The organism is Azonexus hydrophilus DSM 23864, assembly GCF_000429605.1.
Lineage (GTDB): Bacteria > Pseudomonadota > Gammaproteobacteria > Burkholderiales > Rhodocyclaceae > Azonexus > Azonexus hydrophilus.
The window spans coordinates 622,876-680,546 of sequence record NZ_KE386925.1 but is presented as its reverse complement, the minus strand read 5'-3'; the positions used below and the strand labels follow the sequence as shown (position 1 = coordinate 680,546).

Annotated in this window: 47 protein-coding genes and 1 tRNA gene (2 of these 48 only partly in view); 32 read left to right on the top strand and 16 right to left on the bottom strand. The window is 63.5% G+C overall.

The annotated features are described in order from the left end of the window. On the top strand, nucleotides 1–347 hold the end of the coding sequence (locus tag G471_RS18480) for a PAS domain-containing hybrid sensor histidine kinase/response regulator (RefSeq protein ID WP_051295515.1). 1,855 nt of this gene lie to the left of the window's left edge; only the last 347 of its 2,202 coding nucleotides appear in the window; the start codon falls outside the window, past its left edge; it ends in the stop codon at nucleotides 345–347. A 1-nt stretch (nucleotide 348) separates the two neighbouring features. Here the strand turns inward: G471_RS18480 and G471_RS0114520 are convergent, their stop codons facing one another. Continuing rightward, nucleotides 349–1,275, bottom strand: coding sequence for a response regulator transcription factor (locus tag G471_RS0114520; RefSeq protein WP_028995970.1), 927 nt, complete (start codon nucleotides 1,273–1,275; stop codon nucleotides 349–351). After that, on the bottom strand, nucleotides 1,262–4,645 hold the full coding sequence (locus G471_RS0114515) for a hybrid sensor histidine kinase/response regulator (protein WP_043421667.1): 3,384 nt from the start codon (nucleotides 4,643–4,645) through the stop codon (nucleotides 1,262–1,264). The genes G471_RS0114520 and G471_RS0114515 overlap by 14 nt, the downstream gene beginning before the upstream one ends. A gap of 249 nt (nucleotides 4,646–4,894) precedes the next feature. On the opposite strand from G471_RS0114515, the gene G471_RS18475 reads away from it, so the two are divergent. The 5 genes from G471_RS18475 (at nucleotide 4,895) to G471_RS0114490 (ending at nucleotide 16,197) form a co-directional block, all read left to right on the top strand. Beyond that, nucleotides 4,895–7,894, top strand: a complete 3,000-nt coding sequence (locus G471_RS18475) for a CHASE domain-containing protein (protein ID WP_051295514.1) — start codon at nucleotides 4,895–4,897, stop codon at nucleotides 7,892–7,894. Between the two features lie 172 nt (nucleotides 7,895–8,066). Then, nucleotides 8,067–11,423, top strand: a complete 3,357-nt coding sequence (locus G471_RS0114505) for a transglutaminase family protein (protein WP_028995968.1) — start codon at nucleotides 8,067–8,069, stop codon at nucleotides 11,421–11,423. A gap of 69 nt (nucleotides 11,424–11,492) precedes the next feature. After that, on the top strand, nucleotides 11,493–14,015 hold the full coding sequence (locus G471_RS0114500) for a circularly permuted type 2 ATP-grasp protein (RefSeq protein ID WP_028995967.1): 2,523 nt from the start codon (nucleotides 11,493–11,495) through the stop codon (nucleotides 14,013–14,015). Nucleotides 14,016–14,017: 2 nt separating this feature from the next. Continuing rightward, on the top strand, nucleotides 14,018–14,980 hold the full coding sequence (locus G471_RS0114495) for a transglutaminase family protein (protein ID WP_028995966.1): 963 nt from the start codon (nucleotides 14,018–14,020) through the stop codon (nucleotides 14,978–14,980). After that, complete coding sequence (locus G471_RS0114490) at nucleotides 14,980–16,197, top strand: TIGR03862 family flavoprotein (RefSeq protein WP_051295513.1); 1,218 nt, start codon at nucleotides 14,980–14,982, stop codon at nucleotides 16,195–16,197. The genes G471_RS0114495 and G471_RS0114490 overlap by 1 nt, the downstream gene beginning before the upstream one ends. Here G471_RS0114490 and G471_RS0114485 read toward each other — a convergent pair whose 3' ends face one another. From G471_RS0114485 to G471_RS0114460, 6 genes are all read right to left on the bottom strand, one after another. Beyond that, entirely contained in the window at nucleotides 16,198–19,215 is a 3,018-nt protein-coding gene (locus tag G471_RS0114485) for a CBS domain-containing protein (protein WP_081700291.1), read from the bottom strand. Continuing rightward, nucleotides 19,212–21,518: a PAS domain-containing hybrid sensor histidine kinase/response regulator gene (locus tag G471_RS17890; protein WP_169720506.1), complete on the bottom strand. Its 2,307-nt coding sequence runs from the start codon at nucleotides 21,516–21,518 to the stop codon at nucleotides 19,212–19,214. The genes G471_RS0114485 and G471_RS17890 overlap by 4 nt, the downstream gene beginning before the upstream one ends. A gap of 50 nt (nucleotides 21,519–21,568) precedes the next feature. Next, nucleotides 21,569–22,651 (bottom strand): response regulator, encoded by a 1,083-nt coding sequence (locus G471_RS0114475; RefSeq protein ID WP_028995963.1) that lies wholly within the window; start codon nucleotides 22,649–22,651, stop codon nucleotides 21,569–21,571. 74 nt (nucleotides 22,652–22,725) lie between these two features. Further along, the gene (rsgA, locus tag G471_RS0114470) at nucleotides 22,726–23,595 is read right to left on the bottom strand and encodes a ribosome small subunit-dependent GTPase A (RefSeq protein WP_028995962.1); all 870 of its coding nucleotides are present in this window, start codon (nucleotides 23,593–23,595) and stop codon (nucleotides 22,726–22,728) included. After that, complete coding sequence (locus G471_RS0114465; RefSeq protein ID WP_028995961.1) at nucleotides 23,592–23,906, bottom strand: hypothetical protein; 315 nt, start codon at nucleotides 23,904–23,906, stop codon at nucleotides 23,592–23,594. Before G471_RS0114465 ends, rsgA begins: the two co-directional genes overlap by 4 nt. Next, entirely contained in the window at nucleotides 23,903–25,153 is a 1,251-nt protein-coding gene (locus tag G471_RS0114460; protein ID WP_028995960.1) for a M48 family metallopeptidase, read from the bottom strand. The genes G471_RS0114465 and G471_RS0114460 overlap by 4 nt, the downstream gene beginning before the upstream one ends. 57 nt (nucleotides 25,154–25,210) lie before the next feature. Here G471_RS0114460 and orn point away from each other — a divergent pair, with 57 nt between their 5' ends. Further along, the gene (gene orn / locus G471_RS0114455) at nucleotides 25,211–25,768 is read left to right on the top strand and encodes an oligoribonuclease (RefSeq protein WP_028995959.1); all 558 of its coding nucleotides are present in this window, start codon (nucleotides 25,211–25,213) and stop codon (nucleotides 25,766–25,768) included. A gap of 11 nt (nucleotides 25,769–25,779) precedes the next feature. Here the strand turns inward: orn and G471_RS17885 are convergent, their stop codons facing one another. The 6 genes from G471_RS17885 to G471_RS0114425 all read right to left on the bottom strand — a co-directional run bounded on the left by G471_RS17885 (nucleotide 25,780) and on the right by G471_RS0114425 (nucleotide 32,197). Then, a complete protein-coding gene (locus tag G471_RS17885; RefSeq protein ID WP_051295511.1) occupies nucleotides 25,780–27,402 on the bottom strand; it encodes an ArnT family glycosyltransferase in 1,623 nt (540 codons plus the stop codon). Between the two features lie 60 nt (nucleotides 27,403–27,462). After that, complete coding sequence (gene rpmE / locus G471_RS0114445) at nucleotides 27,463–27,687, bottom strand: 50S ribosomal protein L31 (RefSeq protein WP_028995958.1); 225 nt, start codon at nucleotides 27,685–27,687, stop codon at nucleotides 27,463–27,465. A gap of 91 nt (nucleotides 27,688–27,778) precedes the next feature. Further along, the gene (rho, locus tag G471_RS0114440) at nucleotides 27,779–29,038 is read right to left on the bottom strand and encodes a transcription termination factor Rho (RefSeq protein WP_028995957.1); all 1,260 of its coding nucleotides are present in this window, start codon (nucleotides 29,036–29,038) and stop codon (nucleotides 27,779–27,781) included. A gap of 158 nt (nucleotides 29,039–29,196) precedes the next feature. Next, the gene (gene trxA / locus G471_RS0114435) at nucleotides 29,197–29,523 is read right to left on the bottom strand and encodes a thioredoxin TrxA (RefSeq protein ID WP_028995956.1); all 327 of its coding nucleotides are present in this window, start codon (nucleotides 29,521–29,523) and stop codon (nucleotides 29,197–29,199) included. A gap of 101 nt (nucleotides 29,524–29,624) precedes the next feature. After that, nucleotides 29,625–30,227 carry a response regulator transcription factor gene (locus G471_RS0114430; RefSeq protein WP_028995955.1) on the bottom strand — a complete coding sequence of 201 codons (603 nt, stop codon included), beginning with the start codon at nucleotides 30,225–30,227 and terminating at the stop codon, nucleotides 29,625–29,627. Next, on the bottom strand, nucleotides 30,224–32,197 hold the full coding sequence (locus tag G471_RS0114425; protein ID WP_028995954.1) for a PAS domain S-box protein: 1,974 nt from the start codon (nucleotides 32,195–32,197) through the stop codon (nucleotides 30,224–30,226). The genes G471_RS0114430 and G471_RS0114425 overlap by 4 nt, the downstream gene beginning before the upstream one ends. A gap of 126 nt (nucleotides 32,198–32,323) precedes the next feature. On the opposite strand from G471_RS0114425, the gene G471_RS0114420 reads away from it, so the two are divergent. From G471_RS0114420 to G471_RS0114325, 20 genes are all read left to right on the top strand, one after another. Beyond that, nucleotides 32,324–33,328 carry a TRAP transporter substrate-binding protein gene (locus G471_RS0114420; RefSeq protein WP_028995953.1) on the top strand — a complete coding sequence of 335 codons (1,005 nt, stop codon included), beginning with the start codon at nucleotides 32,324–32,326 and terminating at the stop codon, nucleotides 33,326–33,328. A gap of 69 nt (nucleotides 33,329–33,397) precedes the next feature. Beyond that, complete coding sequence (locus tag G471_RS17880) at nucleotides 33,398–34,111, top strand: TRAP transporter small permease (protein ID WP_051295510.1); 714 nt, start codon at nucleotides 33,398–33,400, stop codon at nucleotides 34,109–34,111. A 3-nt stretch (nucleotides 34,112–34,114) separates the two neighbouring features. After that, the gene (locus G471_RS0114410; RefSeq protein WP_028995952.1) at nucleotides 34,115–35,398 is read left to right on the top strand and encodes a TRAP transporter large permease; all 1,284 of its coding nucleotides are present in this window, start codon (nucleotides 34,115–34,117) and stop codon (nucleotides 35,396–35,398) included. 110 nt (nucleotides 35,399–35,508) lie between these two features. After that, on the top strand, nucleotides 35,509–36,183 hold the full coding sequence (locus G471_RS0114405) for a hypothetical protein (RefSeq protein WP_028995951.1): 675 nt from the start codon (nucleotides 35,509–35,511) through the stop codon (nucleotides 36,181–36,183). A 72-nt stretch (nucleotides 36,184–36,255) separates the two neighbouring features. Next, a complete protein-coding gene (gene ndk / locus G471_RS0114400) occupies nucleotides 36,256–36,684 on the top strand; it encodes a nucleoside-diphosphate kinase (RefSeq protein WP_028995950.1) in 429 nt (142 codons plus the stop codon). 54 nt (nucleotides 36,685–36,738) lie between these two features. Next, nucleotides 36,739–37,830: a dual-specificity RNA methyltransferase RlmN gene (rlmN, locus tag G471_RS0114395; protein ID WP_028995949.1), complete on the top strand. Its 1,092-nt coding sequence runs from the start codon at nucleotides 36,739–36,741 to the stop codon at nucleotides 37,828–37,830. Next, the gene (gene pilW, locus G471_RS17875) at nucleotides 37,827–38,645 is read left to right on the top strand and encodes a type IV pilus biogenesis/stability protein PilW (RefSeq protein WP_051295509.1); all 819 of its coding nucleotides are present in this window, start codon (nucleotides 37,827–37,829) and stop codon (nucleotides 38,643–38,645) included. Before rlmN ends, pilW begins: the two co-directional genes overlap by 4 nt. Next, nucleotides 38,642–39,526: a RodZ domain-containing protein gene (locus G471_RS18965; protein ID WP_028995948.1), complete on the top strand. Its 885-nt coding sequence runs from the start codon at nucleotides 38,642–38,644 to the stop codon at nucleotides 39,524–39,526. Before pilW ends, G471_RS18965 begins: the two co-directional genes overlap by 4 nt. A gap of 3 nt (nucleotides 39,527–39,529) precedes the next feature. Continuing rightward, nucleotides 39,530–40,759, top strand: a complete 1,230-nt coding sequence (ispG, locus tag G471_RS18960) for a flavodoxin-dependent (E)-4-hydroxy-3-methylbut-2-enyl-diphosphate synthase (protein ID WP_028995947.1) — start codon at nucleotides 39,530–39,532, stop codon at nucleotides 40,757–40,759. Next, the gene (gene hisS, locus G471_RS0114375; RefSeq protein ID WP_028995946.1) at nucleotides 40,756–42,045 is read left to right on the top strand and encodes a histidine--tRNA ligase; all 1,290 of its coding nucleotides are present in this window, start codon (nucleotides 40,756–40,758) and stop codon (nucleotides 42,043–42,045) included. The genes ispG and hisS overlap by 4 nt, the downstream gene beginning before the upstream one ends. 5 nt (nucleotides 42,046–42,050) lie before the next feature. Beyond that, on the top strand, nucleotides 42,051–42,692 hold the full coding sequence (locus G471_RS0114370; RefSeq protein WP_028995945.1) for a YfgM family protein: 642 nt from the start codon (nucleotides 42,051–42,053) through the stop codon (nucleotides 42,690–42,692). Beyond that, complete coding sequence (gene bamB / locus G471_RS0114365) at nucleotides 42,689–43,852, top strand: outer membrane protein assembly factor BamB (RefSeq protein ID WP_081700289.1); 1,164 nt, start codon at nucleotides 42,689–42,691, stop codon at nucleotides 43,850–43,852. Before G471_RS0114370 ends, bamB begins: the two co-directional genes overlap by 4 nt. After that, nucleotides 43,849–45,180 carry a ribosome biogenesis GTPase Der gene (der, locus tag G471_RS0114360; RefSeq protein ID WP_028995943.1) on the top strand — a complete coding sequence of 444 codons (1,332 nt, stop codon included), beginning with the start codon at nucleotides 43,849–43,851 and terminating at the stop codon, nucleotides 45,178–45,180. The genes bamB and der overlap by 4 nt, the downstream gene beginning before the upstream one ends. 88 nt (nucleotides 45,181–45,268) lie before the next feature. After that, entirely contained in the window at nucleotides 45,269–45,505 is a 237-nt protein-coding gene (gene hfq / locus G471_RS0114355) for an RNA chaperone Hfq (RefSeq protein ID WP_011288708.1), read from the top strand. A gap of 60 nt (nucleotides 45,506–45,565) precedes the next feature. Then, nucleotides 45,566–46,720, top strand: a complete 1,155-nt coding sequence (hflX, locus tag G471_RS0114350) for a GTPase HflX (RefSeq protein ID WP_028995942.1) — start codon at nucleotides 45,566–45,568, stop codon at nucleotides 46,718–46,720. A gap of 37 nt (nucleotides 46,721–46,757) precedes the next feature. Next, a complete protein-coding gene (gene hflK / locus G471_RS0114345) occupies nucleotides 46,758–48,068 on the top strand; it encodes an FtsH protease activity modulator HflK (RefSeq protein WP_028995941.1) in 1,311 nt (436 codons plus the stop codon). Further along, nucleotides 48,068–48,937, top strand: a complete 870-nt coding sequence (gene hflC / locus G471_RS0114340) for a protease modulator HflC (protein ID WP_028995940.1) — start codon at nucleotides 48,068–48,070, stop codon at nucleotides 48,935–48,937. Before hflK ends, hflC begins: the two co-directional genes overlap by 1 nt. Before the next feature lie 9 nt (nucleotides 48,938–48,946). Continuing rightward, entirely contained in the window at nucleotides 48,947–49,132 is a 186-nt protein-coding gene (locus G471_RS0114335; protein WP_028995939.1) for a DUF2065 domain-containing protein, read from the top strand. Beyond that, nucleotides 49,129–50,283, top strand: coding sequence for an ATP phosphoribosyltransferase regulatory subunit (locus tag G471_RS0114330; RefSeq protein ID WP_028995938.1), 1,155 nt, complete (start codon nucleotides 49,129–49,131; stop codon nucleotides 50,281–50,283). The genes G471_RS0114335 and G471_RS0114330 overlap by 4 nt, the downstream gene beginning before the upstream one ends. 8 nt (nucleotides 50,284–50,291) lie before the next feature. After that, the gene (locus G471_RS0114325; protein ID WP_028995937.1) at nucleotides 50,292–51,599 is read left to right on the top strand and encodes an adenylosuccinate synthase; all 1,308 of its coding nucleotides are present in this window, start codon (nucleotides 50,292–50,294) and stop codon (nucleotides 51,597–51,599) included. 54 nt (nucleotides 51,600–51,653) lie between these two features. Here G471_RS0114325 and G471_RS0114320 read toward each other — a convergent pair whose 3' ends face one another. Further along, nucleotides 51,654–52,028, bottom strand: a complete 375-nt coding sequence (locus G471_RS0114320) for a hypothetical protein (RefSeq protein WP_028995936.1) — start codon at nucleotides 52,026–52,028, stop codon at nucleotides 51,654–51,656. A gap of 185 nt (nucleotides 52,029–52,213) precedes the next feature. After that, nucleotides 52,214–52,298 (bottom strand) — tRNA-Leu (locus tag G471_RS0114315). A 40-nt stretch (nucleotides 52,299–52,338) separates the two neighbouring features. Between G471_RS0114315 and rnr the strand changes: the two genes are divergently transcribed. From rnr to G471_RS17865, 5 genes are all read left to right on the top strand, one after another. Next, entirely contained in the window at nucleotides 52,339–54,582 is a 2,244-nt protein-coding gene (gene rnr / locus G471_RS17870) for a ribonuclease R (RefSeq protein ID WP_081700288.1), read from the top strand. 170 nt (nucleotides 54,583–54,752) lie between these two features. Next, nucleotides 54,753–55,238 carry a bacteriohemerythrin gene (locus tag G471_RS0114305; protein WP_028995935.1) on the top strand — a complete coding sequence of 162 codons (486 nt, stop codon included), beginning with the start codon at nucleotides 54,753–54,755 and terminating at the stop codon, nucleotides 55,236–55,238. Between the two features lie 66 nt (nucleotides 55,239–55,304). After that, nucleotides 55,305–56,036 carry a 23S rRNA (guanosine(2251)-2'-O)-methyltransferase RlmB gene (gene rlmB, locus G471_RS0114300; RefSeq protein WP_028995934.1) on the top strand — a complete coding sequence of 244 codons (732 nt, stop codon included), beginning with the start codon at nucleotides 55,305–55,307 and terminating at the stop codon, nucleotides 56,034–56,036. A gap of 3 nt (nucleotides 56,037–56,039) precedes the next feature. Beyond that, nucleotides 56,040–56,927, top strand: coding sequence for a DMT family transporter (locus G471_RS0114295; protein ID WP_028995933.1), 888 nt, complete (start codon nucleotides 56,040–56,042; stop codon nucleotides 56,925–56,927). A gap of 56 nt (nucleotides 56,928–56,983) precedes the next feature. Further along, a protein-coding gene (locus tag G471_RS17865; RefSeq protein ID WP_051295507.1) for an EAL domain-containing protein crosses the window boundary here: on the top strand, nucleotides 56,984–57,671 show its 5' portion. Its footprint extends 3,779 nt past the window's final position; only the first 688 of its 4,467 coding nucleotides appear in the window; it begins with the start codon at nucleotides 56,984–56,986; its stop codon lies off the right edge, out of view.

The following is a 57,671-nucleotide window of genomic DNA, read 5'->3' as shown; positions in this document are numbered from 1 at the left end:
GCGAAGTGATCCAGGGCTTGCTGCACGATGTCGGCCTGATCGTCGATGGCGTCGAAGACGGCGACCGGGCGGTTCGTCTGATTGCACGCCAGGCTTACGACCTGATCCTGATGGACATGCAGATGCCGGTCATGGACGGTCTTGAGGCGACCCGCGTGATTCGCGGCCTGCCCGGCCGTGAATCCCTGCCCATCGTGGCCATGACCGCCAACGCCTTTACCGAGGACCGGGAGCGTTGTCTGGCCGCCGGCATGAACGACTTCATTGCCAAACCGGTGGTGCCGGAGGTCTTGTTCGGGACCCTCCTGAAACGCCTGGATGGCGGTTCGCCGGGAAAAAGCCGTTGAATCAGCCTCCCCGCATTTTTCCCAAGGCCAGATTAGCCGCCGCCGTGCGCGTTTCCACCCCGAGCTTTTCGTAAATGTGCTCCAGGTGTTTGTTGACCGTGCGCGGGCTGCTGCCGAGGATGTCGCCGATGTCCTTGCTGGTCTTGCCCTGGACCACCCAGTAGAGCACTTCGGCTTCGCGCTGGGTGAGGCGGAAGGCGGCGATCAGGGATTCGACGGCGGAGGCGTCGTTTTCCTCGCGCAGGACGACCAGCCATTCGTCGTCGCCGGTCTGGTCGTGGAAGGAGGCGAGCAGGCGCTTGTTGCCCTGGGCGGTGAGCAGCGGCGCCGGTTCGCGCTGGTCGCGGCGGGCGGCGTTGGCGGCGGCGATCCAAGCGAGCAGTTCTTCCGGGGCGACGGTTTCCGGGTTGGCGAAATAGGCGTTGAGCAGGTCGCGGGCCAGCGGCGTCTGCCAGACGATGCGGCTGTCGGCGGCGCGGACGGCGACGGTGGCCTGGCCGAAGGCGTCGAGCGCGCTGCGCGCCTGCTTCATCTGGCGGGCGTTCTGCATGTGCGCGGCGATGCGCGCCAGGACTTCGGCCGGGCGGATCGGCTTGGTCACGTAGTCGGCGCCGCCGGCGGCGAAGGCGGCGACGACGTGCTCGGTTTCGGTGAGGCCGGTCATGAAGACGATGGGGATCTGCTGCGTCGCGAAGTCGGCCTTCAGCCGGCGGGCGACTTCGAAGCCGTCGATGCCGGGCATCAGCGCGTCGAGCAGGATGACGTCGGGCAGGCTCTGGCGCGCCCGCTGCAGCGCCGATTCGCCGTTGGTGGCGACGAGCACGGTGTAGCCGGCCTCGTCGAGCGCGTCGTGCAGCAGCGAGAGGTTCTCGGGGACGTCGTCGACGATCAGGACGATGTCGGAGATGGCGCGGTCAACGGGGTTCATGGGCCGATTTTCTCAGGATTTCCTTCATCGCGTCGAACTGGAACTGGCGCGCCAGTTCGCGCAGGACGCGGACGAACTCGCCGTGGCGGGCGTCGAGCTTTTCGATCTCGGCGAGCTGGGTGAGGATGCCGCGCAGGTAGCCAAGGTTGATCGCTTCTTCCAGCGCGCTGACCTGCCCGGCGTCCGGGGCGACCAGCGGCAGCGGTTCGGCCGGCGCCGGGGCGGGCGGTGGCGTGTCGGCGGTGACCCATTCGAGGCCTAGCTTTTTGCCCAGCCAGTCGAGCAGTTGATTGACCTTGAGCGGCTTGACGATGAAATCCTCAGGCGCAATGCCGACATCGTTGTCCAGCCCCTTGTCGAAGGCGTTGGCCGAGAGAATGGCGATATGGGCGTCGGTCAATTGCTGCTGGCGGATGCGGCGGATGGTTTCCCAACCGTCGATGCCGGGCATGCCGAGGTCCATGAAGACGAGGTGCGGTTTGCACCGGGGAATCGCTTGCAGCGCTTCGTAGCCGCTGGCGGCCTGGTCGACGATGAAGCCGAGCGGTTCGAGCACGCTCTGCAGCATGTCGCGGTCGACCTTTTCGTTGTCGACGACGAGGATGCGTTTGCGCACGCCGACATAGCCAACCCGGTTGAGCTTCGGCAGTTCGCGTGCCGCCTGTGCCGAATGCACCTGCGGCAGGAAGAGGCGGATGCGGAACAGCGTGCCCTCGCCGGGCGTGCTCGACACCTGCATTTCGCCGCCCATCAGGTCGGTCAGCATGCGGGCGATGGTCAGGCCGACGCCGCTGCCGCCGGCCTGCACCGTGCTGCCGCGGACGAAGGGTTCGAAGATGCGTTCCATGTCCTCGGCCGGGATGCCGGGGCCGGAGTCGCGGATTTCGAAGACGGCCATCTCGCGCCGGCATTCGACCTTGAATTCGACGCCGCCGCGCACCGTGAACTTGACCGCGTTGCCGAGGATGTTGATCAGGATCTGGCGCAGCCGCTTCTCGTCGGCGCGGACCACGGCGGGCAGCTCGCCGGCCGGCCGGTAGTCGAACGACAGCCCCTTGTTGCGCGCCTGCAGCTCGAACATGCCGACGATCTGCTGCATGAAGTCGGGGAAGTCCATCGCCTTGACCTCCAGCGTCAGCTTGCCGCCTTCGATGCGGGCGATGTCGAGGGTGCCCTCGATCACCGACAGCAGGTGGTCGCCGGACTTGCGGATGACGCTGACCGCCTGCTTGCGCTTGGGCGGCACTTCGGGGTCGGCGTCGAGGATCTGGGCGTAGCCGAGGATGCTGTTCAAGGGCGTGCGCAGTTCGTGGCTGATCGCCGTGATGTAGCGGCTTTTCGCCTGGTTGGCGGCGTCGGCTACCTGTTTGGCCTTCTGCAGCGCCTCGTCGGTGCGTTGGTGCGATTCGATTTCCTGCAGCAGCAACTGCGTCTGGCGGTTCGATTCCTCCTGCGCGACGCGCCGGCTTTCCTGGGTCAGCACCATCCACCAGGCGCCGACGCCGGAGAGCAGCAGCAGTGCGGCAAAGGTCTTGACGAAGGTTTCCTGCAGCGCGGCGACCATGCCCGGCTTGCCGTCGCCGAGCATCAGCAGTTCGTGCGTGTACAGCACGCCGAGGACCAGCGCCAGAATCGGCACGATGCCGAGCATCAGCAGCAGGTAGTGGCCGAGCCCGGTTTCCAGATAGGGCAGGGCGGCTTTCGGCAGCAGCCGGCGCAACAGTGCATGCCACTGCGCCGACAGATTGGCGTGCGGTTTGCACAGGTCGTGGCAGCGGGCGTCGAGCGAGCAGCACAGCGAACAGATCGGCCCCTGGTAGGCCGGGCAGTGGGCCATGTCTTCGCCTTCATACTCGCGCTCGCAGATGACGCAGGTGTGACTGTGGGGGGCGGCACCGCCGGCCGTGCGCGCCAGGTAGTAGCGGCCGCCGGTGGCCCAGGCGATCAGGGGCGAAATGACGAAGGCGGCGGCCATGGCGACGAATGGCGCGTAGGGCTGGACGGCGTCGCCGAGCAGGCCCGAGAAGGCGGCTACCGAAAGCAGCGAGGCGACCACCATGGCGCCGACGCCGACCGGGTTGATGTCGTAGAGATGGCTGCGCTTGAACTCCATGCCCTTGGGCGACAGGCCGAGCGGCTTGTTGATGACGAGGTCGGCAACCACCGCCGCCATCCACGAGATGGCGATGTTCGAGTACAGCCCGAGCACCTGGCCGAGCGCCTGGAAGACGTTGAGCTCCATCAGCAGCAAGGCAATCGCCGTGTTGAAGACGACCCAGACGACGCGCCCCGGGTGGCTGTGGGTCAGCCGGGCGAAGAAGTTGGACCAGGCGAGCGAGCCGGCGTAGGCGTTGGTGACGTTGATCTTGAGCTGCGAGACGATGACGAAGATGGCGGTGACGGCAATCGCCAGGGTCGTGTTGTCGAAGACGTGGGAAAAGCCGATCAGGTACATCTGGTTGGGGTCGACCGCCTTGTCCGGGCTAAGGCCGTCGCGCAGCAACAGCCAGGCGAGCAATGCGCCGCCGAGCATCTTGAGGATGCCGGGAACGACCCAGCCCGGTCCGCCGACGATCACCCCAAGCCACCAACGGCTGCGGTTGGCGGCGGTCTTCTCGGGCATGAAGCGCAGGTAATCGACCTGCTCCCCCATCTGGGTCACCATGGCGATGCCGACGGTCAGCGCCGCACCAAAGAGGTGCGGGTTGAAACTGGCGCCGTTGCCGTTCTCGCCGGCGTAGGCGAGCAGGCCGGCGAAGGCGTCGGGCTCTTCGAGCAGCACGAAGACGTAGGGCAGGACCAGCAGGAAGATCCACACTGGCTGCGTCCACGCCTGGAAACGGCTGATCGCGGTGACGCCGTGGGTGACCATGGGGATCACCACCAGGGCGCAGACCAGGTAACCCCAGGCCGGCGGCAGGCCGAAGGCGAGTTCCAGCGCGTAGGCCATGATCGCCGCTTCGAGGGCGAAGAAGATGAAGGTGAAGGACGCATAGATCAGCGAGGTGATGGTCGAGCCGATGTAGCCGAAACCGGCGCCGCGCGTCAGCAGATCCATGTCCAGCCCGTGTTTGGCGGCGGTATGCGAGATCGGCAGGCCGATCAGGAAGATGATCAGCCCGGTCGCCAGGATCGCCCAGAAGGCGTTGATGAAGCCGGCGTTGACCAGCATGGTCGCGCCGACCGCCTCGAGCACCAGAAACGACGCTGCGCCGAAGGCGGTGTTGGCGACGCGTAGTTCGGACCACTTGCGGAAGCTGTGCGGGGTGAAGCGCAGCGCGTAATCTTCGAGCGTCTCGCTGGCGACCCAGGTGTTGTAGTCACGGCGGATCTTGATGATGCGTTGGGCGGGGGCGTTATTCTGGTTCATGCACCAGATTGAAGCAGGTTTTATGCCTTGGTGAACCGGGGTTTTTGTCTGCCTCGCAACTTCTTGGTGCAGGTTTGATTTGTGTTCTGACGCAGGAAGAAATACATTGTCTTAATAGATATCGCTGTCAGGGCACTTCGCTCCTGAAGCAACGATTTCGAGATTGGAGCGCAATTGCCTGTTCCCAAGTCCTGCACCGGAGAGTCATCGCCGCTGGGGTCGCGCCGTCGGGGGATACTGAATCCCGAGGTGTTGCCCTGGATCGTGCTCGGACTGCTGTTGGCGCTGGTCTTTGCCGCCTGGTACCTGGCTCGGGAAACTGCCAACCAGCGCGCCAGCGAGAGTTTCCTCTACCGTGCCGAGAAGGAACGCGATTACATCCAGCGGCGCATGTCGGCGCACGAGCAGATATTGCGCGGTGCCGCCGCCTTCTTCGAAGCCAGCGATGACGTCACCCGGGATGAATGGCGGCGCTATGTCGCGCGCCTGCAACTCGGCGGAAATCTGCATGGGACGCAGGGGCTGGGTCTGGCCCTGGTGTTCGCTCCCGAGGCCAAGGCGGCCCATGAAGCGAGCTTGCGTGCCGACGGCATCTCGCCGCATGAAATCCGCCCGCCCGGCCAGCGCGATCAGTACAGCAGTGTCACCTATCTGGAGCCGCAAAACGAGCGCAACCGGCGGGCGATCGGCTACGACATGCTGACCGACAACGCGCGGCGCGAGGCCATGGAGCGCGCCCGCGACAGCGGGCAGCCGGCGATGACCGGGAAAGTGATTCTCCGACTGGAGCCCGAGGGGCCGGACCGGCAACCCGGTTTCCTGATTTACCTGCCGGTCTATCGTACCGACCTGCCGCGTGACACCGTCGAACAACGGCGGCGCGCGCTACTTGGCTTTGTTTTCAGTCCTTTCCGGGCTGGCGATCTGCTGCGCAATATCAAGGCAAGCCGCGAGATGGATGTCGATTTCGCGCTGTTCGATACTACAGTTGCGCCGGAAAACCTGCTCTACGATTCGCTGGCCGACGAACCGGCGGTATCCGGTCGCCATCTCGTCGATCTGCCGATGGAGCTCGGCGGCCACCGCTGGGTCGTCCGCTTCCGTAGCAGTCCCGAATTCGACCTCGCTTCGACCAGCAGCTTGCCGCAAAGCATTGCCGGTTACGGACTGCTGCTCGGGCTGATGATCTTCGGTCTGCTCTACGGCAATTCCCGTCACAACCGGCGGATCGAAGCGATCGCGCATCGCTTGCGGGACAGTGAGCAGTCGCTGCGCAGCATCCTCGACAACACGCCGGATGCCGTTTTCATCGCCCGCCCGGATGGCAGTTACGAATACGTCAATCAAACGGCCGGCGAGCTGGTCGGCTACACCCGGGAAGAGCTGCTGGTCATGGGTATCGGCGGGCTGGCGCCCAGCGGGCTGGACGAGGTACACCATGAACTGTTCAAGCAGGTTGTCGACGAAGGGCGTTGTTTTGCCGAAATCGATCTGCGCCGCAAGGACGGCAGCATCGCCCATGCCGAAATGAGCGCGGTCCTGTTGCCCAACGGCAATGTGCTCGGCCTGTGCCGGGACATTGCCCGGCGTCGGCAGGCGGAGCAGGCCCTGCTTGCCGCCGAGCGCAAGTTCCGCGGCCTGATCGAGCAATCCCTGGTCGGGGTGTACATCATTCAGGATGGCTATTTCCCTTACGTCAATCCGCGTTTTGCTGAAATGTTCGGCTTCGCCAGCCCCGACGAGGTGATCGGGCAGGTTCCGGTCAGCAATCTGGTGGCGCCGGAAGCACGGGACACCGTCGCTGAAAACCTGCGGCGGCGGATGAGCGGCGAAGTCGAGGCGGTCAATTACTCCTTCGTCGGCGTGCGTCAGGACGGTAGCCGGCTGGATGTCGAGGTCTATGGGCGGATCATGGAGCACGAAGGGCGGCCGGCCGTCATCGGTGTCCTGCTCGACGTTTCCGAGCGCAAGCGGGTCGAGGCCGAACTCGAACAGAACCGCCTGCACCTGGAAGACCTCGTCGCCGCGCGCACCAGCGAACTGCTGTTGGCCAAGGATGCTGCCGAAGCCGCCAATCGGGCGAAGAGCAGTTTCCTCGCCAACATGAGCCACGAACTGCGTACGCCGATGAACGCCATCATCGGCCTGAGCGAAATTCTCCTGCGTCGCTACGACGATCCGGCGTTATGCGACAAACTGGGCAAGATTTCCGGCGCGGCCAATCACCTGCTGCGTCTGCTCAACGACATCCTCGATCTGTCCAAGATCGATGCCGAACACCTGGTGCTGGAGAACGTGCCTTTCCGTTTCGGCAGCTTGCTGGCCGATGTCGACAGCCTGGTTCATGACCGTCTGGAGGCGCGCCATCTGATCCTCAACCGGCAGATCGACCCGCGTCTGGCCAGCCTGGAACTCCTGGGCGACCCCTTGCGCCTGCAGCAGATACTGCTCAATCTGGTGACCAATGCCGTGAAATTCACCGAGCGGGGCGGGGTGACGATAGACCTCGGGGTCGAAGCCGAAAGCCCGGGTGACATCTCCCTGCGCCTGAGTGTCGAGGATACCGGCATCGGCATCCCGGCCGAAGCGCTGGGGCGCATTTTCTCGCCCTTCGAGCAGGCCGACAGTTCGACCACCCGTCGCCATGGTGGTACCGGACTCGGTCTGGCGATCTGCAAGCGCCTGGTCGAACTGATGGGTGGTTCGATCGAAGTGAGCAGCACGCCGGGCCTGGGCAGTTGCTTCAGCTTCGTGCTGCGCTTCCACAAGGCCGCCAAGCCGGCCGCCGATGCCTCGTCGATGGCGATTGCCGGCGGCGAAGCCGAGACGATCATCCGGCAGCGTTATCACGATCGACGCATCCTCGTCGTCGAGGACGATCCGATCAACCAGGAAGTCGCCCGGGAACTGCTGGAAACCTCGCTCGGGCTCGCCGTCGACGTCGTTTCCGACGGTCGCGAAGCGGTCGACAAGGCGGCTGAGGTCCCTTACGACCTGATTTTGATGGATGTCCAGATGCCGGTCATGGACGGGCTGGAGGCGACGCAGGCGATCCGTCAGCTTGCCCTGCATGCGACAACGCCGATCCTGGCGATGACGGCCAACGCCTTCGTCGATGACCGGCAGCGTTGCCTGGCTGTCGGCATGGACGACTTCATCGCCAAACCGGTCAATCCGGATGTCCTGTTCCTGATGATCAAGCGATGGTTTGACCGGATGTCCGCTCAGGTCGGCAAAGACGGCGCCTGATTGCTGCGGCACCGGTTCAGTCGATGATGCATGCACTGTTTAGGTGCGTGCATGCCGACATCAAGCCTTCATGAAGTGCGTCGCACAATGGCGGGCAATAAAAATCAAGGCCTTGTAAGCATGGTTCATGTCTTGCTTCTAGGCTGGTGAACAATCCATCCGGAGCTTGCCCGTGTCCATCCATGTCGCACTGAACCACGTCACGCATTACAGCTATGACCGTCTGATCAATCTCGGTCCGCAGATCGTCCGTCTCCGCCCCTGCCCCCATTCGCGCACGCGCATCCTGTCCTATTCGCTGAAGATCGGCCCGGCGAAGCATTTCATCAACTGGCAGCAGGACCCGCAGGGCAACTACCTGGCGCGCCTGGTGTTCCCGGAAAAGGCCCGCGAATTCCGCGTCGAGGTCGACCTGGTCGCCGAAATGTCGGTGATCAATCCCTTCGACTTCTTCCTTGAACCGCACGCCGAGAAGATTCCCTTTGCCTACGTCGCCGAGGAACGCCACGAACTGGCGCCTTATCTCTACAAGGTCAATTATGGCCCGCTGTTCGATAAGTACCTGGCCGGCATCCCGCGCGAGGCGACGCGTAGCGTCGATTTCCTGGTTGCCCTCAATGCCCAGGTGCAGCGCGACATCAGCTATACGATCCGTCTCGAACCCGGTGTGCAGACGCCGGAGGAAACCCTGGAAAAGCGCTCCGGCTCCTGTCGCGACTCGGCCTGGCTGCTGGTGCAGTTGCTGCGCCATCTCGGCCTGGCCGCGCGCTTCGTTTCCGGCTACCTGATCCAGCTCACCGCCGACGTCAAATCGCTCGATGGCCCGTCGGGCCCGGAAGCCGATTTCACCGACCTGCACGCCTGGACCGAGGTTTACCTGCCCGGCGCCGGCTGGATCGGGCTCGACCCGACTTCCGGCTTGTTCGCTGGCGAAGGCCACATTCCGCTGGCCTGTACGCCGGAGCCATCTTCTGCGGCACCGGTCAGCGGCGCCATCGACAAGTGCGAAACCGAGTTCTCGCACTCGATGGGCGTCACCCGCATCTGGGAAGCGCCGCGCGTGACCAAGCCGTACACCGACGAGCAATGGTTGGAGATCGAGAATCTCGGCCACCACATCGACGACGAGCTCATGCGTATGGACGTGCGCCTGACCCAGGGCGGCGAGCCGACCTTCGTTGCTGTCGACGACCCCGACGGCGCCGAATGGAATACCGCCGCACTCGGCCCGACCAAGCGCTTCTTTGCCGCCGAGCTGTTCCACCGCTTGCGCGATAAGTACGCCCCGAACGGGCTGATGCACTTCGGCCAGGGCAAGTGGTACCCCGGCGAGCAACTGCCGCGCTGGTCGCTGAACTGCTTCTGGCGCAAGGACGGCGAGCCGATCTGGAACAACCCGGCGCTGTATGCCGACGAGCGCAAGGATTACGGCGCCACCGCCGACCAGGCCGGGCATTTCCTCAAGCGCGTTGCCGAGCGCCTGGGGGTGACCCCGGACTACGTCTTCCCCGGCTACGAGGATGTCTACTACTACATGTGGCGCGAACGGCGCCTGCCCGGCAACGTCGACCCGTTCGACTCACGCGTGGACGACGCCATGGAGCGCGAACGCCTGATGAAGGTATTCACCCAGGGCATGACCTACGTGGTTGGCCATACGCTGCCGATCATGAAGAACGTCTACAACGAGTGGCAGACCGGGCCGTGGTTCCTGCGCGCCGAGCGCTGCTACCTGTTCCCCGGCGATTCGGCGATGGGCTACCGCCTGCCGATCGACTCGCAGCCGTGGACGGCGCAGAGCGACTATCCCTACGTCAATGTCCCGGATGCAGAGACGGCGACCGATCCGCTGGCTTCCTACGCCGCCCTGCGCGCCCGCGTCAGCGGCGAAGTCGGCGCCCGCGTGCCGCAGATGCAGGATAGACGTGGCGCAGCTGCCGGGATCAGCGCCGACGGCAAGGGTCGGGCCTGGGAAAAGCCGACCGACACCCGCCCGGGCTTCAAGGAATCCGCCGGCTGGATCACCCGTCTGGCGATGTGCGCCGAGCCGCGCGACGGCAAGCTCTACATCTTCATGCCGCCGACGCAGACGCTCGACGATTACCTGGAAATCGTCGCCGCCGTCGAAGCCACTGCCGAAGAGATGCAGCTGCCGGTGATCATGGAAGGCTACGAGCCGCCGTCCGACCCGCGCCTGACGCATTTCCGGGTCACCCCCGACCCCGGCGTGATCGAGGTGAACATCCACCCGGCCCGCAACTGGGATCAACTGGTCGGTCAGACCACGCACCTCTACGAAGCGGCTCACCTGACCCGCCTGACCACGGAGAAATTCATGGTCGACGGCCGCCATACCGGCACCGGCGGTGGTAACCACTTCGTCCTCGGCGGCGCCACCCCGAACGATTCGCCCTTCCTCCGCCGGCCGGACCTGCTCAAGAGCCTGGTCGCCTACTGGCACAATCATCCCAGCCTGTCCTACCTGTTTTCCGGCCTGTTCATCGGCCCGACCAGCCAGGCACCGCGGGTGGACGAAGCGCGCAACGACAGCCTCTACGAGCTGGAAATCGCCTTCAAGCAGATTCCGCCGGCCGGCCAGAATGTGCCGCCCTGGCTGATCGACCGCATCCTGCGCAACCTGCTCACCGATGTCACCGGCAACACGCACCGTTCGGAATTCTGCATCGACAAGCTGTACTCGCCCGACGGCCCGACCGGCCGCCTCGGCCTGCTCGAACTGCGCGCCTTCGAAATGCCGCCGCACGCGCGCATGTCGCTGGCTCAGCAATTGCTGCTGCGGGCGCTGATCGCCCGCTTCTGGAACGAACCCTACAGCCCGCAACGCCTGGCCCGCTGGGGCACCGAGTTGCACGACCGGTTCATGCTGCCGCATTTCGTCGAGCAGGATTTCCGCGACGTCATGGAAGAAATGACCGCTGCCGGCTATCCGTTCAAGCACGAGTGGTTTGCCCCGCATTTCGAATTCCGCTTCCCGAAATACGGCGATTTCGCGGTCAAGGGCATCGCCTTCGAACTGCGCCACGCGCTCGAACCCTGGCACGTCATGGGCGAGGAGGGCTCGGCCGGCGGCGCCGTGCGTTACGTCGATTCCTCGGTCGAGCGCGTCCAGGTCAAAGTCACCGGCATGGCGCCGGACCGCTACATCCTGACCTGCAACGGCGAACCCGTGCCGCTGACCAATACCGGAAAAAACGGCGAGTTCGTTGCCGGCGTCCGTTACCGGGCCTGGCAGCCGGCGTCCTGTCTGCATCCGACCATCGGTGTGCATGCGCCGCTGGTGTTCGACATCGTCGATACCTGGATGCAGCGTTCGCTCGGCGGTTGCCAGTACCACGTGGCGCATCCGGGCGGGCGCAGTTTCGATACCTTCCCGGTCAATGCCTTCGAAGCCGAAAGCCGTCGTCTGGCCCGTTTCTTCCGCTTCGGCCACACGCCGGGACGGATCGAGGTCAAGGCACCGCAGGTCAGCGCCGAGCACCCGTTTACGCTAGACTTGCGCCGTTTCTAACCGGTTGGGCGGCGGCTTTCCGCCGCCAGCCGAACGACAGGCCGGTAGCGGCCTGTTTCTTTTCCTGCCATGGCCCGTACACTTCTCGCCATCTATCCGCATAGTGCCCGCCGTTACGACGAAATGTTGATGGCGGATGGCGACGTGCGCCCGCACTGGCGGGGCTTCTTCAACCATCTGGATGCCGTGTCGCCGGAAGACATGCACCAGCGGCTGGATTTTGCCGACCGGCGCATCCTGGAAAACGGCGTCACCTACAACGTCTACGCCGACCCGAACGGTGCCGACCGGCCGTGGGTGCTCGATCCGGTACCGCTGATCATCCCGCCCGACGAATGGGCCGAGATTTCTGCTGCCGTGGCCCAGCGGGCGGCCCTGCTCAACGCCATCCTGGCCGATCTCTATGGTCCGCAGACGCTGCTCGCCAAAGGCCTGCTGCCGCCGGCGCTGGTCTATGGTCAGCACGGTTACCTGTGGCCGTGCCAGGGCATACAGCCGCCGGGCGGGGTCTGGCTGCACCATTACGCCGTCGACCTGGCACGCTCGCCGAACGGGCGCTGGTGGGTCATCGCCGACCGCACGCAGGCGCCGTCGGGTGCCGGTTACGCGCTGGAAAACCGGCTGGTCGTCTCGCGCGTCTTCCCGGAAATGTTCCGCGACCTGCACGTCCAGCATCTGGCCGACTTCTTCCGCGACCAGCAGGAAGGCCTGACCAAACTGGCGCCGCTCGATCCGGGCGAGCAGCCGCACATCGTGCTGCTGACGCCGGGGCCGTACAACGAAACCTATTTCGAACACGCCTACCTGGCCCGTTACCTTGGTTTCCCGCTGGTCGAGGGCCAGGACCTGACGGTGCGCGGCGATACCGTGTTCCTGAAAACCCTGCGCGGCCTCAAGCGGGTGCATGTGATCCTGCGCCGCCAGGACGACGACTACTGCGATCCGCTCGAACTGCGCGGCGATTCGGCGCTCGGGATTCCCGGCCTGATCAACGTCGCCCGCGCCGGTCGGGTGGCGATTGCCAATGCGCTCGGCAGCGGACTGCTCGCTTCGGGGGCGCTGATGGGTTTCCTGCCGGCGATCTGCCGCGAACTGCTCGGCGAGAAGCTGGCCATGCCGTCGATCGCCACCTGGTGGTGCGGCGAGAAGCCGGCCCTGGAGTTCGTCAAGGAGAACTTCGACGATCTGGTGATCAAGCCGGCCTACCCGACCCAGCGCATGGAGCCGGTGTTCGGCCATGAGCTGGAGGGCGAGGCGCGCGAGGAAATGCTGCGCCGGATCGAAGCCCGGCCGCATGCCTATGTCGCTCAGGAAATGGTCAACCTGGCGCAGGCGCCGACTTGGAGCCGTGCTCACGAACGCCGGCTGATCGCTCGGCCGGTTGGTCTGCGCGCCTACGCCGCAGTCAATGGCGACGGCGAGTATTCGGTCATGCCCGGCGGCCTGACCCGCGTTGCTCAGGGCGCTGGCGCGCGCATCATCTCGATGCAGCGTGGCGGCGCGTCTAAGGATACCTGGGTGCTGACCAACGGCCCGGTCAGCGAATTCACGCTGCTCAAGCCGTCGTTCGGCGTGCGCGACCTGGTCCGCGCCGGTGCCAACCTGACGTCGCGGGTGGTCGAGAACCTGTTCTGGCTCGGCCGCTATTCCGAACGGTTCGATGACAGCGCCCGCCTGCTGCGGGTTGCCCTGGCGCGCCTGGTCGATGTTGGCGGCGAGAAGACCCAGGCCGTGGCGTCGGTGCTCGAACTGGCCGAGCGACTCGGTGTCCTGCCGACGCCCGAAGAAGATAACGAAGTCGGTGAGGGCAGCGAACATTCGCTGCTTGAAGCCATCTACGATCCCGATCAGCCGGGCAGCCTGGCCGGCAACATCCGCAGCCTGATGTGGTCGGCCTCGCATGTGCGCGAGCGTCTGTCGCTCGATCACTGGCAGTCACTGAACCGCTTGTTGCGCGAACAGCAGACGGCGCAGAAGAAACATCCGACGCTGACCGAGGCGATTGCCTTCCTTGACCGCGTGCTGCTGGTTTCGTCGTCGCTCAACGGCTTCGCCATGGACAACATGACCCGCGACGATGGCTGGCGGTTCCTGATCATCGGCCGCCGTCTCGAACGTTTGTCCTTCCTCGCGCGCGGCGTCGCCGATTTCCTGCGCATGGAATCGGCGCGCGGTCAGGGTTGCCTCGAATGGCTGCTGGAAATGGCCGATTCGATCATCACCTACCGCTCGCGTTATTCGCGCCATGCCGAACTGCTGCCGGTCATCGACCTGCTCGTCTTCGACGAGAGCAATCCGCACGGGGTCAGCTTCCAGACCAATGTGCTTGGCCGTTACCTGGAACGCATGGCCAGCGAGCTTGGCGCCGATTACGACCAGCGCCTGAGCGGGGCCGTCGAGCGCCTGCGTGCCTTCGACCTGGGCAAGCTGGAGCATCTGCAGTTCAACCAGTGCCGCAGTTGTGCGCCCTGCGAAGAACTGGCCACCTTGCTGCTCGATCTCGATGCCGCCGCGGCGCATCTGTCGGACGGCCTGGCCATGCGCTACTTCACCCATGTCGGCGACGTCAGCCGGCAGACCATGGCGCTGTGAACATGGAACCGGTCCGTTACCACGTCCTGCACGAAACCAGCTACGACTACGGCAGTCCGATTTCGCTGTCGCAGCAGCAACTGCACCTGTCGCCGCGCTTCCTGCCCTGGCAACTGGTGCACGAACAGCGCATCGACATCGAGCCGCAGCCGACCTGGCGCCGCGACGGCCTGGATGCCTTCGGCAATCCGGTGAGCTGGATTTCCTTCCACGCGCCGCACGACAGCCTGCGCCTCCGGTCGACGATGAATATTTCGGTCCTGTCGCACATGCCTGACGCCGAGCAGCTTGCGTCCTCGATGCCCTGGGAAGAACTGCGCGAGCGCCTGGCCTACGACGCCCAGCCGCCGGAGCCGGAAGATCTCGAAGCGGTGCGCTTCCTGTTCGAAAGCCCGCACGTCCGCGTCAAGCACGAACTGGCGCAGTATGCGGCCGACTGTTTCCCGCCGGGCACGCCGGTGCTGGTCGGGGCGCACAATCTGATGACAAAGATTTTCGAGGAATTCGAGTTCGACCCGGAAGCGACGACGGTATCGACACCGGTACTCGAAGTGCTGGAGAACAAGCGCGGCGTCTGCCAGGACTTCGCCCACCTGATGATCGCCTGCCTGCGCGCGCTCGGGCTGTCGGCGCGCTACGTCAGCGGTTACCTGCTGACCCGGCCGCCCCCCGGCAAGCCGCGCCTGATCGGCGCCGATGCCTCGCACGCCTGGGTCTCGGTGTATGCCCCGGGCACGGCGGACAACTGGGTCGATTTCGATCCGACCAACAATCTCCTGCCCGATACCGAGCACATCACGCTGGCCATCGGCCGGGATTTCTCCGACATCTCGCCACTGCGCGGCATCATCCTCGGCGGTGGTAGCGCGGAGCCGGAAGTGGCGGTGACCGTGGTGCCGCTCGACGAAGAGGAAATTCCGGAAGCCCTGCGGGCTGCCGCCGAGGCGGTCAAGGCCGCCGACTGATGCGGCGGGCGGTCATCGTCGGCGGTGGTCCGGCTGGCCTGATGGCCGCCGAGCGCCTGGCAGCCCAGCCGGGGATCGAAGTCGATGTCTTCGACGCCATGCCCTCGCTGGGGCGGAAATTCCTGATTGCCGGCGTCGGCGGCATGAACATCACCCATGCCGAAGCCATGCCCGATTTCATTGCCCGTTATGGCGCACGGGCTGCCCAGATCGCGCCGCTGCTCGACGATTTCGGGCCGCAGGCGGTGCGCGACTGGATTCACGGTCTGGGCATAGCAACCTTCATCGGTAGTTCCGGGCGGGTTTTCCCCCGGGAAATGAAGGCCGCGCCGCTGTTGCGCGCCTGGCTGCACCGTCTGCGCGGGCAGGGGGTGCGTTTCCACGTCCGGCATCGCTGGCAGGGTTGGGATGCGGCCGGCCGCTTGCGCTTCTCGACCCCGGCCGGTGAGGTCGCGCACGCTGCCGACGTCACGCTCCTGGCGCTGGGCGGCGGCAGCTGGGCCAAGCTCGGTTCCGACGGACGCTGGGTCGAGGTGCTGGCCAGCCAGAATATTCCGGTCGCGCCGCTGCGTCCGGCCAATTGCGGTTTCGATGTGGCCTGGAGCGAGCATTTCCGCCAGCGTTTCGCCGGCCATCCGGTCAAGCCGGTGGTTGGCGAATGCGCCGGCCTGCGCCAGCAGGGCGAGTTCAACATCACCGCGCAGGGGATCGAGGGCGGGCTGGTCTATGCGCTGTCGGCACCGCTGCGCGATGCGCTCGATGCCGGTGCGCCCGCGCACCTGGTGCTCGACCTGGCGCCGGGGCGTAGCCAGGCGCGCCTGCAGTCCGACCTGGCCCGGCCACGCGGGCGCGATTCGCTGGCCAAGCATCTGCGTCGTTGCGCCGGTATCGAGGGAGTCAAGGCCGGGCTGCTGCACGAATTCTGTCCGCCGCCGGTACTCGGTGATCCCGTTACCCTGGCGGCGGCGATCAAGGCCTTGCCATTGCCGGTCAGGGCCACACGACCGCTCGACGAGGCGATCAGCAGCGCTGGTGGCGTCCGATTCGAGGGACTCGATGACAGCCTGATGGTACAGACCCGCCCCGGGCTATTCCTGGCCGGCGAAATGCTGGACTGGGAGGCGCCGACCGGCGGCTATCTGCTGACCGCCTGCCTGGCCAGCGGCTACCGCGCCGGTAACGGCGCCGCTGCCTGGCTGTCGCGCCAGCCGGCCTGATCAGTCGAGTCGGGCCAGGGCCTGCGCCAGCAGCTCGGCGGCAGCAGCAAAGTCGAAATCGGCGATCTGCCGCTCGAAGCGCGGGAAGTCCTCGCCCAGCAACTGGCGCAGGATGGCGCCATCGGTCTGCAGGCGGGCCTGCGCTGCGAAATCGCAATCATGGAGTTGCTGCGTCAGGCTGGCCAATTGCTGGCGCACTTCGCCGGCGGCCATGTTCAATTGGGCTTGGCTGCGCTGCACGGAGGGCGGGGCCACTTGGAGCGCATCGTGCAGTTGTCGGTATTGCCGCTCGCAGTCGGCGATCAGGCGGAGGATTTCATCGTTCGGCCGCGCCTGGCGGATGGCGTGGTCGACATCGGCCGCGCTCTGGAACACCGCACTGGCGCCAAGCGTTGCCGCTGCGCCCTTGAGCGAATGCGCCAGCCGCCGGGCCTCCTCGTTTTCTCCCTGCGTCAGTAGTTCGCGCATGCGCGCGAAGTCGCCGGTGTGATTGTCGGTCAGGCTGCTCAGCAAGCGGCGATAGGTCGACAGTTTGCCGCGCACGGCGTGCAGGCCGGCCTTGAGGTCGAGGCCCGGGATGCGCCCGAGTTGTTCGAGTTGTGCCGCTTCATCGTCGGCGGCGGGCGGCGGCGAGCCGGCCGGGAGCGTCTTGCCGGCTTCCAGGTCGGCGCGCTTGAGGGTCACCGAGAACCAGAATTCGCTGCCTTCGCCGAGCTGGCTGTTGACGCCTATCCGGCCGTCCATCAGTTCGGCCAGGCGGCGGCTGATCACCAGCCCCAGGCCGACGCCGCCGTGCCGGCGGGTGGTCGAGCTGTCGCCTTGCTCGAAGGGGTTGAACAGGCGCGGTAGAAGATCGGCCGGGATGCCGATGCCGGTATCACGGATCGAGAAGCGCAGGGTGATCGAGCGGGACTCGCTGGTTGGCGCGTCGACCGACAGGGTGATGCTGCCGCGGTCGGTGAACTTGACGGCGTTGGACAGCAGTTGCTGCAGGATCTGCCTGAGGTAACCCGGATCGCCACAGAGGCGTGCCGGAACCACGGGGGCCAGGTGGTGTACGAAGTCCAGCCCCTTGCTGCGCGCCTGTTCGGCGAACGGCTGGCAGGTTTCGGACAACAGGTCGGCGAGCGCGAAATTGGCGTTCGCCGGTTTCTGGGTGCCCGATTCCAGGCGTGACAGATCGAGAATGTCGTTGAGCAGTTGCATCAGCTGGTTGGCAGCGTCGGCAATCCGGCCCAGCCGCTCGTCGTCGTGGTCGCGCTGGAGCAGGTGAGTCAGCCCGAGGATGGCGTTCATCGGGGTGCGGATTTCGTGGCTCATGTTGGCCAGGAAGCTGCTCTTTGCCCGGCTGGCCGACTCGGCTTCTTCCTTGGCGTGCTGCAGTTGCTGGGTCCGTTGTTCGACCAGATTTTCGAGTTCGGCACGGTAACGCGCCAGTTCCTGCTGGTCGCGTTTGCGCTCGGTGATGTCTTCTTCGATCGCCAGATAATGGCTGACCTGGCCGTCGGCCTGGCGAACCGGGGAAATGATCGCGTAGGCGTTGTACAGGGTGCCGTCCTTGCGCCGGTTGATGAATTCGCCCCGCCACAGGTCGCCTCCGCGCAAGGATTGCCATAGCGCCTGCGGGGTTTCCGGTGGCGTCTGCTCGGATTTAAGGAAACGCGGATTGCGACCGATGGCTTCTTCCGGCTGGTAACCGGTGCAGGTGACGAAGGCGCGGTTGACGTATTCGATGTTGCCCTCGGCGTTGGCAATGACCACGCTGTGCGGACTTTGCTCGATGGCCAGCGACAACTGGCGCAGGCTGGCTTCGTTGGCGGCCATGGCGCGGCGCTGGCTGATGTCGGCAAGAATGCCACTGGCCATCGTCACCCGACCGTCGCCGTTGCGCTCGGTGATGCTGCCGCGGTCCTCGACCCACAACCAGCCTTTGGCGGCATGGCGGACCCGGTATTCCAGGCGGTGTTGATCGCTGCTACCGTCGAGGAGGGCGGCGAAGGAGCGCTGGTAGGCGGCCTGGTCGTCGGGGTGGATGCGTTCGCGCCACTGCAGTACGGACTTCGGCTGGGCAGCCGTGGATTCACCGAACAGGTTGCACAGGCTGTCGCTGCAGAGGAATTGGTCGTTGCCCGCACGATATTCCCAGGCCCCGGCCCCGGCGGCGGCCAGGGCGAAGTCGAGCTGGGTCTGCAGGCGCTGGCGGTCGCGTTCTTCGCACAGGTGGATCAGGGCAGCTTCCATCTCGTGCAGGGCCAGTTGCTCGAACAGTCGCTGCTGGCTGACCATGCCGGCGAGCCGGCCACGCTTGTCGAGAACCAGCATGTGCCTGACGCGGTGCGTGGCCATCGCGGCCAGGGCATCGCTGACCGAACTGTCGATGTCGACACTGTACAAGGGGGCGGTCATCGCTTCGGATAGCGTAATGTCGCTGGCTGCCTGCACGCGATTGAGCAGGCGAGGAATGTCGCGTTCGGTCAGGATGCCTTGCGGGACACCGTTGGCGGAGCACAGCACGTAGTCCGTCGTATTGCTCAGCATGCGGGCCAGCGCCTCGTTGAGCGGCGTCTCCGGCGAAAGCTGGGGCATCTCCCGGTCCATCGCGCTGCTCAGGTTCTGCATGTGCTTGAACGCTAGGGTACCGAGATGGCGGCGGAAATCGGTTTCACTGACGATGCCGGCGGTGCGACCATCGCCAGCCAGCACCACCAGATGGCGGATGCGATGCGTGTCGAGCAGTTTGCGGGCCGCCAGCAGGTCAAGTTCAGGTGGCGCGGTAACCAGTGGGCTGGACATCAGTTCGCTGATCGGGGTGTTGCCGGGCAGGCGCCAGTGCAGGGCGCGCAGCAGGTTGCTTTCGGTGACGATGCCGCTGGCGCATTCCGGGCTGCCGACCAGCAGGCTGGAAATGCCCGCCTCGCTCATGATCCGGGCAATTTCGGCAAGCGGGGTAGACAGTTCGACGGTACGGACGTCGGTCGTCATGATGTCCGCCAGGGTCATGGGAAAACGCGGGGTCATGAGGATCTCGGATGTTCCTGTTGGTAGTGCTGGATGCCGGTGCAGGTCTGCTTCAAGGCGTCGATCAGGTCGGCAAACAATGGTTCGGGATCGTTGGCCGGACCACCGGGCAGCAGGGCGTCGTTGAGGGCGCAGGCGGCAGCATGGATTCGCCAGAGGCCGAGCGTTCCGGCCACGCCCTTGAGATTGTGCGCCAGCTGCCGGGCATCGTGCAGGCGGTTTTCCCGGCGTGCCGCGTCGAGGATTTCGTCGTCATGACCGTGGCCCGTGATGAAGCTGTCGAGCAGACGCCGGTAATTGCCGATCCGGTTGCGTACGGCGACCATGGCCTGTTCCATGTCCACCCAGTGCTGGGCGGCCAGTGCGGCCTTTTCATCGTCTGCCGGCGGGGCATGCGTGACGGGCTGGCTGGCCGTATGCAGCGGCATCCATTTGGCGATCGAGGCGTACAGGTTGTCGGGATTGACCGGCTTGGCGATGTGGTCGTTCATGCCGGCTTCGAGGCAGCGTTTGCGGTCCTCGCCGAAGGCGTTGGCGGTCATCGCCAGGATCGGCGTGAGACAGCCATCGGCGCGCAGCCTGCGGGTGGCTTCGAGGCCATCCATGACCGGCATCTGCATGTCCATCAGGATCAGATCGTAGGTGTTGCCCAGGCAGAGTTCAATCGCTTCCGCACCGTTGGTGGCAACGTCGATGGTGAAGCCGACGTCTTCGAGCAGTTCGCGGGCGACTTCCTGATTGATCGGGTTGTCCTCGACCAGCAGGATATGCGGCGATTTCTGGAATTGGCGGAGTTGGGTGGCGGCGCCGGCATCGGCCACGGCGATGGCAGCGTTGTCACCCTTGCCGGCCTGCAGGCGGGCGGTGAACCAGAAATTGCTGCCGACCTCGGGCGTACTGTCTACTCCGGTATCGCCGCCCATCAACTGGGCCAGGTGACGGGCGATGGCCAGGCCGAGGCCGGTACCGCCGTAGCGCCGGGTGGTCGAGTCGTCGGCCTGTTCGAAGGCCTGGAACAGGCGTACCTGCTGTTCCGGCGTGATGCCGATGCCGGTATCGCGAACCGCGAAGCGGACCAGCAGGCCGCTGCTGTCCCGGTCGACCAGGTCGACCTCGACGCGAATGCTGCCGTGCTCGGTGAATTTGGCCGCATTGGTGAGGAAGTTGAGGAGAATTTGCCCGAGCCGCAGCGGATCGCCATGCAGGACCTCGGGCAGAGCGGGATCGATGTGGCAGGAGAATTGCAGGCCGCGCGAGCGGACCCGGTCGACGATCAGGGTCGAGGTGTTGTCGATGATCTGCTGCAGGCGGAAGTCGCTGGGCGCCAGAACCAGCTTGCCGGCCTCGATTTTCGAGATGTCGAGAATCTGGTTGATGATCGCCAGCAGGTGGTGGGCGGCGTCCTGGACCTTGGCCAGGCGGTCGAGCATGCCCGGATCGCCGGTCTGGCGGGTGGCCAGGTGGGTGAGGCCGATGATGGCGTTCATCGGCGTGCGGATTTCGTGGCTCATGTTGGCCAGGAAGGCGCTCTTGGCCCGGTTTGCTTCTTCTGCCGCATCGCGGGCGCTGGCCAGTTCACGGGTGCGTTCGGCGACCAGTTCTTCGAGGTGCAGACGGTAACGTTCCAGTTCCCGGTTGGCCTGCCGCTGTTTTTCCTCGCGCTCGATCAGGGCGCGCGCATCGGCCAGGCGGCGGGAGATGTCGGTGATGAAGACGATCAGGTAGCGTCTGCCATCGACCCGGATGATTTCGGCCGACAGGCTGATGTCACGGCGATGGCCGTCGCTGGCGACGCCGACACTTTCGTAGTCGATGATATGGCCATCGCGCTCGAGGATGGCGATCATCCGGTCGCGGTCTTCCGCTTTTCCCCACAGTCCGGCTTCGAGCGTCGTCTTGCCGAGCAGCGCTTCCCGGGTCCAGTGGTAATCCTGCAGCATGCGTTCATTGACATCGACCAGTCGGCCGTCTTCGAGGCGGGTGATGCAGGCCGCGACCGGCGCGGCCTGGAAGGCGACGGCGTAGCGAGCCAGGGTCTCGCTCTCTTCCTTGAGTGCCAGCAGCATGCTGTGCTCGTTGTCACGAGCTGCGTGTAGTGCCTGGTGAGCAGCAGCGAGCTCGCCGAACTTGCGCCGCATCAGGTAATAGAGCAGGCCGGCGGTGATCGCGATGTAGAGCCAGCCCTTGAGCAGGTTGACCAGCGCGCGTTCCTTTTCGCTGGGGATCAGCCAGTTGACGGCGAGGTCGCTGAACAATATCCAGCACGCGCCGAAGGCCATGTACCAAAGAACTACCTTCTGCATCGCCCGGGCATATCCGGGATCTTTGGTGGCCGGTGTTGCCTGGACTGGGTTCATTCAGCGTAGGCGGCGGCGATGCGTTTGAAGGTTTCGAATTCGCCGACAAAGGCGCTGACCACGTCGGGGTCGAAATGGCTGCCGCTGCCGGCGACGATGATCCGGTAGGCTTCTTCCATCGGCATTGCCGGCTTGTAGACGCGGGCGCAGATCAGTGCATCGAAGACATCGGCCAGCGCCATCAGGCGCGCGGAGATGGGGATCTCATCGCCGGCCAGGGCGCCGGGGTAGCCGCTGCCATCCCATTTTTCGTGGTGGCAGCGGGCGATTTCCTGGGCGATGCGCAGGAATTCGACCGGTCGCGCCGAATCGGCTTCGGCCTGGGCAATCGCCTGGGCGCCAATTTCGGCATGGGTCTTCATGACTTCCCACTCTTCCGGCGTCAGCTTGCCGGGTTTGAGCAGGATGTGATCGGGAATGCCGACCTTGCCGATGTCGTGCAGCGGTGCCGATTGTGCCAGCGCATCGATGGTGCGGCGGTCGAGATAGGCGCTGAAGCGGGGATGATGTTGCAGGGCATTGGCCAGCGTGCGCACGTATTCCTGGGTGCGGCGCAGGTGGTTGCCGGTTTCCGGGTCACGCGTTTCCGCCAGGTGGGCGAGGGCGTGGATACTGACTTCCTGAATCAGCTGGTTTTCCGCCATGCGCCGGGCGACTTCCTTTTCCAGGAAGGCGTTGTGGTCGCTGAGCATGTCGCGGGCCCGCTTGAGTTCGAGTTGGGTACGCACCCGGGCGAGCACGATGGCCGGCCGGATCGGCTTGGTGATGTAGTCCACCGCGCCGCAGTCGAGCCCACGTTCCTCGTCGTCGGTACCATCCATCGCCGTGACGAAGATCACCGGAATGTCGCGGGTGGCGGCGACACTGCGCAATTCGGCCAGGACGTCGTAACCGTCCATGCCCGGCATCATCACGTCAAGCAGGATCAGGTCGGGCGGCGGGGTCGCGTTGGCGATCTGCAGGGCGCGCTGCCCCGAATTCGCTGCCCGGACATGGTAGATCGGCTGCAGCAGTTCGCCGAGGACGCTGAGGTTCTCGGGAACATCGTCGACAATCAGAATGGTCGGCTGCGCTTGGATCTTGGTTCTCCAGCCTGGATAGGGGGTGGAGGGATTATCACCCGTGCGGCCGGTTCTGGCTACTGCCCTTTGGTTCAGGTCGCCGGATCGAGGCCGGCCAGCCGGCGGTAGCTGGCGAAACGGCTCTTGTCCACGGTGCCGGCCTCGACGGCCGGGCGCAGCGCGCAATCCGGTTCGCGGTCGTGCCGGCAGTCGCGGAAGCGGCATTGGCCGAGGTAGGGGCGGAATTCGCGGAAGGCGTACTCGATCTCGCCCCGGCCAAGGTGGCCGAGACCGAATTCCTGGAGGCCGGGCGAGTCGATCAGGTGGCTGTCGGCGTCGAGGTGGTAGAGCGTGGCGTGGGTGGTCGTGTGCTTGCCGGAATCGAGCGCCTGCGAGATTTCCCGGGTGGCGGCGCGGGCTTCCGGGATCAGCGCATTGACCAGCGTCGATTTGCCCATGCCCGACTGGCCGACCAGCACGCTGGTCCGGCCCTGCAGGTGGGGGCGCAGGTCTTCGGCGTGGTGCAAGGCCGACAGTTCGAGCACGCGGTAGCCGAGGGCGGTAAAAACGGCGGTCTGGCGCCGGGCTTCGGCCAGGCGGTCGGTGAGGTCGCACTTGTTGAGGGCGATCAGGACTTCGATGTCCTCGCTCTCGGCGGCGATCAGGGCGCGGGTCACCAGGTCGTCGGAGAAGGCCGGTTCGCTGGCGACGACGACGACCAGCTGGTCGACGTTGGCGGCGATCAGCTTCTGGCGGATTTCGTTGGAACGGTAGAGCAGGCTGCGCCGCGGCAGGATTTTTTCGATCACGCCCTGGTCGGCCGAACTGCGGGCGAACTCGACCTCGTCGCCGCAGGCGACCTCGCTTTTCTTGCCGCGTGGAAAGCAGGGCAGGCGCGTGCCGTCCCCGGTCTCGACGATGTATTGCCGACCGTGGGCGGCGACGACCCGGCCGTGCATCATTCCTTGAAGTGGTAGTAGGTCTGGTTCAGGTAGGCAGCGACTTCGGCTTCCTCTTCCGGAAACCAGCCGGTGTTCATCTGGGCGTTGCAGGCGGCCGTCCGCTGCAGGATGTCGAGTTTGGTCGACAGCATGCGTCCTTGACGGGTGTAGATGGTGCTGCCGTCACCGCCGTACATCTTGGTGTGGCAGGCGACGCACTGGGCATCGTGCTTGGCCTGGCCGGCCTTGGCGTCGGCATTGCCCCACGGATCGGCGGCGAAGGCCGGGAAGGACAGCAGGGCGGCGGCGAGCATCGGGCTGGTCGTTTTCATGCGCTTGTCTCCTGGTGTTGCAGTCGTCCGATGCGTTGGGCGGCTGGTGGGTGGGAATCGTGGAACAGCGAGTGTAGCGGGTCCGGCGTCAGTGTCGAGGCATTGTCATCGTAAAGCTTGACCAGGGCATGCACCAGATCATCGGCCGAGGCGTGTTCGGCGGCGTAGGCATCGGCCTCGAACTCGTGCTGGCGCGAGAACTGGCTGGACAGCGGGGTCAGCGGGAACAGGAAGACCGGCACCACCAGGAAGAACAGGATCAGTGCCAGGGCGGTGCTTTGCGCCGGTACGCCGAGGCCGGCATAGAACCAGGAGGCGTCGATCAACTGACCGAGCAGCCAGAGGAAGGCGAGCGAGACCGTGAACATCAGCACGATGCGCTGGACGATGTGACGTTTGCGGAAATGGCCGAGTTCATGCGCCAGCACGGCTTCGATTTCGGCCGGGCTAAGGCGTTCGAGCAGGGTGTCGAAGAAGACGATGCGCTTGTTGTTGCCGAAACCGGTGAAGTAGGCGTTGCCATGGCTGGAGCGCTTCGAGCCGTCCATCACGAACAGGCCGCTGCTGCGGAAACCGCAACGCTTGAGCAGGGCTTCGATGCGGGTTTTCATCTCGCCGTCGGGCAAGGGCGTGAACTTGTTGAACAGCGGCGCGATCCAGGTCGGGTAGACGAACAGCACGAGCAGGTTGAAGGCGCTCCAGAACAGCCACACCCACAGCCACCAGAGGTTGCCCATCGCACTCATCAGCCACAGCACGACGGCGATCACCGGGGCGCCGATGGCCAGCCCGAGCAGCGTCTGCTTGACGAGGTCGGAGACGAACAGGGCCGGTGTCATGCGGTTGAAACCGTGGCGAGCCTCGATGACGAATTGGCTGTACAGCGACAGTGGCAGGTCGATCACGGCGGAAATCAGCATCACGCCGAGAATCATGGCCAGGCCGTAGGCAATGCCGTCCAGGTGTGCCGACCAGAATTCGTGCAGCCAGGCCAGGCCGCCGCCGAGCGTGAAGGCAAGCAGTACCGCTGCCTCGACGACGGTGGCCAGCATCGCCGCCTTGCTGCGGTCGATGGTGTAGCTGGCGGCCTTTTCGTGGGAAGCCGGCGTGATGCGTTCGGTGAATTCCGCGGGAACCCGTGTCCGGTGGGCCGCGACATGGCGGATGTGGCGCAGCTTCAGCCACAGGCGGGTGAGCACGGTCAGGCTCAGGATGCAGAGGAAGAAGAGGGTGAAATTCTCGGTCACGGGCAGATGTCGGGGAAGCTGTGAGAAAATGGCGTTTTTAAAGTTTCGGGCAATTATATGGCAGGCAATGCAAACAACCTCGTCTGGGTGGACATGGAAATGACCGGTCTGAACCCGGACGGTGACCGCATCATCGAAATGGCGTTCGTGGTGACCAATTCCGAACTCGAGATGGTCGCCGAGTCGCCTTCCTGGGTGGTGCACCAGTCCGACGAAACCCTGGCCGCCATGGACGATTGGAACCAGAAAACGCACGGACGTTCCGGTCTGATCGACAAGGTCCGCGCTTCCACGCTGGATGAGGCTGCCATCGAGGCCGAGGCTCTGGTATTCCTGCAGAAGTACTCAGGCAAGGGATATTCCCCGATGTGCGGCAATTCCATCGGTCAGGACCGCCGCTTCATGGCCCGCTACATGCCGACGCTGGAAGCCTTCTTCCACTACCGCAATCTTGATGTCAGTACCCTCAAGGAATTATGCAAGCGCTGGCAACCGGAGATTTACAAGGGCTTCAAGAAGCGTGGCCGGCACACGGCGATGGCCGACATCCACGAATCGATCGACGAACTCAAGTATTACCGCGAGCACTTCCTGATCAAGTCGTCCGGCGGTTGAGCAGTTCCCGGTCAGCGGCGGTAGAGACGGAAGCGTTCCCGTCGCTCGCCGGGACGGTTGCCCTGCCAGACCGACGTCCATTCGGGGCCGGGTGGGGCCAGTTGGTCCTCCGAGTAGGCGGCGACGATCAGCCAGTCGCAGGCCTTGCCTGCCTTGGTCGAGTGATTGACTGGCGCGAGATCGGCGAAATAGGAGAATGATCCGAGCTGGGTTGAATTCAGGTTCCGCTCTGCAAGGCAGCGCTTGTCGCGAGGCAGCTTCGCCGCAATGGCTTCGGCCACCGGGCGGTAGCTTTTGCCGTAGTCGAACCAGGGCAGTATCAGTGCGGTGGTCATCAACCACCAGGTCGTGAAGCCCATCGTCCAGTGCACGAGACTGCGGTAGGGGGAGCGAGGTACCCGCAGCATGAGCCAGATCCACCACAGGCTTGCGGCCAGACCGACCAGCAGCCCGATCAGGTCAAGTTCGCCGGAAAACCCCGGGCGGAGTTTGACGATTCTGTCGGCCAAGGTCTGGGGGACGCCCATCGTCATGCCTGCCCAGGCCACCCACACCAGCAAGGCAAGAAAGCTGAACAGGCTCAAGGCAAACCAGTCGAATGCGTTGGCTGCTCCCCGGCGCAGGCTGAGTGCGCCGGGGGTGGCGAGCAGGGCCAGCGAAGGAAGCAGCAGCAGGCTGCTGATCGCGTTCGGACGATAAGCCCAGACCAGGAGCAGCAGCGTGATCAGCAGGAAGCTCAGTGGTAGCAACAGGCTTTGCGTTTGCCAGTCTTTGCGTCGCGACCAGAGCGTCCAGGCGGCAAGCGGCAATACCGGAAAGGCGAACCAGGGTAGCAGTGCGAGGTACTTGCCCAGTCCAAGCGCCGTTAACGGTGTTTTCAGCGGGGCGAGTTCGGCCACTAGCCAGGCATTGAAGCGTGCAGGCTGCAGCAAGCTCAAAGCCAGTGGCCAGGGTAGCGCCAGCACGATACCGATGCCCAGGCCGATCAGCAGGGTGTGCGCGGCCTTGCGGCGATCCGGCGACAGCCACCAGGCCAGCGGTGCGATGGCGAGTAGTGGCAAGGTTGGCGCGATGCCAGCGCCGAGCAGGCAGGCGGCCAGGGCCAGGCCGTAGAAAATGCCGGTCAGGCGGGGTTTGCGCCCAATCGTGGCGAGCGCGCCGAGGCCGCCGGCGTAGGCCGCCAGCGCGATCAGCATGGGTTGCGCATCGTGGGCGTGGAACAGCAGGCCGACACAGCCAGCCAGCAGCAGCGGGCTGGCGGCAGCGCTGTCAGTGCCGTAGAGTTCCCGGCCGGCGTAGTATAGCCCGGTCAGCGCCAGTGCGATCCAGATGCCGCTGGCCAGGCGCATTGCTTCGTGAGCCGGCAGGGCCCAGTCGAAGAGCAGGCCGGTGAGGGCCGCGCTCCAGTAAAACAGCGGCGGTTCGTGGAAGGGGCGGCCGGCCAGCGAGGGGGCCAGCCAGTCGCCGGTCGACAACATCTGCCAGGCCGTGCCGATATGGATCGCGTCTTCACCCTTCCACGGGTCGCGGCCGAACAGGCCGGCCAGGACGTAGAAGGCAAGCATGCCGGCGAGCGCCCAGCCGGCAGGAGGCAGGCGAATGCCGCGACGGATCAGGGAGAGGTGCTCAGACATGGGTTGCGCAAATGAAAAAGGCAGCCCATGGGCTGCCCTTTCTGGCGAAATTCAAACCGATCAGGCAGCGGCCTTGCCGCGCATGGCGCCGAACTTCTGGTTGAACTTTTCAACGCGACCGGCGGTGTCGACGATTTTCTGCTTGCCGGTGTAGAACGGGTGGCAGGCAGAGCAGACTTCGATGTGGAAGTCGTTCTTCGGCATCGTGGACTTGGTGGTGAAGACGTTGCCGCAAGAGCAGGTCACTTGCACGTCGTGGTAATTCGGGTGAATGTCGGCTTTCATTTCATATCCTTTAAACGAGCGACCGGCGGTATTGGCCGATCTGGGAAGCGCGAGATTATCGTTGAATAATCACGCGCTTGCAATAGTTTTTTCAGCCGCGACGCATGGCGTCGAAGAATTCGGCATTGCCCTTGGTAGACTTGACCTTGTCGAGCAGGAATTCCATCGCTTCGAGGTCGTCCATCGGGTAGCAGAGCTTGCGCAGGACCCACATCTTCTGCAGCACGTCCGGCTTGAGCAGCAGCTCCTCGCGGCGGGTGCCGGAGCGGTTGACGTTGACTGCCGGATACATGCGCTTCTCGGCCATGCGGCGGTCGAGGTGGATTTCCGAGTTGCCGGTGCCCTTGAATTCTTCGTAGATGACTTCGTCCATGCGCGAGCCGGTGTCGATCAGCGCGGTGGCCAGGATGGTCAGCGAGCCGCCTTCCTCGATGTTGCGCGCGGCACCGAAGAAGCGCTTCGGCTTCTGCAGGGCGTTGGCGTCGACACCGCCGGTCAGCACCTTGCCGGAGGCCGGCTGGACGGTGTTGTAGGCGCGGGCAAGGCGGGTGATCGAGTCGAGCAGGATGACCACATCCTTCTTGTGCTCGACCAGGCGCTTGGCCTTTTCGATGACCATTTCGGCGACCGCGACGTGGCGCGAGGCCGGTTCGTCGAAGGTCGAGGCGACCACTTCGCCCTTGACCGTACGGGTCATTTCGGTGACTTCTTCCGGGCGTTCGTCGATCAGCAGGACGATCAGCACGACATCCGGGTGATTGGCGGTGATCGCGTGGGCGATGTTCTGCAGCATCACGGTCTTGCCGGTCTTCGGCGGGGCGACCAGCAGGCCGCGCTGACCGCAGCCGATCGGGGCGATCATGTCGATGACGCGGCTGGTGATGTTTTCCTCGGACTTGATCTCGCGTTCGAGTTTGAGGTGACGCGTCGGATGCAGCGGCGTCAGGTTCTCGAACATGATCTTGTTCTTGTTGGCTTCCGGCGGGAAGCCGTTGATCGATTGCAGCTTGGTCAGGGCGACGTAGCGTTCGCCGTCCTTGGGGGTACGGATTTCGCCTTCGACCGTGTCGCCGGTGCGCAGGTTGAAACGGCGGACCTGCGACGGGGAGACGTAAATATCGTCCGGGTTGGACAGGTAGGAGGTGTCCGACGAGCGGAGGAAGCCGTAGCCGTCCGGCAGCACTTCCAGTGTGCCGTCACCGTAGATGGTGTCGCCGTTCTTCGCCTTGGCCTTGAGGATGGCGTAGATCAACTCCATCTTGCGCATGCGGTTGGCGTTCTCGATGGCGAGTTCGGTCGCCATGTCCAGCAGTTTGCTGACGTGTAAGGTCTTGAGTTCTGAAAGTTGCATTGGGAGTGTGTGTGGCGCCGGAATGTAAGCGCGGGCGACAGCCCGATGATCGGGGCGCAGGAGCTAGAGGGCTTGGGAGGGAAGAGACGCCGGGGCGCGTGGCCGTTTGCGTCAGCCTGAAGGTGCGCGTGCACCTTCAGGGCGGGAGACTACGGAGATTACAGCGTGCTGTCAATAAAGGCAGCGAGTTGCGACTTGGACAGGGCGCCAACCTTGGTGGCTTCGACGTTGCCGTTCTTGAAGATCATCAGCGTCGGGATGCCGCGGATGCCGAATTTGGCCGGCGTCTGCTGGTTTTCATCGATGTTGACCTTGGCGACTTTCAGCTTGCCGGCGTATTCGGCGGCAATTTCGTCGAGGATCGGGGCGATCATCTTGCAGGGACCACACCATTCTGCCCAGTAGTCGACGAGCACGGGTTGCTGCGCTTGCAGCACCTCGGCTTCGAAGGTGTCGTCGGTGACGTAGTGGATGTGCTCGCTCATGTGTGCCTCGTGGTTTCAGGGGTCTGTATACGTTTGGAATGGGGCGTTCAGCCCGATAAGTGTTTTGTGATGCTAGCGAAAAAAGCCCGGCATGGGAAGCGTCAGCGCCCTGTTTTGAACAGATTGGCCAGCTCGACGGCCGTCTTGACCTGCATCTTGTCGAACAGGTTGGCGCGATGCACTTCGACGGTGCGCATGCTGATGTTCAGTTCGTCGGCGATGACCTTGTTGTATTTTCCGGCGAGTACCAGCTCCATGATCTGCCGTTCGCGGGTGGTCAACCGCGATACCCGGGCATTGACCGAATCCTGGGTGGCGCTTTCGGCCCGCTGGCGGGTGTCGAGCGCCATGGCTTCTTCGACCCGGCTGGCCAGCTCATTGTCGTTCAGCGGTTTTTCGAAAAAATCGAAGGCGCCGCGCTTGAGTGTGGCCACGGCCAGTGGCACGTCACCGTGGCCGGTCAGGAAGATGACCGGCAGCGTTGAGCCGCGCTCGAGCAGCGCGTCGAAACAGTCGAGTCCGCTCATCCCGGACATGCGCATGTCGAGAACCACGCAACCGCTGGTGGCCGGCGTCCATGCGGCCAGGAAATCCTCGGCTGATGCGTAAACGGCAAACGGCAGTCCGCGGGATTTGAGCAGCCAGCTCAGTGCGTCGCGGATGGCTTCGTCGTCGTCGACCAGATGGGCACGGGGCGTGTTCATGCGCTTTCCAGGGGCAGGGTGAAGATGAATATCGTACCGTTTCCGGTCGGCGAGTCGGCGTTCTTTTCCGCCCACAGGCGGCCGCGATGAAACTCGATGATCGAACGACAGATCGACAGACCGACACCCATGCCTTCCTGCTTGGTGGTGAAGAAGGCGGTATACAGTTTATCCTCGATTTCCGGGGCAATCCCGCAGCCATGGTCGGCGACGCTGACGCGGACCTCGTTGTCGTCCGCCTGTACGTTCAGCCGGATCAAGCGATGGGCCGTTGGTGTTTCGTTCATCGCATCCATGGCGTTGCGTACCAGGTTGAGCAGGACCTGCTCGAGCATCAGTCGGTCGGCCGGCAATAGCGGCAGGTCGGGGATTCCGGCTTCAATGCGGATCTGTCGCTTGCGCGCTTCCGGTTCGACGAAGCCCAGGCAGTCATCGATGACTTCGCCGAGGGCGCAGGGGGCACGCTTGGGCTCGCTCTTGCGCACGAAATCATGAACCCGGCGGATGATCTTGCCGGCACGCTGGGCCTGGACGCCGATTTTCTCCAGCGCCGGTTTGAGTTCGGCGCAGGAGAGATTTTCGCTGTTCAGCAGGTTGAGGCAGCCGGTGTTGTAGCTGGCGATTGCGGCCAGCGGCTGGTTCAGTTCGTGGGCCAGGGTCGAGGCCATCTCACCCAGGGTCACCAGGCGGGCGGTGAATTGCAGTTGCTCCTGCTGCTGGCGGGCCAGCTCTTCGGCGTTCTTGCGCTCGGTGATGTCGAGGACCGATGCCATCCAGCCGGTATGCTGGCCGTTGCCGTCGATCAGCTTGGCTTCGTAGACCAGCGCCTGGAAGCGCTCGCCGTTCTTGCGCATGAAAGTGATCTCGAAGCCGTCGCTGGGGGCTTCGCCGGCCATGACTGCGCGGTGCATGGCTTCGGTGTTTTCCAGGTGTTCGGGCGCCCAGTAGGGCATTGGTGGTTCGTGGCCGACCAGTTCGTCGGGCGCGAAACCGGTCATCTTGCAGAACGCCGGGTTGACGTAGATGACCCGTCCCTTGAGGTCGCGGGCGCGCATGCCGACCGTCAGCGAGTCTTCCATGGCGGCCCGGAAAGCATGCTCGGCGCGCAAGGCTTCCTCGGCCCGGGTGCTCTTGTGCATCAGGTCGCGGACCAGCCACAGGCTCCAGAAGACCCCGCCGGCGAGCAGCAGGATGGAAATCGTCAGCAATCGCTGCAAGGCGTTCTGATCGCTGGGGTAGTTGCTGATCTTCAGCCGCAGGCCGTGGCCGGGTGGATCAAAAGGAATCTGGTAGCTGTCGGCGTTGGTGCCCTCAAGATGGGTTTTGGTGGCGTAGAGCATGTCGTTGTCGTCGACGATTTCCAGCTTGTATTTCTCGGTGAACCACCAGGGCACCTGATTGGTCAGCAGGTCGTTGAGCGGGTAGGTGGCCAGCAGCATGCCGGTCAGGTGCGATTCGTCGTAGATCGGCACCAGCAGGTCGATCAGGCTTTCTCTTGCAGCAGAGAAGTAAGGCTCACTGTAGGCGGGTTTGCCCAGTCGTTTGGCGACGTCGAAGGCACGGATACGGCGTCCGGGGTTAGGTTCGTTGGTGATCTCGTGGCCGGGCAGGGAAATCAGCGCACGGCCTTGTGGGTCCAGCCAGCTGATCCGGGATATTTCCGGACTGTTTTTCAACAGATGTGTCGAGCGGACGCGGAACAGGCGTTCACGTTCCTGGGGGTCGTTCATGTCCACGGCCAGTTGCTGTAGCAGGTCGCGGTTGCCTTCGAGGTGAAAGCGCAGGTTCTGTTCCAGCCACAGGACATCCTTGATCAGGATGTTGCGCTGTTCTTCACGCTCCGAATGCTGGAGCAGCCAGAGCAGGGCAAACAGGGCGGCCATCAGCAAGACGATGCCGAGTTTTGGCAGGGCCAGCAGCCAGGGCAGATGGCGTTTTTCGGCTAGGGTCGGGGCGCTTGGTGAGTCCATGGTGCGATGTTAACCCGGCGGGTCGAATGTGGATATCCACAATACGCAGGTGTTGCCCGTTTCGTAATACTTTCATCCAGTCGCAATTCGATTCTCGCGACCAACAAATCTTTGGAGGAGATATCCATGAAAGTTTCCAAGCTTCTCGTCGGCCTGTTCGCCTGTGCCGTTTCGCTCGGCGCCTACGCACAACAGCCGATCGTGATCAAGTTCAGCCACGTCGTTGCCAATGACACGCCCAAGGGCAAGGCCGCTGACTTCTTCGCCCAGAAGGCCGCAGAGCTGACCAAGGGCAAGGTCAAGGTCGAGGTTTATGCCAACTCGACGCTGTACAAGGACAAGGAAGAAATGGAAGCGCTGCAGCTCGGCGCCGTCCATATGCTGGCCCCGTCGCTGGCCAAGTTCGGCCCGCTCGGCGTGCGTGATTTCGAAGTCTTCGACCTGCCGTTCATGTTCGACAGCTACGCCGACCTGCACAAGGTCACCACCGGTCCGGTTGGCAAGAGCCTGCTGGCCAAGCTGGAGCCCAAGGGCATCAGCGGCCTGGCTTTCTGGGACAATGGCTTCAAGTCCTTCTCGGCCAACACCCCGATCCGTACCCCGGCTGACCTGCGTGGCAAGAAGCTGCGTATCCAGTCGTCGAAGGTGCTCGAAGAGCAGGTTCGTGCCCTGAATGCCCTGCCGCAGGTGATGGCTTTCTCCGAGGTTTATCAGGCCCTGCAGACCGGCGTGGTTGATGGTACCGAGAACCCGATTTCCAACCTGTACACCCAGAAGATGCACGAAGTCCAGAAGCATCTGACGCTGACCGAACACGGTTACCTCGGCTACGCCGTGATCGTGAACAAGAAGTTCTGGGACGGTCTGCCGGCGGATATCCGCAAGCAGCTTGACGATGCCATGGAACAGGCAACCCGTTACGCCAACCAGATCGCCAAGGTCGAGAACGACACTTCGCTGGACAATGTCCGCAAGAGCGGCAAGACCCAGGTGCATACGCCGACCGCTGCCGAGCGTGCCGAGTTCAAGAAGGCCCTGGTGCCGGTGCACAAGAAGATGGAAAGCCGTATCGGCAAGGAAACGATCGACGCGGTCTACAAGGCTACCGGCTTCAATCCGAACAAGCTGTAATCGTTTCAGTCCTCTGGGCGCCCGCTGTTGCCAATGGTGGCGGCGGGCGTTTTTGCAAGGAGAGGGGTCATGGGAAAACTCATCGATTTTCTTGAAGAATTCATCATCGGCTCGCTGATGGCGGTAGCCACCGTGGTGATCTTCATTTCCGTGGTGCATCGCTACGGTACCGGGTTTGATATCCCGGTTGTTCAGGACTGGCTGCTGTCCATCGATATGGGCTGGGCGCAGGAGTTCTGCATCATTCTTTTCGTGTGGATGGCGAAATTCGGCGCCGCTTACGGTGTGCGTACCGGCATCCACGTCGGGGTCGATCTGCTGATCAACCAGTTGTCGGAGAAGCCGCGGCGCAGCATGATCCTGCTCGGTCTGGCCTGCGGCATCCTGTTTACCGGCGTGATCGGCCTGTTTGGTGCCTATTTTGTCTGGGAAAACGGCATGGCTTACGTCACGCTGAGCAATTTTGGCCTGGACACCGGGCATTTCTTCGAGGGACCGGTCACGCCTGATCTCGAATGGCCGACCTGGATCGTTTATTCGGCGATTCCGCTGGGTTCCTTCCTGATGTGCTTCCGCTTCGTCCAGGTGATGATCAAGTTCGCCAACACCGGTGAATTGCCGACGCACGACCATGGTCACGTCGAGGGTCTGGAAGAGGGCGAGGTACTGCAGGTTGGCGAGGCCATCGCCATCGCCGAGCAGCGCGAGCATGCGCATGCCGGTCTGAGCGACCGCGAGTGGGAGAAACAGCATCCCGCCGCCGACAAGAAAGAGGAGAAGTAAGCCATGAGCGCAGTCATCATTTTTGGCATCCTTCTCACCCTGATGGTGATCGGCATGCCGGTCGGCGTGGCGCTGGGTCTTACTGTGCTCGGTTTCATGTTCGCCTTTACCGATACCCCGATCGCCTCGGTGGCCCTGAAGATGTTCACCGGCATCGAGAAGTTCGAGATCATGGCGATCCCGTTCTTCATCCTGGCCGGCAACTTCCTGACCCATGGCGGCGTCGCCCGGCGCATGATCAACTTTGCCACCTCGATGGTCGGTCACCTGACCGGCGGTCTCGGCATGTCGGCGGTGCTCGCCTGTGCGCTGTTCGCTGCGGTGTCCGGTTCGTCGCCGGCAACCGTGGTGGCAATCGGTTCGATCCTGATTCCGGCCATGGTCAAGCAGGGCTTTCCGCTGCGCTTCGGTGCCGGTGTCGTCGCTTCGGCCGGCGGTCTGGGTATCCTGATCCCGCCCTCCATCGTCATGGTGATGTACGCGGTGACGACCAACTCGTCGGTCGGCGCGCTGTTCATGGCCGGCGTCGTTCCGGGCCTGCTGCTGGCCTTGGCGCTCGGTGCGACGACCTGGTGGCAGGCACGCAAGGGCGGTTATCCGCGCTTGCCGAAGGCGAGCTGGGGCACCCGCTTCAAGGCCTTCCGTGAAGCCTTCTGGGGGTTGATGCTGATCGTCGTGGTCATGGGCGGGATCTACTCCGGCATGTTCACGCCGACCGAAGCGGCGGCCATGTCGGCGGTCTACGCCTTCTTGATCGCGGTGTTCGTGTACAAGGATCTGACCTTCAAGCAGATTCCCAAGGTGCTGCTCGATTCGGCCAACATGAGCTCGATGCTGCTGTTCATCATTGCCAGCGCCATCCTGTTCTCGTTCATCCTGACCTCCGAGCAGATTCCGCAGGGCATCGCCGACTGGATCATCCATCTCGGCCTCGGTCCGGTGGGCTTCCTGGTCATCGTCAACATCCTGCTGCTGATCGCCGGTAACTTCATGGAGCCGTCGTCGATCATCCTGATCCTGGCGCCGATCCTGTTCCCGGTTGCTGTGGCCCTGGGTATCGATCCGATCCACTTCGGCATCATCATCACGGTGAACATGGAAATCGGCATGATCACGCCGCCGGTCGGTCTCAACCTGTTCGTTGCCAGTGGCATCACCCGCGCCGGCATGAGCGAAATGACCAAGGCCGTGCTGCCGTGGTTGTACACGATGCTGGTCTTCCTGATCTTCATCACCTACATCCCGGATATCTCGCTCTGGCTGCCGCGTACGCTCGGCATGATGTAGCAATCCGCTGATCGAACCAGGCCGCGCTTCTCCGGAAGCGCGGCCTTTTTCATTTCGTGCTCTCCAGCCTGTGGCACAATCGCTGCCTTGAATTGAAAGCCTGACTGCTCATGAAATTTGCCCTGTCCATGGTGGCGCTGGTCCTGGCCGCGCTGATCGTTCCTTTCCTGATCCCGGGTACCGGCAAGCAAGAGGGTTTTGATCCGAATGCCAACCTGCCCTGGCAGATCGAAGTTGATGGCCAGGGCGGTGCCCGTGTCTTCGGCGTGAGTCCGGGCTTGCAGACGCTGGGTGAAGTCCGCGCCATCCTCGGCGGAGAGCCGGAAGTGGCGATCATTGCGGCGCCCAATGAAATTGGTTCGCTGGAGGCTTACTACACCCAGTTGCCGCTGGGTTTCGTGCTGGCCAGGGTGATCCTGGTCGTCGATGTTGCGCCCGAAGCCATCATCGCCATGCGTGAACGTGCCCTGAAGGCCGAGCACATGGAAAGTACGACGCGCAAGATCCGCCTGCATCCGGACGACCTTGCCGCTGCCGATGCCATGCGGGTGAAGGCGATCAGCGTGATTCCGACGGTCAATCTCGACGAGGCAACCATCGTTCAGCGTTTTGGCGAGCCCGCCGAGCGTCTGCCGGTGTCCGACAAGCGCGTTCATCTGCTCTACCCGGACAAAGGCCTTGATGTCGTGGTCGACGCCGATGGCAAGGAGCTGCTGCAGTATGTGGCGCCGCGCGATTTCGCGCTGCTGCGCGAACCCTTGCTGAAGGCAGCCGAGGTTCAGTGAGGCGGTCAAGACCTCGGCTTATCTGCTAAAATTCCCCGTTTTTCAACCGACTAGCTTTTTCGGAGCAAATTCATGGCTATCGAGCGCACCCTTTCCATCATCAAACCCGACGCCGTCAAGAAGAACGTCATCGGCCAGATCTACTCCCGTTTCGAAGGCGCCGGCCTGAAGGTCATCGCTGCCCGCATGACCTGGCTGTCCGAGCAGGAAGCCGGCCAGTTCTACGCCGTGCACAAGGATCGTCCCTTCTTCAAGGATCTGGTCTCGTTCATGACCTCCGGTCCGGTCATGATCCAGGCCCTGGAAGGCGAGAACGCCATCGCCAAGAACCGTGAGCTGATGGGCGCCACCGACCCGAAGAAGGCCGACAAGGGCACCATCCGCGCCGATTTCGCCGAGTCGATCGACGCCAATGCCGTGCATGGTTCCGACGCCCCGGAAACCGCTGCCGTGGAAGTTGCTTTCTTCTTCCCGGGCATGAACACCTACGCAGGTCGTTAATTTTGCCTGTCGTCGGGCTCGCCGTTTCGGTGGGTTCGACGCCTCGGGATGCTGATGCAGAATCTTCTTGATTTCGATGCCGACGGACTGACCGCCTGGTTTGCCGAGCAGGGCGAAAAGCCCTTCCGGGCTCGCCAGGTGCTGCGCTGGATGCATCGTTCCGGGGTGGCGGATTTCGATGCCATGACCGACATCGCCAAGAGTCTTCGCGAGAAGCTAAAGGCGCGGGCGGTCGTGGCGCCGCCGACGGTGGTGTCCGACAAGCTGTCGGACGACGGGACGCGCAAGTTCCTGATCGATGTCGGCAACGGCAATGCGGTCGAGACGGTGTTCATCCCCGAGGATGAGCGCGGTACCCTGTGCATTTCCACGCAGGCCGGTTGCGCGCTTGATTGCGCCTTCTGTTCGACCGGCAAGCAAGGTTTCAACCGCAACCTGACGGTGGCGGAAATCATCGGCCAGCTCTGGCTGGCCAACAAGGCGCTGGGCGCCGTTCATGGCGACGAGCGGGTGATCTCCAATGTCGTCATGATGGGCATGGGCGAGCCGCTCGCCAATTACGACAACACCATCAAGGCCCTGCGCCTGATGCTCGACGACAACGCCTACGGTTTGTCGCGGCGTCGGGTCACGGTGTCGACTTCGGGGCTGGTGCCGACCATCGACCGGCTGCGCGAGGATTGCCCGGTGGCGCTGGCGGTGTCGCTGCATGCGCCGAACGACGCGCTGCGCGATCAGCTGGTGCCGATCAACCAGAAATACCCGCTCAAGGAACTGATGGCTGCCTGCCGGCGCTACCTGGAAAAGGCGCCGCGCGACTTCATCACCTTCGAATACACGATGATGGCCGGGGTCAACGACAGCGACGCGCATGCCCGCGAACTGCTGGCGCTGGTCCGCGACGTGCCGTGCAAGTTCAACCTGATTCCCTTCAATCCTTTCCCCGGGTCACCGTTCCGCCGCTCTCCCGCGGATCGTGTCCGCCGCTTCGGTGAAATCCTGTTGCAGGCCGGTATCGTCACCACCACGCGCAAGACGCGCGGCGACGACATCGACGCGGCCTGTGGTCAATTGGCCGGACAGGTCAAGGATAAAACCCGGCGGACGGCCGGGACGACGATTCCCATTCAGGAGTTGAGAACATGATGCGCTGTTTCCGGCAGTTCCGGTGGCTCTCTTTCCTTGTCTTGTTTGGCGCGGCCGCTCAGGCCGCGGCTCAGTTCGATGTTCCCCCGTCGGCGCAGCAATTCGGTGGTGCTGGCGATACGACCATCTCGGTATCTGATCCGCGCAGTCGGGCGAGAATACATACCGAACTCGGTGCGCTATATTTCCAGGCGGGCACGCCGGCGGTTGCGCTGGAGCATCTGTCCATGGCGCTGCAAATTGATCCGCGTTTCCATCAGGCGAACAGCGTGCGCGGACTGGTCTATGCATCCTTGCGCGAATTTGCCAAGGCAGAAGCGGATTTTGCCCGTGCCCTCTCGCTGGCGCCGAACGATCCGGAAATCAATAACAACTATGGCTGGTTCCTCTGTGACACCGGCAAGCCGAGCCAATCCCTTCAGTATTTTGATCGTGCTCTGCGTGATCCCCTGTATGAAACGCCGGATCGTGCCTACACCAATGCGGGTTCCTGTCTGCTCAAGGCTGGCGACCTGGATCAGGCGCAAACCTACCTGTTGCAGGCAGTGCGTGTCTCGCGCAATGGGGCTGTTCAGGCGCGTGTCGGGTTGGCCACCATTTTTTTCAAGCGCGGCAATCTCCAGGAGTCCAGGTTGTATCTGAACGATGCGCTGCGCATGATGGAGCCGCCGACCGCCGAGGCTTTGTGGCTGGGGGTCAGGCTGGAGCGCAAGTCGGGCGATCAACGGGCGGAAAGCGGTTTTGCTTCGCAGTTGCGCAGCCGTTATCCGACGTCGGTGCAATACCAGGAATTCCTCAAGGGTGATTTTGAATGAGCGATCAAATCGACAACGCCGAAGCCACCGAAGTCCCGGACCAGGAAGTCGTACCCGAGGCCTTGCCGTCCGTCGGTACAGTGCTGCGCAACGCGCGCGAAAGCCGCTCGCTGCCGGTCGCTGATATTGCCCAGGCGTTGAAACTGGGGCAACGGCAGGTTGAGGCGCTCGAGCGCGACGATTGGTCGGTTCTGCCCGGTACCACCTTCATCCGGGGGTTCGTGCGTAATTATGCCCGGCTGGTCGATATCGACCCGGCGCCTCTGATGGATCGTCTTGAAGGTCAGCTGGAAAAGCCAGTCGATACCCTGGCGGTTCCTGCCGCTGCCCCTCCCAGGATCAGCAATGCCTCGAAGTCGCGTGACGGGCTGGTCGTCGGCATCGGCGGTTTGCTGTTGATCCTGGCGGCGCTCGCCTATTTCCTGCTGCCGAACGATCTGACCGAATTGCGCGATGCCTGGCAGGGCTTGCTCGGCGGGGCCGAGGTTCCGGTTGAGACAGCGCCGCCTCCAGCGGCAACGGCCCAGGAGGTTCTGTTTCCACCCGATGCCACGGCACAGCAATTGATCGCGCCGCAGGCTGCGCCGAGCGAAGGCGTGGCCCAGCCGCCTGCAGTCAACGCGCCGTCCGAAGCCGCTGTGGTCACCTCGCAATTGCGTTTCGTGCTCAGCCAGGCCTCCTGGCTGGAGGTGCGGGATCGTGACGACAACATCATCTTTTCGCAGCGCCTGATCGCTGGTTCCGATCAGGCCGTCGACGGTCGGGGCCCGCTGTCGGTGACGATCGGCTATGCGCCTGGCGTCAAGCTTCTCCACCGGGGCCAGGTCGTCAACCTTGAGCCGCATACCCGTGGCGATGTTGCCCGTCTGGTGCTGGAGTAAACCTTGAGCGCAATCAGCAAGCGTCCGACCCGCGCGACCGCCATCGCCCACGTCCGCCTTGGCGGTAACGCACCGGTGGTCGTCCAGTCGATGACCAATACCGATACCGCCGATTATCTGGCTACGGCCATCCAGTGCGCCGAGCTGGCGCGGGCCGGCTCCGAATTGGTCCGGATCACCGTCAATTCGATGGAAGCGGCGGCGGCCGTACCGAAGATCCGCGATCATCTCGACAAGATGAACTGCAACGTGCCGCTGATCGGCGACTTTCATTACAACGGTCATCGTCTGCTGACCGAGCACCCAGCCTGCGCCGAGGCGCTGGCCAAGTACCGGATCAATCCCGGCAACGTCGGCTTCGGCAAGAAGAAAGACGAGCAGTTCGCGCAGATGGTCGAACTCGCCTGCCGCTACGACAAGCCGGTGCGCATCGGCGTGAACTGGGGCAGCCTCGACCAGGAATTGCTGGCGCGGATCATGGACGAGAACAGCAAGCGTACCGAGCCACTCGATGCGACCGAGATGATGCGCCACGCGATGGTGACCTCGGCGCTGGAATCGGCGGCGAAGGCCGAGGAAGTCGGCCTGGCCGGCGAGAAGATCATCCTCTCGTGCAAGGTGTCGAGCGTCCAGGACCTGATCGCCATCTACCGCGAACTGGCGCGGCGCGCCGATTACGCGCTGCATCTGGGCCTGACCGAGGCCGGCATGGGCTCCAAGGGCATCGTCGCGTCGACCGCCGCGCTGTCCGTGCTCCTGCAGGAAGGCATCGGCGACACCATCCGCGTCTCGCTGACGCCGGAACCGGGCGGTTCGCGCAGCCAGGAAGTCATCGTCGCCCAGGAAATCCTGCAGACCATGGGCCTGCGCGCGTTCACGCCGATGGTCGCGGCCTGTCCCGGCTGCGGGCGGACGACCTCGACCTTCTTCCAGGAACTGGCCGGCGAGGTGCAGGACTTCGTGCGCGCCCGCATGCCGGAATGGAAGCTGCGTTACGACGGCGCCGAGAACATGACGCTGGCCGTCATGGGTTGCATCGTCAATGGTCCGGGCGAATCGAAGCACGCCAACATCGGCATCTCGCTGCCGGGCACCGGCGAAGCGCCGTCGGCGCCGGTCTACGAGGACGGCGAGAAGACCGTGACCCTGAAGGGCGACAACATCGCCAACGAATTCAAGGACATCATCGAGCGCTACGTCCAGCGCACCTACAAGAAGAAACTGCAAGCATGAGTCAGACTTTGCAAGCCGTGCGCGGGATGAACGACATCCTGCCGGAAGAAGCGGCATTCTGGGAACTGTTCGAGGACACCGTCCGCACCTGGCTGAAAGGCTATGGTTACAAGCCGATCCGCATGCCCATCGTCGAACCGACGCCGCTGTTCAAGCGCGCCATCGGCGAGGTCACCGACATCGTCGAGAAGGAAATGTATTCCTTCGTCGACGCTCTCAACGGCGAAGCGCTGACGCTGCGCCCGGAAGGCACCGCCGGCTGCGTACGCGCCGTCATCGAGCACAACCTGGCGGCGCGGCAGACGCAGCGCCTCTACTACATCGGCCAGATGTTCCGCCACGAGCGGCCGCAGAAGGGGCGTTACCGGCAGTTTCACCAGGTCGGTGTCGAGACTTTCGGCATTGCCGGGCCGGATATCGATGCCGAATTGATCCTGATGGGCGCCCGCCTGTGGGCCGACCTCGGCCTCGACGGCATCGAACTGCAGATCAACAGCCTCGGCCAGCCGAGCGAGCGCGCCGAACATCGCGCCGCGCTGATCGCCTACCTGGAACAGCACGTCGAGGTGCTCGACGAGGACGCCAGGCGTCGTCTGTACACCAACCCGCTGCGCATCCTCGACACCAAGAACCCGGCGCTGCAGGACATCTGCGCGGCGGCGCCGAAGCTGATCGACTTCCTCGGCGCCGAATCGCTGGCGCATTTCGAGGGCGTGCAACAGGTGCTGCGCGACGCTGGCCAGCCGTTCACGATCAACCCGCGCCTGGTGCGCGGTCTCGATTACTACAACCTGACCGTTTTCGAATGGGTCACCGACAAGCTCGGTGCCCAGGGTACGGTCTGCGCTGGCGGGCGCTACGACGGCCTGGTCGAGCAGCTCGGCGGCAAGCCGACGGCGGCCTGCGGCTTTGCCATGGGCGTCGAACGGCTGATCGCCTTGATCAAGGATTCCGGCGGCGCGCCGGCCGAGCCGGCGCCCGACGTCTATGTCGTGCACCAGGGCGAGGCCGCCGGCCGACTGGCTTTCCGCGTCGCCGAAGGGCTGCGCGACCAGGGGCTGGACGTGCTGCTGCACTGCGGCGGTGGCTCCTTCAAGTCGCAGATGAAGAAGGCCGACGGCAGCGGCGCTGCTTTCGCGGTGATCATCGGCGACGACGAAGCGGCGACCGGCGAGGCTCAACTGAAGGCGCTGCGCGAAGAAGGCGTGGCGCAGCGTAAACTGAAGGTCGATGAACTGGCGGAAGCCATCATCGACCACATGATTGATTCGGACGAAGAGGAATAAACAGCATGGCGCATTACGACCTCGAAGAACAGGAACAGATCGACACGCTGAAGACCTGGTGGAAGATGTACGGCAACCTGGTCACTTCCCTGCTGACCGCTGCCGCTCTGGCGGCTGCCGGCTGGCAGGGCTGGAACTGGTATCAGAACAACGAGACGGCCAAGGCGGCGACGGTGTTTGCCGCACTCGAACAGGCGGTTGAACAGGGCGATGCTCAGCGTATCAAGGCGACGGCCGGCGAACTGACGGCAAAATTCGGGCGTAGCGGTTACGCGTCGCTCGGTGCCTTGCTGGCCGCCCGACAGTCCTTTGATGCGGGCGACCTGAAGACAGCCAAGGCCCAGCTGACCTGGGTGACCGATAACGCCAAGGATGAATTGCGCGATATCGCCCGTTTGCGCCTGGCCGCCGTGCTGCTCGACGAGCAGGCTTACGACGAGGCCCTGAAGGCACTCGAGGCGACTTCGGCGGCGGCCTTCCAGGCCCGTTTCCAGGAACTCCGCGGTGACATTCTGGTGGCCCAGGGTAAACCGGCAGATGCGCGCACGGCCTACCAGGCGGCGCTCGACCAGGCGGCAGCCAAGGCCGGAAGCCCAGCGCGCGAATTGCTGCAGCAGAAGCTCGACAGCCTTGGCGGTGCAGCATGAGTCGCCGCCTGATGCCGCTGGCCATCGCTGGCGCCTTCTTGCTGGGAGGGTGTTCGACGCTGAACAACGCCGTTGACTCGATCAATCCCTTCTCTTCCAGTGCGCCGAAGATGTCGCCGCTGCCGGCTTTGTCAGCCGATACGCAAACGGTGCGCAGCGTCTGGTCGCAGGGCGTGGGCAAGGCGGGCGGTGCGATGTTCTCGCCGGCTGTCGTTGGTGATGCAGTATTCGTCGCCGATCAGAAGGGCGGGGTCTACCGCATCGAAGCCGGCCGTATCGTCTGGAAGGTTGATGCCGGGCAAGCCCTGTCGGCTGGTGTCGGTGCTGATATCCACATGGTCGTCGTCGGTACCGCCAAGGGCGGCGTCTTGGCGTTCGACGCAGAAACCGGCAAGGCCCTGTGGCAGTCGCAGGTCAGCAGCGAAGTGCTGGCGGCCCCGGCGGTAAGCGGCGAGGGCGTGGCCGTGCGTAGCGGCGACAACCGCATTTTCCTGCTTGATGCACGCGATGGCGCGCGCAAGTGGATGTACGAGCGGCCGATGCCGGCACTCTCGGTGCGCAGCGTGGGCGCGCCGGTTTTCGCCGATCGTTACGTGTTTGCCGGTTTTCCCGGTGGCAAGCTGATGGCCTTGTCGCTGGCCAATGGCGCGCCGGTCTGGGAGGGCGCCGTGGCGCAACCCAAGGGCACGACCGAACTCGACCGTGTGGCCGATATCGTGTCGCCGCCGGCCATCGATGGCACCCAGATCTGTGCCGTGGCCTTCCAGGGCAAGGTCGCCTGCTTCGACATGGCGCAGGGTGGCAGCATGATCTGGTCGCGCGATCTGTCCTCGGCGCGCGGTCTGGTGCTGGACGGTCGTTATCTGTTCGTCACTGACGACGACGGTGTGGTCTATGGCCTGGATCGTCTGAGCGGCAGCAGCCTGTGGAAGCAGGACAAGCTGCGCCGCCGCAATGTGACGGCGCCGGCTGTGCGCGGCAACGTCGTTGCCGTTGGCGACGTCGAAGGCTATGTCCATTTCCTGTCCCGCGAGGAAGGGGCCTTTGTCGGTCGCTTCAAGACCGACGGCAGCGCCGTACGGGTCCCGCCCCAGTTGCTGGGCAACAGTTTCCTGACCCAGTCATCCGGTGGCGATGTCAGGGCAATCGAGATTCAATGAAACCTACTATCGTTCTGGTCGGTCGGCCCAATGTCGGCAAATCCACGCTGTTCAACCGCCTGACCAAGTCCCGCGATGCCATCGTTGCCGATATTCCGGGCCTGACCCGCGATCGTCACTACGGTCATGGCAAGCTGGGCAAGAAACCTTTCCTGGTTGTCGATACCGGTGGCTTCGAGCCGCTGGTCAAGGAAGGCATCCTGCATGAAATGGCGCGTCAGACCGAGCAGGCGATTGCCGAAGCCGACGCGGTCATTTTCGTGGTCGACGGTCGCACCGGCCTGACGCCGCACGACAAGGAAATCGCCAACAAGCTGCGCCGGCTGGAGCGCCCCGTCTTTGTTGCGGTCAACAAGGCCGAAGGCCTGAACAGCGGCATGGTCGAGGCTGATTTCCACGAACTCGGCCTGGGCGAACCGAACGCCATTTCCGCCGCGCATGGCGAAGGCGTACGCGGGCTGATCGAGATGGCGCTGGAGAGCTTCCCCGAGCCGGAAGACGACGAGTGGCACTCCGATGCCATCCGGGTGGCCATCGTCGGTCGTCCGAACGTCGGTAAATCCACGCTGATCAATACCCTGCTGGGCGAGGAGCGGGTCATCGCCTTCGACGCGCCCGGTACGACTCGCGACTCGATCGAGATCGACTTCGAGCGCAACGGGCGCAAATACGTACTCGTCGACACGGCCGGCATGCGCAAGCGCGGCAAGGTTTTCGAGACCATCGAGAAATTCTCGGTGATCAAGACCCTGCAGTCGATCGAGGATGCCAACGTGGTCATCCTGATGGTCGACGCCCGTGCCGACATTTCCGACCAGGACGCGCACATCGCCGATTTCATCGTCCAGTCCGGGCGGGCACTGGTTGTTGCCGTCAATAAATGGGATGGCCTCGATTCCTACGTCCGCGAACAGACCCGGCAGATCCTGCAGCGCAAGCTGAAATTCCTCGATTTCGCCAAGTTCCATTTCATTTCGGCGCTGGAAAACGTCGGTCTGGTCAATCTGTTCAAGTCGGTCGATGCCGCCTACGGCGCGGCCATGACCAAGCTGTCCACGCCGCGCCTGACGCGGGTGCTGGCCGATGCCATCGCCCGTCAGGCACCGCCCAAGCACGGCCTGTTCCGGCCGAAGCCGCGCTATGCCCACCAGGGCGGGTCGAACCCGCCGATCATCGTGGTGCACGGCAACGCCGTGGATCAGATTGCCGACAGTTATCGCCGTTATCTGGAACACACCTTCCGTGAGGCATTCCACCTTCAGGGGACACCGCTGCGCATCCAGTTCGTCGCGGGCAAGAATCCCTTTGCCGACAAGGAGCGTCGCTGAGTCACAAATTAACCACAAAATTTCCAACACCATTCTTCTAATTTGGGTACATTAGGACCCTCATAACAACACACATGGAGTCCACACCATGAGCAATAAAGGGCAACTCTTACAAGACCCCTTCCTTAATGCCCTGCGCCGCGAGCATGTTCCCGTTTCCATCTATCTGGTGAACGGCATCAAGTTGCAAGGTCAGGTCGAGTCTTTCGACCAGTATGTCGTTCTGCTCAAGAACACCGTGACCCAGATGGTCTACAAGCACGCCATTTCCACGGTCGTGCCGGCCCGTCCGGTCAATCTTCAGCAAGAGCAGGCCGCAGAATAAGACGCTTCATCCCGCCGTCCTGCGCCTGCAGGACGGTATTTTCTCCCGCAGGATTTTTCCATGCATGAGCGCCCCGCTTCCGGCGAGCGCGCCGTTATCGTGCAACTGGATTTCGGGCAGGTCGATGTTGAGGACCAGCTTGAAGAGCTCCGTCTGCTGACTGAATCGGCCGGCGGCCTGGTTGTTGCGGAAGTGCGTGGTCGGCGTCACAGTCCCGATCCCCGGACCTTTGCCGGTAAAGGCAAGGTTGATGAAGTGGCGGCCATGATTGCGGCGGCCGATGCCCAGCTGGTCATCTTCAATCACGCCCTGTCCCCTGTTCAGCAACGCAACCTCGAACAATCGCTGAAGTGCCGGGTCGTCGATCGCAACAGCCTGATCCTCGACATCTTCGCCCTGCGTGCAGCCAGTGCCGAGGGCAAGCTGCAGGTCGAACTGGCGCAGCTCGAACATCTGGCCACCCGTCTGGTACGTGGCTGGACCCACCTCGAACGGCAGCGGGGCGGGATCGGCATGCGCGGTCCGGGCGAAACCCAGCTCGAAACCGACCGGCGCTTGCTCGGCAACCGCGTCAAGTTGCTCAAGGAGCGGCTGGGCAAGTTGTCGCGTCAACGCGGCGTGCAGCGCAAGGCCAGGCGGCGCGGCGATGTGCTCAATGTCTCGCTGGTCGGCTACACCAATGCCGGCAAGTCTACCCTGTTCAATACCCTGACCCACGCCGGCGTTTATGCGGCCGACCAGTTGTTCGCCACGCTGGATACCACGTCGCGCAAGTTGTGGATCGAGCAGGCCGGCAATATCGTCATTTCCGACACCGTCGGCTTCATCCGCGATCTGCCGCACTCGCTGGTCGATGCCTTCCACGCGACGCTGGAAGCAGCGGTCGACGCCGACCTGCTGCTGCACGTCGTCGATAGCGCCAGTCACGCCCGCGACGAGCAGATGGCCGAAGTGGGCCGTGTCCTCGAGGAGATCGGTGCGCGCGATGTGCCGCAACTGATCGTCTGGAACAAGATCGACCTGACCGAGGCCTCGGCCGGGGTCGATCGTGACGAATATGGTAATATCTCCCGCGTTCGCATCAGTTCGCGCACCGGTGACGGTATGGAACTATTACGCCAGGCTCTGGCCGAACACGCCCGTGCCAAAGCCGAATCGCGCCGCAAGGCGCTCGACGAGGCAGCACGTCTGGCACAATCCGATTTCTCCTATTGACTCCCCGAGACCCATGATTCCTACCCTAGGTATTCTCATGTCGATCAACGACCCGCAGTGGGGCAATCGCGGTAGCGACGACAAGCCGAACGGCAATGGCCCGCGCCGCCCCAACGATGGACCGCCCGACCTCGAAGAACTGTGGCGGGATTTCAACCGCAAATTGTCCGGCATGATGGGCAAGAAGGGCGGCGGCGGTGGCAACAATGGCGGCGACGGTCCGCGCATGCCGCCGGTTGACTTCAATCCCAAATTCCTTAGCGGCGGCCTCGGCCTGCTGGTCGGCCTGATCGCCATCGTCTGGCTGGCTTCCGGCTTCTATATCGTCGATGCCTCGCAGCGCGGCGTCGTGCTCCAGTTCGGCAAACTGACCGAAACCACCGAGCCCGGTCTGCGCTGGCGTCTGCCGTATCCGATCCAGTCGCACGAACTGGTCAATCTGACCGGCGTGCGTACTGTCGAGATCGGCTACCGCGGCAGCGAACGCAACAAGGTGCTCAAGGAAGCCCTGATGCTGACCGACGATGAAAACATCGTGAACATCCAGTTTGCGGTCCAGTACATCCTCAAGGATCCGGTCGAATTCCTGTTCAACAACCGTCATCCGGAAGAAGCCGTGATCGGCGCTGCGGAAACCGCCGTGCGTGAAATCGTCGGCAAGAGCAAGATGGACTTCGTGCTCTACGAAGGTCGCGAGCAGATCGCCAGCGACGCTTCCCGCCTGATGCAGGACATCCTTGATCGCTACAACGCCGGCATCCTGATTTCCAAGGTCACGATGCAGAACGCCCAGCCGCCCGAGCAGGTGCAGGCGGCGTTTGACGATGCGGTCAAGGCCGGGCAGGACCGCGAACGTCAGAAGAACGAAGGCCAGGCCTACGCCAACGACGTGATTCCCCGAGCCCGCGGTACCGCCGCCCGTCTGATGGAAGAAGCGCAGGGTTACCGCGAACGCGTGATCTCCACCGCTCAGGGTGATGCATCGCGCTTCCGCCAGATCCAGACCGAGTACGCCAAGGCGCCGGAAGTCACGCGTCAGCGCATGTACCTGGAAACCATGCAGCAGATTTACGCCAACACCACCAAGGTCATGGTCGATGCCAAGGGCCAGGGCAACCTGCTCTACCTGCCGCTCGACAAGCTGATGGGGGCTGCCAGCGGCGCCGCCGCGGCCCCGCAGGGCATGATCGACGGTGGCGGCTCGGCTGCTGCGGCGACCCGCCAGTCCTCGGCCTTTTCCGGCGGCGTTCCGCCGCAATCCGAAAGTTTCCCCGCCGTTGGTGGTAACCCCTTGAATGCCAATACGCGTGCCGGTTCGCTGGGTACGCGTGAACGGGAGGCTCGCTGATGAGTTCGCGTCTCAATGTGCTGGGCGGCATCGTCGCCCTGATCCTGGTTGTCCTGTCGATGTCGGTGTTTACCGTCGATCAGCGACAGTACGCGCTGGTTTTCCAGCTCGGTGAAGTCAAACGGGCGATTACCGAACCCGGCCTGAATTTCAAGATTCCGATGATCCAGAACGTGCGTTTCTTCGATCGTCGCATCCTGACGCTGGACAGCGCCGATCCCGAGCGTTTCATCACCTCGGAAAAGAAGAACGTGCTGGTTGATTCCTACATCAAGTGGCGCATCGTCGATCCCAATCTGTACTACATCTCGGTCGGTGGCGACGAAACCCGGGCGCGTACCCGCCTTAGCCAGACGGTCAACGCCGGTCTGCGCGAGGAGTTCGGCAAGCGTTTGGTCAATGACGTCATTTCCGGCGAGCGTGACAAGATCATGAACCAGATGCGTGAAAAGGCCGACATCGACGCCCGCCGCATCGGCGTGCAGATCGTCGACGTCCGCCTGAAGCGCGTCGAACTGCCGGACGAAGTCAGTGGCGCGGTGTATAGCCGGATGGAAGCCGAGCGCAAGCGGGTGGCCAACGAGCTGCGTTCCGAAGGTGCGGCCGAGGCGGAAAAGATCCGCGCCGATGCCGATCGTCAGCGCGAAGTGATCATCGCCGAAGCCTACCGCGAAGCCCAGAAGGTCAAGGGTGAGGGCGATGCCAAGGCCGCGGCGACCTACGCCGAGGCCTTTGGCAAGAGTCCCGAGTTCTACGCCTTCTATCGCAGTCTTGAGGCCTACCGCAACAGCTTTGCCAACAAGAGCGACGTGCTGGTCGTCGAACCTAATTCCGATTTCTTCAAGTACATGAAGAATATCGGTCGCTGATCGTCGTCAATGACCTCGACCCTGTTGTTGGCGTTTGCGCTGATGCTGGTGCTGGAAGGCGCGATGCCGTTCATCGCGCCGGCCGCCTGGCGTGAAACCTTTCGCCGCCTGATCCAGTTGTCCGATGGTCAGATCCGTTTCATCGGACTGACCTCGATGCTGATCGGACTCGTCCTGCTGATAGTCTTCTCATGAACTGGCTGCTTCCTGAATACATTGCCGATGCCCTGCCGTCCGAAGCGGCGCGCATCGAAACCCTGCGGCGCAATCTGCTCGATCATTTCCGCGTGCGCGGTTTCGAGTACGTCATGCCGCCGATGCTCGAATACCTCGATTCCCTGCTGACCGGCGCCGGCCAGGATCTGAACCTGCGCACCTTCAAGCTGGTCGATCAGTTGTCCGGGCGGACCATGGGCGTTCGCGCCGACATGACGCCGCAAGCGGCCCGTATCGATGCGCATCTGCTCAATCACCGGGGTGTGACCCGTCTGTGCTATTGCGGTAGCACCCTGCATACCCTGCCGGCCAACGTTTCGGCTGGCCGCGAGCAGGTCCAGCTGGGTGCCGAACTGTATGGCTATGCCGGCGTCGAAGCCGACCTCGAAATCGTTCGCCTGATGGCGACGGCGTTCGACCGGGTCAAGCTGCCGCTGGCACGCATCGACCTCGGCCATGTCGGCATCTTCCGCGCCCTGGTCGAAGCGGCCGGTCTGCCGGGCGATGCCGAAGCCGAATTGCTGGCGCTGCTGCGCGACAAGGATGTCCCGGGGCTGGCCGAGGCCACTGCTGCCGTGCCGTCGCCTTACCGCGAGGCGCTGCTGGCGCTGCCGACGCTCTACGGCGGGCCGGAAACCGTCGATCGCGCCGTGGCCTGCCTGCCTGACCTGCCGGCCATCCGTGCCGCGCTGGAACAACTGCGCCACCTGATTTCGAGCGCGCCGGAACTGCCGTTCTCCATCGATCTGGCTGACCTGCGCGGTTATCATTATCACAACGGCATCGTCTTTGCCGCCTACTGCCCGGGTTTCCCCGCAGCGATCACGCTCGGTGGGCGTTACGATGGCGCTGGCAAGGCCTTTGGCCGGGCGCGTCCGGCCACCGGGTTTTCGCTGGACCTGCGCCAGTTGGCGCAACTGGCGCCGGCCGGCAAGCCGGTCCGCGGTGTGCTCGCCCCGTATGCCGGTGCCGACAAGTTGCTGGCTTCGCACATTGCTGCGCTGCGCGAACATGGCGAGACCGTCGTTGAACTGCTGCCGGGCGAGACCGCCTGCGAAGGCCCGTCATGCGACCGCAAGCTGGTCCAGGTCGGCGGGCGCTGGATCATTGAAGCTATACAAGAGGATTGAGAGAGAAAATGGCCAAGAATGTCATCGTCGTCGGTACCCAGTGGGGCGACGAAGGGAAGGGGAAGATCGTCGACTGGCTGACCGACCACGCCCAGGGTGTGGTGCGTTTCCAGGGCGGTCATAATGCCGGCCACACGCTGGTTGTCGGCGACAACGTCTACAAGCTCAACCTGGTGCCGTCGGGCATCGTTCGTGCCGGTGTCGATTGCTACATCGGCAACGGTGTCGTGCTCGACATCCATCACCTGATTTCGGAAATCGCCGAACTGGAAAAGGGCGGCATCGACGTCCGTTCCCGCCTCAAGGTCAGTCCCGGTTGCCCGATCATCCTGCCCTACCACTCGGCCATCGACAAGGCGCGCGAAGCGGCCAAGGCTGGTGACAAGAAGATCGGCACGACCGGCAAGGGCATTGGCCCGACCTACGAAGACAAGGTTTCCCGTCGCGGTCTGCGCGTTTACGACCTGTTCCACCCGGAGCGTTTCGCCGAGAAGCTCAAGGAAGTGCTGGAATATCACAACTTCGTGCTGACCCAGTATTTCAAGGCCGACCCGGTCGACTTCCAGACCGTTTACGACCAGGCCATGGCCGATGCCGAAGTGATCCGGCCGATGGTCGTGGACGTATCCGCCGCGCTGTACGACGCCAACAAGGCCGGCCACAACATGCTGTTCGAAGGCGCCCAGGGCACCCTGCTCGACATCGACCACGGTACCTATCCCTTCGTCACCTCGTCCAACTGCGTTTCCGGTCAGGCCGCAGCCGGTGCCGGTGTCGGTCCGGGCATGCTGCACTACGTGCTGGGTATCACCAAGGCTTACTGCACGCGCGTCGGCGGCGGTCCTTTCCCGAGCGAGCTGGGCATCGACACCGAAGGCACGCCGGGCCACCAGATGTTCTCGGTCGGCAAGGAATTCGGTACGGTGACCGGGCGCAAGCGCCGCTGCGGCTGGTTCGATGCCGCGCTGCTGCGCCGTTCGGCGCGCATCAACGGCCTCACCGGCCTGTGCATCACCAAGCTCGACGTGCTCGACGGCCTCAAGGAAATCAAGATCTGCACCGGTTACCAACTGGGTGACAAGGTCATCGACCTGCTGCCCATCGGTGCCGACGACGTCGCCCGTTGCGTGCCGATCTACGAAACCATGCCGGGCTGGGAAGGGACGACCTTCCGCGTCAAGCGCTGGGAAGACCTGCCGGTCAACGCCCAGGCCTACCTGAACCGTCTCGAAGAACTCTGCGAAGTGCCGATCGCCATCGTGTCGACCGGTCCCGAGCGCGACGAGACCATCCTCAAGCAGCATCCGTTCAAGTAATCCGGATTGTTCCCGGGCAATGCACAAAGCGGGCCGTCTGGCCCGCTTTGTCTTTCAGTGCGGACGAACCGCCTGCCAGCCTTCCGGGCAGGCTTGGGTGTAGGGGTAGTATTGTCCGGAAGAGCGGCAGTAGAACCAGTTTCCGTTCGGCGGAGGCGGCGCGCCATGAACGACGCGCGGCGGCGTGTTGGCGTGATAGAGCGCGGTGCCGATGGCCAGGCCACCGATGGTCAGCACCGCAGCCGGACCGATCCAGTCGTTGCGGTGATGGTGTTTCTGAACGCGCGGTGGCGCATGGTAGTGATGATGGTGTTGACTGACCTGGGGCCGATGGTCGTGGCGCCAGTGGCGATCCGGGCCGGCGCTGGCCTGGCCGATCAGGCCGATGCTCAGGCTCGCGGCGAGCAGGGTGTTGACTATCCTTTTCATGATGAACCTCGCAATGGGTGTTGGCATGAGGTCAGGATAGCCAGCTGCTGGCGCGCTTGCTGCAACCAGATGTTAGTAATTGTTAAGCTCGGGGAAGCTTGTGCTGTGAGACAATTCGCTTTGTCGACGCGTGCGCCAGAAATGAAAAAAGGCCTTGCCGTAGCAAGACCTTCTGTCAAAATCGCTGGTGCCCAGGAAGGGACTCGAACCCCCACGCCTCTCAGCGCTAGTACCTGAAACTAGTGCGTCTACCAATTCCGCCACCTGGGCACAGGTGCGAAGAGCCGCCATTATAGAGAAAGAAAAAGTGATGTCAAGAAAGAAGTTGTCGAAGATACGTCGTGCCGATCCATTTTTCGAGCGCGAGAGCAAACGTTATGAATTCCCTTTGCCGTCGCGCGAATACGTGACGCAAACCCTGACCGACGAAGGTCGTCCCCTGAGCTTTGCCAATCTGGTCGATCTGCTCGATATCGCCAGTGTCGAGCGCGAAATGTTCCAGCGCCGCCTTGGTGCCATGGAGCGCGAGGGCCAGTTGCTGCGTAACCGCAAAGGCGATTACATCCTGCCCGAACGGGCCAGCCTGACCGCCGGGCGCATCCAGGGACACCAGGATGGTTACGGCTTTCTGGTGCCCGATGACGGCAGCGCCGACATCTTTCTCGATCAGCGTCAGATGGGCAAGGTGCTCCACGGTGACCGGGCGCTGGTCCGGATCAACGGCATCGACCGTAAAGGCCGGCCGGAAGGCAGCATTGTCGAAGTCACCGAACGCGTGAACACCCGTCTGGTCGGCCGCGTTTTCGTCGAACACGGCGTCGTCATCGTCGCTCCGGAGAACAAGCGCATCGCCCAGGACATCCTGGTGCCGCCGGAGAAGAAATCCAAGCTCAAGATCGAGTCGGGCCAGGTGGTGATGGTCGAGATCATCGAGCAGCCCAGCAAGTTTTCCCAGCCGATCGGGCGCATCGTCGAGGTGCTCGGCAATTACGCCGATCCCGGCATGGAGATCGAGATTGCCCTGCGCAAGCATGACCTGCCGTTCGAGTTTTCCAAGGCGGCGCTCGAAGAAAACAAGAAGATGCCGGACAAGGTGCGCAAGACGGATTTCAAGGGCCGTGAGGACCTGCGCGAATTGCCGCTGGTCACCATCGACGGCGAGACCGCCCGTGACTTCGACGATGCCGTCTTCTGTGAAAAGCAGGGGCGTGGCTGGCGCCTGGTGGTGGCGATTGCCGACGTCTCGCATTATGTGCGTCCGGGCATGGCCCTCGACAAGGAAGCACTGGAGCGCGGCAATTCGGTCTATTTCCCGCGCCGGGTGATCCCGATGCTGCCGGAAAAGCTGTCCAACGGTATCTGCTCGCTGAACCCCGATGTCGAACGCCTGGCCATGGTCTGCGACATGTCGATCAGCGCCGCCGGCAAGATCGGCAAGTACCGTTTCTACCCGGCCGTCTTCCGTTCGCATGCGCGGCTGACCTACAACAAGGTCTGGTCCTGGCTGTCGGGCGAGGGCAAGCCGGAAAGCGAGGCCGAACAGGCGGTGCTGCCGCACGTGCATAACCTGTACAAACTCTACGCCGCGCTGCACAAGGCGCGCGGCCAGCGCGGCGCGATCGACTTCGAGACCACCGAAACGATGATGCTGTTCAACGATCAGGGCAAGATCGAGAACATCGTCCCGGTGGTGCGCAACGACGCCCATCGCATCATCGAAGAGTGCATGCTGGCGGCCAATGTCTGCGCCTCCGACTTCCTCGCCGAGCACAAGCAGACCTGCCTGTATCGCATCCACGAAGGACCGTCCGAGGACAAGCTGCGCAACCTGCGCACCTTCCTCGGCGAATTCGGCATGGCCTTGAGCGGCGGCGACGATCCGCGTGCCAAGGACTACGCCGCATTGCTCGAGAAGATCAAGCCGCGGCCCGATTTCCAGTTGCTGCAGACAGTGATGCTGCGTTCGCTGCGCCAGGCCATGTACAGCCCCGACAACGTCGGTCACTTCGGCCTGGCCTACGAGCACTACACGCATTTCACCTCGCCGATCCGGCGTTATCCCGACCTGCTCGTCCATCGCGCGATCAAGGCCGTACTGGCCGGCGAGAACTATGAGCCAAACAAGCCCTGGGACGATATCGGCCTGCAATGCTCGGCCACCGAGCGGCGTGCCGACGAAGCGACGCGCGATGTCGAGAACTGGCTGAAGACCTTCTTCATGAAGGAACGCATCGGCGAAGTTTTCGCCGGGACCATTTCGGCAGTGACCGCTTTCGGCATTTTTGTCGCGCTGGACGAGGTTTACGTGGAAGGCCTGGTCCATGTTTCGGAGCTGGGCCAGGACTACTTCCAGTTCGACAACATCAAGCACCAGATGCTCGGCGAGCGCAGCGGCGAACGCTTCCGGCTCGGCGACCGGGTGCGGGTCAAGCTGGTTCGCGCCGACCTCGAATCGAACAAGATCGATTTCGTGCTGGTCCGTGACGAGCCCAAAACGGCTACAGCGACCAAGCCGGGTCAAAAGAAGGGCGTCGCCCGGCGTCGTCGCTCATAGGCTGTTGCAGATGCAGCACAGGGGCACATTCAATGTGCCCCATTTTTGTGCGCACTGGAGTGGCGTATGACCAAAGTGATAAAATATACGTTTGATCCATGCATCTTGAGGGTGGGATGAGGTACGAAGCAGACGCTCCGTTGATGGTCGAATCACAATCCAGGTCGATCATGACTGATCTGCCGCCAGCGCTGGAAACTGGTAATTACCTTATCGACGACGAGCATCGTCTGCTACTCGGGATTATGGGGAACCTGCGCCGGGTCTGTATCGATCCGGCCAATCTGGACAGTTGCCGCGGCTGTGATCGCCTGCGTCAGAGTTCCTGCGAGAAGGAAGTCGTCAGCCAGCTTGGCGACCTGTTCGCCTTCATCCTCGAACATTTTTCGACGGAAGAGCGCATCATGCGCGACGCCCTGATGTCGATGACCGACAAGGCCCTGTGCGATGCCCACATCGAGGATCATGCGGCGATTGCCCAGAAAGTCCAGGAGATCGTTTCCCGTCTCGACAGCGAACAGACCGTTCGCCGTATCCGCGAACTCGATACCTTGCTCAGGCGCTGGGTTGACAACCACATCGGCCTGCATGACCTGATGCTGGTCCGCTGGCTGAATAACGACCAGGGCTTGGCCAAGGCTGGACAGCCGGGCTGAGTGCCGGATTCGCACCGACCCGGTGCGGCGCGGTAGAATTCGGCTCCTTCCTTTGGGTTGCCCACCATGTCATCGCGTCTGATCTACGGTTTTCACGCCATTACCGCCAAGCTTCGCCAGGATCCCGAATCGCTGAAAGAGATCCTGATCGACGCCAGCCGGCAGGACGCCCGTGCCCGCGAACTGTTGAAGCACGCCGAACTGCAGGGGGTGAAGTTCATCCTCGCCGACAGCAAGCGTCTCGACGACCTGGCCGGTGGCGGTCGGCACCAGGGCGTGGTGGCCCGCATCGAAGGGACGCGTAAGCCGGCGCATCTCGACGATGTGCTCGATACACTGGAAGAGCCGGCCTTCCTGCTGGTCCTCGATGGCGTCACCGATCCGCGCAATCTCGGCGCCTGCCTGCGCGTCGCCGACGCCGCCGGCGTCCATGCGGTGATTGCGCCCAAGGACCGGGCCGCCGGCCTCAACGACGTGGCCGTCAAGACTGCCTGCGGCGCGGCAGAAACCGTGCCCTACGTGATGGTCACCAACCTGGCGCGCACGCTGCGCGAACTGAAGGAACGCGATATCTGCGTGATCGGCACGGCCGGTGAAGCCTGCGAGGATCTTTACGTTGCCGAATGGCCGCAGGCTACCGCCTGGGTCATGGGCGCGGAAGGCGAGGGCATGCGCCGTCTGACCCGGGAAACCTGCGATCAGCTGGTCAGCATCCCCATGCACGGCAGCGTCGACAGCCTGAACGTGTCGGTTGCCGCCGGTGTCTGCCTGTTCGAAGCCCGTCGTCGCCGTAGCTGATTCATGACCCATCGTCGCGCCGTCGCCTTGATGGTTCTGGTGACGCTGCTGTGGAGCATTGCCGGGGTCGTTGCCCGCCACCTGGAAGCCGCTGCCGGCTTCGAGGTCAATTTCTGGCGCAGCGGCTTCAACGCACTGGCGCTGGCCATCGGCCTGACCTGGCTGCGCGGGCCGGGGCTGTGGGCTGGCCTGCTTAATGCACCGCGCATCGTGTGGATTTCAGGATTGTGCTGGGCGGTGATGTTCACCGCTTTCATGCTGGCGATCACCATGACCACGGTCGCCATGGTGCTGGTGACGATGGCCCTTGGGCCGATGATCACCGCGCTGTTTGCCCGTTTCTTCCTGAAGCAGCGCCTGCCGCTGCGGACCTGGCTGGCGATCGCGCTGGCCGGGCTGGGCATTGCCTGGATGTTCGGCGCCGAAGCCCCGGCCGGCGCGCGCCTGCTCGGTTCGCTGGTGGCCTGCGCGGTGCCGTTGGCAGCGGCGGTCAACTGGACCCTGCTGCAGAAAACCGGCCAGGGTAGCGAGGCCGGGCCGGACATGCTGCCGGCCGTGCTCATCGGCGCCGTGCTCTCTGCCTTGTGTACCCTGCCGCTGGCCTGGCCGTTGCAGGCAACGCCCCATGATCTCGGACTGCTGGCCTTGCTCGGTGTCGTGCAATTGGCCATTCCCTGCCTGCTGGTGGTCCGCCTGACGCGTGTCCTGCCGGCCCCGGAAATCGCCCTGCTGGCGCTGCTGGAAGTCATTTTCGGTGTTGCCTGGGCCTGGCTGTGGGCCGGCGAACAGCCCGCCGTCAGCGTGCTGGCCGGTGGCGGACTGGTCCTGTTCGCGCTGGTCTTCAACGAAGGGCTGGCCTTGCGGCAGCGGGCCTCGGGAACTTTTTCCTGAGCCGAAGGTAATATCAAGCAACTCTGATACGATACCCCGAAACAGGGAGAATCCACATGGGCAGTGTTGCTATTGCCGGCATCGGTGCGTCAGCGGGCGGTCTGGAGGCGATCACGCAGTTGATCAGTCATTTGAAACCAGATCTTCCATGCGCTTACGTCGTCCTGCAGCATTTGTCGCCGAGTTACCGCAGCATGATGGTCGAGATACTCGGCCGCGAGACCTCCCTGCACGTCAAGGAAATGGAACAGGGCGACGTGCCCGAGGCCGGGGTCATCTACGTCGTGCCGGCCAACTCGAATGCCCTGATCCGGGAAGGTTGCTTTTGCCTGATGACGGCAGCGCCCGAGGTCGTGCCTAAACCGTCGATCAACCAGTTCCTGATTTCGCTGGCGGCCGAGGAAGGCGACGCTGCCATCGGGATCGTACTTTCCGGTACCGGTTCGGACGGTGTTGCCGGTCTGCGGGCGATTCAGGCGGCCGGCGGCTTCACGCTGGCGCAGCGGCCGGATAGTGCCAAGTATGACGGCATGCCCAGGGCAGCGATCGAGGCCGGCGTGGTCGATCATGTGCTGACGCCGGAAGAAATCGCCGACCAGATTCCCCGTCTGCTGGAGCTGCCGCCGGCCGGCAGCGAAGTCGAGGCGCCGCCGGACCTGCTGCAGAATCTGCTGGTCAGCCTGCGCGACCGGCTTCAGTTCGATTTTTCCGGTTACAAGGTCGGCACCCTGATGCGGCGCATCC

What these genes read in the sequence shown, in the direction of transcription:
- G471_RS0114520 (WP_028995970.1), bottom strand. Translation starts at nt 1,275, where the DNA reads ATGAACCCCGTTGACCGCGCCATCTCCGACATCGTCCTGATCGTCGAC.
- G471_RS0114515 (WP_043421667.1), bottom strand. Translation starts at nt 4,645, where the DNA reads ATGAACCAGAATAACGCCCCCGCCCAACGCATCATCAAGATCCGCCGT.
- G471_RS0114500 (WP_028995967.1), top strand. Translation starts at nt 11,493, where the DNA reads ATGGCCCGTACACTTCTCGCCATCTATCCGCATAGTGCCCGCCGTTAC.
- G471_RS0114495 (WP_028995966.1), top strand. Translation starts at nt 14,018, where the DNA reads ATGGAACCGGTCCGTTACCACGTCCTGCACGAAACCAGCTACGACTAC.
- G471_RS0114490 (WP_051295513.1), top strand. Translation starts at nt 14,980, where the DNA reads ATGCGGCGGGCGGTCATCGTCGGCGGTGGTCCGGCTGGCCTGATGGCC.
- G471_RS0114485 (WP_081700291.1), bottom strand. Translation starts at nt 19,215, where the DNA reads ATGACCCCGCGTTTTCCCATGACCCTGGCGGACATCATGACGACCGAC.
- G471_RS17890 (WP_169720506.1), bottom strand. Translation starts at nt 21,518, where the DNA reads ATGCAGAAGGTAGTTCTTTGGTACATGGCCTTCGGCGCGTGCTGGATA.
- rsgA (WP_028995962.1), bottom strand. Translation starts at nt 23,595, where the DNA reads ATGATGCACGGCCGGGTCGTCGCCGCCCACGGTCGGCAATACATCGTC.
- G471_RS0114465 (WP_028995961.1), bottom strand. Translation starts at nt 23,906, where the DNA reads ATGAAAACGACCAGCCCGATGCTCGCCGCCGCCCTGCTGTCCTTCCCG.
- orn (WP_028995959.1), top strand. Translation starts at nt 25,211, where the DNA reads ATGGCAGGCAATGCAAACAACCTCGTCTGGGTGGACATGGAAATGACC.
- G471_RS17885 (WP_051295511.1), bottom strand. Translation starts at nt 27,402, where the DNA reads ATGTCTGAGCACCTCTCCCTGATCCGTCGCGGCATTCGCCTGCCTCCT.
- rpmE (WP_028995958.1), bottom strand. Translation starts at nt 27,687, where the DNA reads ATGAAAGCCGACATTCACCCGAATTACCACGACGTGCAAGTGACCTGC.
- rho (WP_028995957.1), bottom strand. Translation starts at nt 29,038, where the DNA reads ATGCAACTTTCAGAACTCAAGACCTTACACGTCAGCAAACTGCTGGAC.
- trxA (WP_028995956.1), bottom strand. Translation starts at nt 29,523, where the DNA reads ATGAGCGAGCACATCCACTACGTCACCGACGACACCTTCGAAGCCGAG.
- G471_RS0114430 (WP_028995955.1), bottom strand. Translation starts at nt 30,227, where the DNA reads ATGAACACGCCCCGTGCCCATCTGGTCGACGACGACGAAGCCATCCGC.
- G471_RS0114425 (WP_028995954.1), bottom strand. Translation starts at nt 32,197, where the DNA reads ATGGACTCACCAAGCGCCCCGACCCTAGCCGAAAAACGCCATCTGCCC.
- G471_RS0114420 (WP_028995953.1), top strand. Translation starts at nt 32,324, where the DNA reads ATGAAAGTTTCCAAGCTTCTCGTCGGCCTGTTCGCCTGTGCCGTTTCG.
- G471_RS17880 (WP_051295510.1), top strand. Translation starts at nt 33,398, where the DNA reads ATGGGAAAACTCATCGATTTTCTTGAAGAATTCATCATCGGCTCGCTG.
- G471_RS0114410 (WP_028995952.1), top strand. Translation starts at nt 34,115, where the DNA reads ATGAGCGCAGTCATCATTTTTGGCATCCTTCTCACCCTGATGGTGATC.
- G471_RS0114405 (WP_028995951.1), top strand. Translation starts at nt 35,509, where the DNA reads ATGAAATTTGCCCTGTCCATGGTGGCGCTGGTCCTGGCCGCGCTGATC.
- ndk (WP_028995950.1), top strand. Translation starts at nt 36,256, where the DNA reads ATGGCTATCGAGCGCACCCTTTCCATCATCAAACCCGACGCCGTCAAG.
- rlmN (WP_028995949.1), top strand. Translation starts at nt 36,739, where the DNA reads ATGCAGAATCTTCTTGATTTCGATGCCGACGGACTGACCGCCTGGTTT.
- pilW (WP_051295509.1), top strand. Translation starts at nt 37,827, where the DNA reads ATGATGCGCTGTTTCCGGCAGTTCCGGTGGCTCTCTTTCCTTGTCTTG.
- G471_RS18965 (WP_028995948.1), top strand. Translation starts at nt 38,642, where the DNA reads ATGAGCGATCAAATCGACAACGCCGAAGCCACCGAAGTCCCGGACCAG.
- hisS (WP_028995946.1), top strand. Translation starts at nt 40,756, where the DNA reads ATGAGTCAGACTTTGCAAGCCGTGCGCGGGATGAACGACATCCTGCCG.
- G471_RS0114370 (WP_028995945.1), top strand. Translation starts at nt 42,051, where the DNA reads ATGGCGCATTACGACCTCGAAGAACAGGAACAGATCGACACGCTGAAG.
- bamB (WP_081700289.1), top strand. Translation starts at nt 42,689, where the DNA reads ATGAGTCGCCGCCTGATGCCGCTGGCCATCGCTGGCGCCTTCTTGCTG.
- der (WP_028995943.1), top strand. Translation starts at nt 43,849, where the DNA reads ATGAAACCTACTATCGTTCTGGTCGGTCGGCCCAATGTCGGCAAATCC.
- hfq (WP_011288708.1), top strand. Translation starts at nt 45,269, where the DNA reads ATGAGCAATAAAGGGCAACTCTTACAAGACCCCTTCCTTAATGCCCTG.
- hflX (WP_028995942.1), top strand. Translation starts at nt 45,566, where the DNA reads ATGCATGAGCGCCCCGCTTCCGGCGAGCGCGCCGTTATCGTGCAACTG.
- hflK (WP_028995941.1), top strand. Translation starts at nt 46,758, where the DNA reads ATGTCGATCAACGACCCGCAGTGGGGCAATCGCGGTAGCGACGACAAG.
- hflC (WP_028995940.1), top strand. Translation starts at nt 48,068, where the DNA reads ATGAGTTCGCGTCTCAATGTGCTGGGCGGCATCGTCGCCCTGATCCTG.
- G471_RS0114335 (WP_028995939.1), top strand. Translation starts at nt 48,947, where the DNA reads ATGACCTCGACCCTGTTGTTGGCGTTTGCGCTGATGCTGGTGCTGGAA.
- G471_RS0114330 (WP_028995938.1), top strand. Translation starts at nt 49,129, where the DNA reads ATGAACTGGCTGCTTCCTGAATACATTGCCGATGCCCTGCCGTCCGAA.
- G471_RS0114325 (WP_028995937.1), top strand. Translation starts at nt 50,292, where the DNA reads ATGGCCAAGAATGTCATCGTCGTCGGTACCCAGTGGGGCGACGAAGGG.
- G471_RS0114320 (WP_028995936.1), bottom strand. Translation starts at nt 52,028, where the DNA reads ATGAAAAGGATAGTCAACACCCTGCTCGCCGCGAGCCTGAGCATCGGC.
- rnr (WP_081700288.1), top strand. Translation starts at nt 52,339, where the DNA reads ATGTCAAGAAAGAAGTTGTCGAAGATACGTCGTGCCGATCCATTTTTC.
- G471_RS0114305 (WP_028995935.1), top strand. Translation starts at nt 54,753, where the DNA reads ATGACTGATCTGCCGCCAGCGCTGGAAACTGGTAATTACCTTATCGAC.
- rlmB (WP_028995934.1), top strand. Translation starts at nt 55,305, where the DNA reads ATGTCATCGCGTCTGATCTACGGTTTTCACGCCATTACCGCCAAGCTT.
- G471_RS0114295 (WP_028995933.1), top strand. Translation starts at nt 56,040, where the DNA reads ATGACCCATCGTCGCGCCGTCGCCTTGATGGTTCTGGTGACGCTGCTG.